The sequence below is a fragment of the Pseudomonas sp. GXM4 genome (genome assembly GCF_008923895.1).
Taxonomy (GTDB): Bacteria; Pseudomonadota; Gammaproteobacteria; order Pseudomonadales; family Pseudomonadaceae; genus Aquipseudomonas; species Aquipseudomonas atacamensis.
In genome coordinates, this window is the sequence record NZ_WBRZ01000001.1 from 1 (window position 1) to 56,782 (window position 56,782).

49 protein-coding genes and 3 pseudogenes are annotated in these 56,782 nt (G+C 59.9%); 27 read left to right on the forward strand and 25 right to left on the reverse strand.

Translation table 11 applies throughout. The features are described 5' to 3' along the window. Positions 1-128: 128 nt before the first annotated feature. The gene (locus F8N49_RS00005; RefSeq protein WP_151550514.1) at positions 129-461 is read right to left on the reverse strand and encodes a hypothetical protein; all 333 of its coding nucleotides are present in this window, start codon (positions 459-461) and stop codon (positions 129-131) included. 25 nt (positions 462-486) lie between these two features. Then, positions 487-2,697, reverse strand: a complete 2,211-nt coding sequence (gene paoC, locus F8N49_RS00010) for an aldehyde oxidoreductase molybdenum-binding subunit PaoC (protein WP_151550516.1) — start codon at positions 2,695-2,697, stop codon at positions 487-489. 266 nt (positions 2,698-2,963) lie between these two features. Here paoC and F8N49_RS00015 point away from each other — a divergent pair, with 266 nt between their 5' ends. Together F8N49_RS00015 and gabP are read left to right on the forward strand one after the other, a co-directional pair. Further along, entirely contained in the window at positions 2,964-5,090 is a 2,127-nt protein-coding gene (locus F8N49_RS00015; protein ID WP_122750432.1) for a TonB-dependent siderophore receptor, read from the forward strand. Positions 5,091-5,325: 235 nt separating this feature from the next. Further along, positions 5,326-6,731: pseudogene (gene gabP / locus F8N49_RS00020) on the forward strand (GABA permease). Here the strand turns inward: gabP and F8N49_RS00025 are convergent. Together F8N49_RS00025 and F8N49_RS00030 are read right to left on the reverse strand one after the other, a co-directional pair. After that, positions 6,728-6,940: a hypothetical protein gene (locus tag F8N49_RS00025; protein WP_122706258.1), complete on the reverse strand. Its 213-nt coding sequence runs from the start codon at positions 6,938-6,940 to the stop codon at positions 6,728-6,730. The pseudogene gabP and the gene F8N49_RS00025 overlap by 4 nt on opposite strands. Before the next feature lie 18 nt (positions 6,941-6,958). After that, positions 6,959-9,010, reverse strand: a complete 2,052-nt coding sequence (locus tag F8N49_RS00030; protein ID WP_151550517.1) for a pyridoxamine 5'-phosphate oxidase family protein — start codon at positions 9,008-9,010, stop codon at positions 6,959-6,961. A 284-nt stretch (positions 9,011-9,294) separates the two neighbouring features. On the opposite strand from F8N49_RS00030, the gene F8N49_RS00035 reads away from it, so the two are divergent. Together F8N49_RS00035 and F8N49_RS00040 are read left to right on the forward strand one after the other, a co-directional pair. Then, positions 9,295-9,924 carry a glutathione S-transferase family protein gene (locus F8N49_RS00035; RefSeq protein WP_122880598.1) on the forward strand — a complete coding sequence of 210 codons (630 nt, stop codon included), beginning with the start codon at positions 9,295-9,297 and terminating at the stop codon, positions 9,922-9,924. A 154-nt stretch (positions 9,925-10,078) separates the two neighbouring features. Then, on the forward strand, positions 10,079-10,999 hold the full coding sequence (locus F8N49_RS00040) for a LysR family transcriptional regulator (RefSeq protein ID WP_122746179.1): 921 nt from the start codon (positions 10,079-10,081) through the stop codon (positions 10,997-10,999). 27 nt (positions 11,000-11,026) lie between these two features. On the opposite strand, the gene F8N49_RS00045 is transcribed toward F8N49_RS00040, so the two are convergent. Next, positions 11,027-11,803 (reverse strand): alpha/beta fold hydrolase, encoded by a 777-nt coding sequence (locus F8N49_RS00045; RefSeq protein ID WP_024013008.1) that lies wholly within the window; start codon positions 11,801-11,803, stop codon positions 11,027-11,029. Between the two features lie 155 nt (positions 11,804-11,958). Next, entirely contained in the window at positions 11,959-12,864 is a 906-nt protein-coding gene (locus tag F8N49_RS00050; protein ID WP_151550519.1) for an AraC family transcriptional regulator, read from the reverse strand. A gap of 125 nt (positions 12,865-12,989) precedes the next feature. On the opposite strand from F8N49_RS00050, the gene rclC reads away from it, so the two are divergent. Together rclC and F8N49_RS00060 are read left to right on the forward strand one after the other, a co-directional pair. Further along, entirely contained in the window at positions 12,990-13,565 is a 576-nt protein-coding gene (rclC, locus tag F8N49_RS00055) for a reactive chlorine resistance membrane protein RclC (RefSeq protein ID WP_151550520.1), read from the forward strand. Between the two features lie 30 nt (positions 13,566-13,595). Then, on the forward strand, positions 13,596-13,823 hold the full coding sequence (locus tag F8N49_RS00060) for a DUF2790 domain-containing protein (RefSeq protein WP_039762848.1): 228 nt from the start codon (positions 13,596-13,598) through the stop codon (positions 13,821-13,823). A 1-nt stretch (position 13,824) separates the two neighbouring features. Here F8N49_RS00060 and F8N49_RS00065 read toward each other — a convergent pair whose 3' ends face one another. Together F8N49_RS00065 and F8N49_RS00070 are read right to left on the reverse strand one after the other, a co-directional pair. Continuing rightward, positions 13,825-15,066 carry an MFS transporter gene (locus tag F8N49_RS00065; protein ID WP_151550522.1) on the reverse strand — a complete coding sequence of 414 codons (1,242 nt, stop codon included), beginning with the start codon at positions 15,064-15,066 and terminating at the stop codon, positions 13,825-13,827. A gap of 117 nt (positions 15,067-15,183) precedes the next feature. Beyond that, a complete protein-coding gene (locus tag F8N49_RS00070; protein WP_151550524.1) occupies positions 15,184-16,317 on the reverse strand; it encodes a lactonase family protein in 1,134 nt (377 codons plus the stop codon). 274 nt (positions 16,318-16,591) lie between these two features. Between F8N49_RS00070 and F8N49_RS00075 the strand changes: the two genes are divergently transcribed. Then, entirely contained in the window at positions 16,592-17,884 is a 1,293-nt protein-coding gene (locus tag F8N49_RS00075; protein ID WP_371699886.1) for an Nramp family divalent metal transporter, read from the forward strand. Between the two features lie 42 nt (positions 17,885-17,926). Here the strand turns inward: F8N49_RS00075 and F8N49_RS00080 are convergent, their stop codons facing one another. From F8N49_RS00080 to folE, 5 genes are all read right to left on the reverse strand, one after another. Continuing rightward, positions 17,927-18,730: a DUF1206 domain-containing protein gene (locus F8N49_RS00080; RefSeq protein ID WP_151550525.1), complete on the reverse strand. Its 804-nt coding sequence runs from the start codon at positions 18,728-18,730 to the stop codon at positions 17,927-17,929. Positions 18,731-18,856: 126 nt separating this feature from the next. Further along, the gene (locus F8N49_RS00085) at positions 18,857-19,162 is read right to left on the reverse strand and encodes a DUF6482 family protein (RefSeq protein ID WP_016774774.1); all 306 of its coding nucleotides are present in this window, start codon (positions 19,160-19,162) and stop codon (positions 18,857-18,859) included. Between the two features lie 14 nt (positions 19,163-19,176). Further along, positions 19,177-19,887 carry an SDR family oxidoreductase gene (locus tag F8N49_RS00090; RefSeq protein WP_151550527.1) on the reverse strand — a complete coding sequence of 237 codons (711 nt, stop codon included), beginning with the start codon at positions 19,885-19,887 and terminating at the stop codon, positions 19,177-19,179. Next, positions 19,884-20,426 (reverse strand): DUF3833 domain-containing protein, encoded by a 543-nt coding sequence (locus tag F8N49_RS00095; RefSeq protein ID WP_095180044.1) that lies wholly within the window; start codon positions 20,424-20,426, stop codon positions 19,884-19,886. Before F8N49_RS00095 ends, F8N49_RS00090 begins: the two co-directional genes overlap by 4 nt. Before the next feature lie 45 nt (positions 20,427-20,471). After that, positions 20,472-21,029 carry a GTP cyclohydrolase I FolE gene (gene folE, locus F8N49_RS00100; protein WP_041480339.1) on the reverse strand — a complete coding sequence of 186 codons (558 nt, stop codon included), beginning with the start codon at positions 21,027-21,029 and terminating at the stop codon, positions 20,472-20,474. A gap of 643 nt (positions 21,030-21,672) precedes the next feature. Between folE and F8N49_RS00105 the strand changes: the two genes are divergently transcribed. Next, positions 21,673-22,608, forward strand: coding sequence for a LysR family transcriptional regulator (locus tag F8N49_RS00105; protein WP_151550529.1), 936 nt, complete (start codon positions 21,673-21,675; stop codon positions 22,606-22,608). On the opposite strand, the gene F8N49_RS00110 is transcribed toward F8N49_RS00105, so the two are convergent. The 4 genes from F8N49_RS00110 to F8N49_RS00125 all read right to left on the reverse strand — a co-directional run bounded on the left by F8N49_RS00110 (position 22,593) and on the right by F8N49_RS00125 (position 26,765). Continuing rightward, positions 22,593-23,039 (reverse strand): heme-binding protein, encoded by a 447-nt coding sequence (locus tag F8N49_RS00110; protein WP_122750426.1) that lies wholly within the window; start codon positions 23,037-23,039, stop codon positions 22,593-22,595. The genes F8N49_RS00105 and F8N49_RS00110 overlap by 16 nt on opposite strands. A gap of 11 nt (positions 23,040-23,050) precedes the next feature. Next, on the reverse strand, positions 23,051-24,400 hold the full coding sequence (locus tag F8N49_RS00115) for an amidohydrolase family protein (protein ID WP_151550531.1): 1,350 nt from the start codon (positions 24,398-24,400) through the stop codon (positions 23,051-23,053). A gap of 185 nt (positions 24,401-24,585) precedes the next feature. Beyond that, positions 24,586-25,743 carry a S9 family peptidase gene (locus F8N49_RS00120; RefSeq protein WP_151550532.1) on the reverse strand — a complete coding sequence of 386 codons (1,158 nt, stop codon included), beginning with the start codon at positions 25,741-25,743 and terminating at the stop codon, positions 24,586-24,588. 59 nt (positions 25,744-25,802) lie between these two features. Beyond that, positions 25,803-26,765: a LysR family transcriptional regulator gene (locus F8N49_RS00125; RefSeq protein ID WP_122507406.1), complete on the reverse strand. Its 963-nt coding sequence runs from the start codon at positions 26,763-26,765 to the stop codon at positions 25,803-25,805. 257 nt (positions 26,766-27,022) lie between these two features. Between F8N49_RS00125 and F8N49_RS00130 the strand changes: the two genes are divergently transcribed. The 13 genes from F8N49_RS00130 (at position 27,023) to F8N49_RS00190 (ending at position 42,674) form a co-directional block, all read left to right on the forward strand. Next, positions 27,023-27,964, forward strand: a complete 942-nt coding sequence (locus F8N49_RS00130; RefSeq protein ID WP_151550534.1) for a VOC family protein — start codon at positions 27,023-27,025, stop codon at positions 27,962-27,964. Positions 27,965-27,977: 13 nt separating this feature from the next. Then, positions 27,978-28,340: a Rieske (2Fe-2S) protein gene (locus F8N49_RS00135; protein WP_151550536.1), complete on the forward strand. Its 363-nt coding sequence runs from the start codon at positions 27,978-27,980 to the stop codon at positions 28,338-28,340. 134 nt (positions 28,341-28,474) lie between these two features. Beyond that, on the forward strand, positions 28,475-29,611 hold the full coding sequence (locus F8N49_RS00140) for an FAD-dependent oxidoreductase (RefSeq protein WP_151550537.1): 1,137 nt from the start codon (positions 28,475-28,477) through the stop codon (positions 29,609-29,611). A 56-nt stretch (positions 29,612-29,667) separates the two neighbouring features. After that, on the forward strand, positions 29,668-31,365 hold the full coding sequence (locus F8N49_RS00145) for a DUF1302 domain-containing protein (RefSeq protein WP_122746192.1): 1,698 nt from the start codon (positions 29,668-29,670) through the stop codon (positions 31,363-31,365). A 12-nt stretch (positions 31,366-31,377) separates the two neighbouring features. Further along, positions 31,378-32,766: a DUF1329 domain-containing protein gene (locus tag F8N49_RS00150; protein WP_151550539.1), complete on the forward strand. Its 1,389-nt coding sequence runs from the start codon at positions 31,378-31,380 to the stop codon at positions 32,764-32,766. A gap of 60 nt (positions 32,767-32,826) precedes the next feature. After that, positions 32,827-33,930, forward strand: a complete 1,104-nt coding sequence (locus tag F8N49_RS00155) for a YCF48-related protein (protein WP_151550541.1) — start codon at positions 32,827-32,829, stop codon at positions 33,928-33,930. Between the two features lie 4 nt (positions 33,931-33,934). Then, positions 33,935-36,409: an RND family transporter gene (locus tag F8N49_RS00160; protein WP_151550542.1), complete on the forward strand. Its 2,475-nt coding sequence runs from the start codon at positions 33,935-33,937 to the stop codon at positions 36,407-36,409. Beyond that, entirely contained in the window at positions 36,399-37,646 is a 1,248-nt protein-coding gene (locus F8N49_RS00165) for an MFS transporter (RefSeq protein WP_122750419.1), read from the forward strand. The genes F8N49_RS00160 and F8N49_RS00165 overlap by 11 nt, the downstream gene beginning before the upstream one ends. A 13-nt stretch (positions 37,647-37,659) precedes the next feature. Continuing rightward, complete coding sequence (locus F8N49_RS00170) at positions 37,660-38,241, forward strand: cupin domain-containing protein (RefSeq protein WP_151550544.1); 582 nt, start codon at positions 37,660-37,662, stop codon at positions 38,239-38,241. Beyond that, positions 38,238-39,221 (forward strand): fumarylacetoacetate hydrolase family protein, encoded by a 984-nt coding sequence (locus F8N49_RS00175; RefSeq protein ID WP_122750417.1) that lies wholly within the window; start codon positions 38,238-38,240, stop codon positions 39,219-39,221. The genes F8N49_RS00170 and F8N49_RS00175 overlap by 4 nt, the downstream gene beginning before the upstream one ends. A 9-nt stretch (positions 39,222-39,230) precedes the next feature. Further along, positions 39,231-40,232 carry an NAD-dependent epimerase/dehydratase family protein gene (locus F8N49_RS00180; protein WP_151550545.1) on the forward strand — a complete coding sequence of 334 codons (1,002 nt, stop codon included), beginning with the start codon at positions 39,231-39,233 and terminating at the stop codon, positions 40,230-40,232. Continuing rightward, positions 40,210-41,004 (forward strand): cyclase family protein, encoded by a 795-nt coding sequence (locus F8N49_RS00185; protein WP_151550547.1) that lies wholly within the window; start codon positions 40,210-40,212, stop codon positions 41,002-41,004. The genes F8N49_RS00180 and F8N49_RS00185 overlap by 23 nt, the downstream gene beginning before the upstream one ends. A gap of 38 nt (positions 41,005-41,042) precedes the next feature. Continuing rightward, positions 41,043-42,674: an arylsulfatase gene (locus F8N49_RS00190; protein ID WP_151550549.1), complete on the forward strand. Its 1,632-nt coding sequence runs from the start codon at positions 41,043-41,045 to the stop codon at positions 42,672-42,674. A gap of 59 nt (positions 42,675-42,733) precedes the next feature. Here F8N49_RS00190 and F8N49_RS00195 read toward each other — a convergent pair whose 3' ends face one another. Continuing rightward, positions 42,734-43,807: an aromatic ring-hydroxylating dioxygenase subunit alpha gene (locus F8N49_RS00195; protein WP_151550550.1), complete on the reverse strand. Its 1,074-nt coding sequence runs from the start codon at positions 43,805-43,807 to the stop codon at positions 42,734-42,736. A 36-nt stretch (positions 43,808-43,843) separates the two neighbouring features. Next, positions 43,844-44,797: a PDR/VanB family oxidoreductase gene (locus tag F8N49_RS00200; protein ID WP_151550579.1), complete on the reverse strand. Its 954-nt coding sequence runs from the start codon at positions 44,795-44,797 to the stop codon at positions 43,844-43,846. Positions 44,798-45,088: 291 nt separating this feature from the next. Here F8N49_RS00200 and F8N49_RS00205 point away from each other — a divergent pair, with 291 nt between their 5' ends. Further along, complete coding sequence (locus F8N49_RS00205) at positions 45,089-45,559, forward strand: MarR family winged helix-turn-helix transcriptional regulator (RefSeq protein ID WP_122746204.1); 471 nt, start codon at positions 45,089-45,091, stop codon at positions 45,557-45,559. A gap of 182 nt (positions 45,560-45,741) precedes the next feature. On the opposite strand, the gene F8N49_RS00210 is transcribed toward F8N49_RS00205, so the two are convergent. Continuing rightward, positions 45,742-46,143, reverse strand: a complete 402-nt coding sequence (locus tag F8N49_RS00210; protein WP_256675366.1) for a MerR family DNA-binding protein — start codon at positions 46,141-46,143, stop codon at positions 45,742-45,744. Between F8N49_RS00210 and F8N49_RS00215 the strand changes: the two are divergent. Both F8N49_RS00215 and F8N49_RS00225 read left to right on the forward strand, forming a co-directional pair. Then, a pseudogene (locus F8N49_RS00215) lies at positions 46,037-46,300 on the forward strand (SDR family oxidoreductase); the annotation flags it as partial. The gene F8N49_RS00210 and the pseudogene F8N49_RS00215 overlap by 107 nt on opposite strands. 584 nt (positions 46,301-46,884) lie before the next feature. Further along, positions 46,885-47,196 (forward strand): hypothetical protein, encoded by a 312-nt coding sequence (locus F8N49_RS00225; RefSeq protein WP_122746205.1) that lies wholly within the window; start codon positions 46,885-46,887, stop codon positions 47,194-47,196. 194 nt (positions 47,197-47,390) lie between these two features. Here F8N49_RS00225 and F8N49_RS00230 read toward each other — a convergent pair. Further along, positions 47,391-47,537 (reverse strand): annotated as a pseudogene (locus F8N49_RS00230) (IS5/IS1182 family transposase); the annotation flags it as partial. 445 nt (positions 47,538-47,982) lie between these two features. Here F8N49_RS00230 and F8N49_RS00235 point away from each other — a divergent pair. After that, positions 47,983-49,437: a TrkH family potassium uptake protein gene (locus F8N49_RS00235; protein ID WP_151550551.1), complete on the forward strand. Its 1,455-nt coding sequence runs from the start codon at positions 47,983-47,985 to the stop codon at positions 49,435-49,437. A 59-nt stretch (positions 49,438-49,496) separates the two neighbouring features. Here F8N49_RS00235 and F8N49_RS00240 read toward each other — a convergent pair whose 3' ends face one another. The 4 genes from F8N49_RS00240 to F8N49_RS00255 all read right to left on the reverse strand — a co-directional run bounded on the left by F8N49_RS00240 (position 49,497) and on the right by F8N49_RS00255 (position 54,101). Continuing rightward, a complete protein-coding gene (locus F8N49_RS00240; RefSeq protein WP_151550552.1) occupies positions 49,497-49,982 on the reverse strand; it encodes a DUF6130 family protein in 486 nt (161 codons plus the stop codon). Positions 49,983-50,103: 121 nt separating this feature from the next. Next, positions 50,104-52,494: a TonB-dependent siderophore receptor gene (locus F8N49_RS00245; protein WP_151550553.1), complete on the reverse strand. Its 2,391-nt coding sequence runs from the start codon at positions 52,492-52,494 to the stop codon at positions 50,104-50,106. A gap of 121 nt (positions 52,495-52,615) precedes the next feature. Next, the gene (locus F8N49_RS00250) at positions 52,616-53,596 is read right to left on the reverse strand and encodes a FecR domain-containing protein (protein WP_151550554.1); all 981 of its coding nucleotides are present in this window, start codon (positions 53,594-53,596) and stop codon (positions 52,616-52,618) included. Further along, the gene (locus F8N49_RS00255) at positions 53,583-54,101 is read right to left on the reverse strand and encodes a sigma-70 family RNA polymerase sigma factor (protein ID WP_130902574.1); all 519 of its coding nucleotides are present in this window, start codon (positions 54,099-54,101) and stop codon (positions 53,583-53,585) included. The genes F8N49_RS00250 and F8N49_RS00255 overlap by 14 nt, the downstream gene beginning before the upstream one ends. A gap of 386 nt (positions 54,102-54,487) precedes the next feature. On the opposite strand from F8N49_RS00255, the gene F8N49_RS00260 reads away from it, so the two are divergent. Together F8N49_RS00260 and dctA are read left to right on the forward strand one after the other, a co-directional pair. Continuing rightward, positions 54,488-55,363: an alpha/beta fold hydrolase gene (locus F8N49_RS00260; RefSeq protein WP_151550555.1), complete on the forward strand. Its 876-nt coding sequence runs from the start codon at positions 54,488-54,490 to the stop codon at positions 55,361-55,363. Between the two features lie 97 nt (positions 55,364-55,460). Beyond that, complete coding sequence (gene dctA, locus F8N49_RS00265; protein ID WP_151550556.1) at positions 55,461-56,768, forward strand: C4-dicarboxylate transporter DctA; 1,308 nt, start codon at positions 55,461-55,463, stop codon at positions 56,766-56,768. Positions 56,769-56,782 lie beyond the last annotated feature (14 nt).

The following is a 56,782-nucleotide window of genomic DNA, read 5'->3' on the forward strand; positions in this document are numbered from 1 at the left end:
GATGGCGGTATATCTGCTACATCAATGCTGGATCTGCTGACCTCATCGCTGGCAAGCCAGCTCCCACAGGGATTTGCGGTGGTTTTCGCAGTTATGTCCAGGGAGTACCGGATCAGGCCACTCAACATTCAGTCAGGGGACTTTTCCTCTTCAGGCCGTTGGGCAAACCACTGCGCATACGGTGTATTGCTCACTTTGAATCGGTTGTAATCCGGGCTGCCGTCATCCCACCACACCGGCCCGCGTTCACCCAGCGCGACTTTGGCGTCGTTGACGCGAGCTCTCGCCGACTTCAACGCCTGTGCATCCTCCGCACGCTTCGCCTCTTTGACCGCACGCCGCGCTGACATGAGTTCGGCTTCAAACGCCTCACGCTCGGCGGCTGGCAGTGATGGATTGCTGCAACGCCACAGCTGTTGCTTGACCACAAAATAGCGGCCATCGGGGGTGGTGGGGTACATGGGCGATATCCTGCGCGATCGAGTCTCAGACCGGGTAGGACAACTCGCCGATGAGTTTATCCAGCGTAATCGGATAATCGCGCACCCGTACGCCACAGGCGTTATAGATCGCGTTGGCGATGGCCGCCGCCGCGCCGCTGATACCCAGCTCACCGACGCCTTTGGCCTTCAGCGGGGTGGCATACGGGTCGACTTCATCGAGAAAGATCACTTCCTGATGGGGAATGTCGGCGTGCACCGGCACCTCGTATCCGGCCAGATCGTGATTGACGAAAAAGCCGATTCGATGATCCACCGCCAGCTCTTCCATCAATGCCGCACCAGCGCCCATGGTCATGCCGCCGATGATCTGGCTGCGCGCAGTTTTCGGGTTGAGGATGCGCCCGGCGGCGCACACGGCCAGTTGCCGACGCAGGCGAATTTCGCCGGTCGCCGCATTGACCGCGACCTCGGCGAAATGCGCGCCGAAGGTCTGCTGGGCGAAGCGCTGGGCAAGGTCACCGTATTCCATGCGGTCCTCGCCCGTCAGCTCGCCATTGGCTGCGGCCTGAGCCAAGCCAACCTGCTGCGAGCCTGCGCGAATTTGCCCGTCGACAAACTCCGCTTGCTGCGGGTCAATCCCGACGGCGCGAGCGGCGGCCTCACGCAGTTTCACGCACGCGGCATACACGCCGGCAGTGGAGGAGGCGGCGCCCCACTGGCCCCCGGAGCCCGACGATTCCGGAAACCGCGAATCGCCCAAGTGCACCACGACACGCTCCAGCGGCACGCCCATCATTTCGGCGGCGGTCTGGGCGATGATGGTGTAACTGCCGGTGCCGATGTCGGTCATGTCGGTTTCCACGGTGATGACGCCTTGACGATCGAGACGCACCCGCGCCGCCGAAGCGGTCGTCGGTGCGCCGCGAATCGCCGAGGCCAGCCCGATGCCGATCAGCCAACCGCCCTCACGGCGCTGAGCGGGTTGAGGGTTGCGCTGACGCCAGCCGAAGCGTTCGGCCCCAGTGTTCAGGCATTCCACCAACTGCCGTTTGGAGAACGGCCGCGCCGGTTGCTCCGGATCGACCTGCGAATCGTTGAGGATGCGCAGCTGCAGCGGATCCATTTGCAGCTTTTCGGCCAGTTCATCCATGGCGATTTCCAGCGCCATCATCCCCGGTGCCTCGCCCGGCGCGCGCATCGCCGAGCCCTCGGCGAGATCGAGCACGGCGAGATTCAAACGGGTCATGCGATTGGCACCGGCGTAAAGCAATCGGGTTGACGCGGTGGCCGCTTCGGCGCGTCCGCCGCGCAGATTGCCCGACCAGCTCTCGTGGCCGATCGCGGTGATCACGCCGTCACGGTTGGCACCGATGCGCAGGCGCTGAAGCGTTGCCGGACGATGGGTGAGGTTGTTGAACATCAGCGGCCGCGGCAGCGCGACTTTCACCGGTCGCCCGGCATGTCGAGCGGCCAGGGATGCCAACACTGCGTCGCAAAGAATCGTGCCCTTACCGCCGAAACCACCGCCGATATACGGTGAGATCAGGCGCACATCTTCCTTGGCGATGCCGAGGGTTTTCGCCAGATCGCGCACGCCCCAGTTGATCTGTTGGATCGATGTCCACAAGGTCAACTGCGTGCCACTCCAGCGGGCAATGGTTGCGTGCGGTTCCATCATCGCGTGGGCCTGGTCAGGCGTGCTGTAGTGCTGATCGATTTGCACTGGCGCAGCGTTGAAGGCGCCTTCGAAGTCACCGACGCTGGTCTGCGGCGGCGGGCCGAAACCGGCCGGTGGCGGTGGGGTTGCGGAGTCTTTCGCCGCCGCCAGATCGAAGGAACCTGGTTCGGCCACGTAGCGGATGTCGAGCAGGCCGGCGGCCGCGCGGGCCTGTTCAAAAGTGTCTGCGACGACAATTGCCACGGCCTGGTGATAGTGATCGACCTGCGGCCCGGCCAAGGCCCTGGCTACGTAAAACTCGCCTTTGGCCAATGGCCCGGCGTTTTCGTAAGTGACGATGGCAATCACCCCGGACGCCTCCCGCGCTTGCGTCGAATCGATCGAGGCAATGCGCCCCTTGCCGATCCCGGCGCCGACGATATAGCCATAGGCGGCGTCCGGCACCGCTGCGTTTTGCTCGTAGGCGTAGGGGGCGGTGCCGGTGGTTTTCAGCTTGCCGTCGATGCGGTCGGCAGGTTGGCCGATGACGTTCAGTTGGTCGATCGGATTGGAGCCGGCCGGGGTGTCGAATTTCATCTGCAAATTCCTTTCATACAGGCTGGCGGCGCCCACGTAGCGCGGCGCAGCCATCGATTGACGTCGGATCTCTACGAGCCTAGGCCATCGACGCGCTGCTGATAATGCGCGGTTTCAGGATGGAATGATGAATCTCGCTCACCAATCCTGATCAACATGACAAATAGGAATACGTTTCAATTACTAATGCGACCGTATACCATGCGCGACGTTTTCACTGGCGGTTTTGCCCTTCGTTCTGGCCTATTCGTAAAGGTTTTCACCTCATGCGTCGAACTCTGCTTTCCATTTGTGTGCTGCAGGCGTTGTCTTCTTCCTCGTGGGCTGAGTCAGCCGAACCGACTTCTTCAACGCTTGAGCTGGAAGCCACCGACGTAGTCGGCACAGCGGATTACGAACGGGCAGACGGCCCGGTGCAAGGCTACCGCGCGACGCGTTCGGCCAGCGCCACGCGCACCGACACTTCGATTCACGAAACCCCGCAGTCGATCAGCGTGGTGACCAAGGATGCCGTCGAAGACCTCGGCGCGACGCGTTTGCAGGATGCGCTGGATTACGCCGGTGGCGTGGGTCGGGCGAACAATTTCGGGGGGCAGGGCCTGACCACCTTCACCGTGCGCGGTTTTACCACCGGTGAGTTCTACCGCAACGGTTTCCCGATCAACCGTGGCTACCCAAACATGCCCGACGCCAACACCATCGAGCGCCTGGAAGTGCTGCGCGGCCCGGCGACCATGCTCTATGGCCGTGGCGACCCAGGCGGTACCTTCAACGTGGTGTCGAAACAGCCGTTGCCCGAGCGCACCGTTACGTTAGGCAGCCAATTGAACGACCAAGGCATGAAGCGCGGCACCCTCGACGCTTCCGGGCCGCTGGATGAAGAAGGGCGTCTGGCCTATCGCTTGAATGTGGTGGGCGAGGGCGGTGACACCTTCCGCGATCATGTCGAGACCGAGCGCTACGGCATTACGCCGGTGCTGACCTGGCAGGCCACCGACGCGACCAAGCTGATTTTCGAAGGCGATTTCATGCGCAACAACGCGCCGCTCGATCGCGGCGTGACGCGCTACCCGGCGCAGATCGGCACTGCCTCGCGCGATACCTTCTTTGGCGAGAAGGACGTCGGCAAGCTGCACAACGACAACAACATGGCGCAATTGCGTTTCGAGCACATGCTCAACGACGACTGGACCTTCGGCGGTGGTTTCCAGTGGCTCGACGGCTCGCTCAAGGGCAATGCGATCGAGGCCAACGGCATTGCCGCTGACGGCCGCACGCTGGGGCGCAACTTCAACTACCGCAAGCTGGAGTGGACCGACAAGGACACCCAGCTCAACCTCACCGGGCATTTCGACACTGGCGGTCTGCAGCACACCTTGCTCACCGGCATCGAGTATGAAGATTACGATTACAAGTCGATCATCCAGCGCTCCAGCGGCGCGGTCAGTGCCTACCCGATCGACATCTTCAATCCGGTCTACGGCCAGCCACGCCCGGCGCTGACCCGCACACCGACTCACGACAAGGAAAACCTCAAGACCTACGCCGCGTTCGTGCAGGATCAGGTCGCACTGACGGACAAACTGAAAGTGCTGGCCGGCGCGCGTTTCGAGCGCTTTGAGCACGACTATGAAACCTACGTGCCCGGCGGCAAGAGCTGGCAGGCCAGCGACAACGCCGTCACCCCTCGTATCGGCATCACCTACGATTTGACCGATACCCTGGCGGTCTACGCCAACACCGCGCGCTCGTTCAAGCCCAACACCGGCGCCAGTCGCGAAGGCGGCGGCTTCGCTCCAGAGAAAGGCAAGTCCTACGAGATGGGCGTGAAGTGGGAAGCGCTGGATCAGCAGTTGAGCGTCGACGCGGCGATCTACCAGATCGAAAAACGCAACGTGCTGACCACCGACCCGGTGGATTCGACCTTCAGCGTCGCCGCTGGTGAAGTACGCAGCCGTGGTTTCGACGTCAACGTGACCGGCAACCTCACCCCGGAGTGGCGAGTGGTCGGCGGTTACGCTTACGTCGACGCCGAGGTGACCAAGGACAACACGCTGCGCTCCGGCACGCGCCTGCTGAACATCCCGAAGAACAGCTTCAGCCTGCTCAACATGTACGAATTCCAGGACGGCACGCTCAAAGGCCTTGGCCTTGGCACCGGCCTGAAATACGTCGACGAGCGCGCCGGGCAGACCGCCAACACCGCGTTTTCCATGGGCAGTTACACCGTGGTCGACCTGCTGAGCTTCTACAAGGTCAACGATAAAGTGCGGCTCAACCTCGATGTGAAAAACATCTTCGACCGCGACTACGAAGAAGGCGCCTTCGGCAACGTTTACGCCTACCCGGGCGCGCCGCGAACCGTGCAGGTGGGGATTTCCTACACGCTGTAAATCGCCGCAGCGGTTGCCGCCGGCCCATGCTGGCCTGAGAGTGGCATGTCGAAATCAGACATCGGCATGCCGCACTCAGGCTAGTTGCGCGGCGGTCGGGCCACGTAAGGTGAAGCATCATTTCGTCGGCAAAGCGTCTGCGTCGCTGCTTTCGCCTGAGTCGACTCAAGGAAATGATGATCGCCTGACGCACAGTCAGTGGCCCAAACGTCGATCATGAGAACAATAAGAACCCATGAACAGCCTGAACCCCAAGGACTCCAACGGTCAGTTGGCGCAAGGTTTCAAACCGCGTCACGTCACCATGCTTTCCATTGCCGGTATCATCGGCGCAGGACTTTTCGTTGGCTCAGGCCACGCCATTGCCGCCGCAGGACCTGCGGTGCTGCTCGCTTATCTGTTCTCCGGTCTGCTGGTCGTGCTGGTGATGCGCATGCTCGGTGAAATGGCCGTGGCGCACCCCGACACCGGCTCGTTTTCCACCTATGCCGATCAAGCCATTGGCCGCTGGGCCGGGTTCACCATCGGCTGGCTCTACTGGTGGTTCTGGGTGCTGGTGATTCCCATCGAAGCGCTGGCCGCAGGTCACGTGCTCAATCAGTGGTTTCCCCAGGTCGATGCGTGGTTGTTCGCCTTGCTGTCGATCGTGCTGCTGGTGATCACCAACCTGTTCAGCGTGTCGAAATACGGCGAGTTCGAATTCTGGTTCGCCATGGCCAAGGTCATCGCAATCATCGGTTTCATCGGCTTGGGCTTTGCGGTGCTGATGGGCTGGATTCCCGAGCGTGAAGCCAGTGGCTTGAGCACGCTGATGGCCGAGCACGGCGGCTTTGCTCCGAACGGTATGTCGGCGGTGGTCGGCGCGTTCATCACCATCATGTTCAGTTTTATCGGCACCGAAGCGGTGACCATCGCCGCTGCGGAGTCGAACAACCCGGCGCAGAACATCGCCAAGGCCACGCGCTCGGTGATCTGGCGTATCGGCATTTTTTATTTGCTGTCGATCTTCGTGGTGATTTCCGTGGTGCCTTGGAATGACCCGCAACTCGCCTCGGTCGGTTCCTACCAGCGCGCACTGGAACTGATGAACATCCCGACGCCAAATTCCTCGTCGACGTGGTCGTGTTGATCGCGGTGGCCAGTTGCATGAACTCCTCGATCTACATTTCCTCGCGCATGCTCTATTCGCTGGGCCGACGCGGCGATGCGCCGCCGGCATTGAAGGTGACTTCGGCGGCCGGCGTGCCACGCGCGGCGGTCATTGCCAGCACGGTGATTGGCGCAGGCGTGACGTTACTCAGCTATTTCATGCCGGCCGGGCTGTTCCAGTTCCTGCTCGCCAGCTCCGGCGCAATCGCCTTGCTGGTGTATCTGGTGATCGCCATTTCGCAGTTGCGCATGCGCCGCCAACTTGAACGGGAAAAGGTCGAAATGACCTTGCGCATGTGGCTGTTTCCCTGGCTCACCTGGCTGGTCATCGCCTTTATCTGCGCGGCGTTGGCGGTGATGATGATCACCCCTGAACATCGCCTGGAAGTGACTTCGACCATTGGCCTGGCGCTGCTGATCTCGTTCATTGGCCTGGTCACCAGCCGCCAGCACCGGCCGGCGGGCGGGGTGGCGGCTGTTAGCAAAGCCTAAGCAAACAACGCCTTGAGCCCGCGGGAAAACCAGCCGTTCGGGCTCGAAGGCAGATGCTCACGTTGATTGAATGAGCCCGTCAACGCGCAGGTTTCACCGGCGAGCGAGCCCATCAATTGCGGCAGCAAAAAGCTGCGTTCGCATTCACTGGCGGACAGTCCGGTGTTCTCTTGCGGCCAAACCACGTTGGTTTCTGCATACGGCTTCATGGCGCACCTCCTCAACATTCAAACGTCCAGCACCAGGGTTTCGCTGCCCTGCGCCGGGGCGGCGCAGCAGATCAGCACTTCGTCGTCCGCCAGGCGCATGGCCGGCGGGGTGAGGTAATGCACTTGGCCGCTGGTAAGGCGGGTTTTGCAGGTGCCGCAGGACCCGCCGCGACAGCTGAACTCCGGATTCAAGCCACGTGCCTCGGCCAGTTCCAGCAAGGTGCCGCTGCCCGGTTCCCAGCGTGCTTCCTTGCCGGACGTGGCGAACAACACCTTGACCGGCTCTTCAGCGACCGGCACTTGTGGCGGCGCTGGGGTGCTGATTTCGACATCGCGGATCAGCGTCGACGGGCCGAAGGTTTCGGCGTGGATGCGATCATCGGGAATGCGCATTTTGCGCAGGCCGTCGTACAGCGCCTGAGTAAAACTGCCCGGGCCGCACAGGTAGAAATCGTAGTCATCCAGCGGCAGCAGGCTCTTCAGCAAGGCCATGTCGATGCGCCCGGCATGATCGTAACCCTGCGCTGTTGCTTCCAGCGGCGGCTGGCTGACCACGCGCAGCACCCTGACCTTGTCACCGGCGCGCGCAGCCAAGGCATCGATTTCTTCGCGAAAGGCCAGATCCTCGACGGTGCGACTGCTTTGCACCACCCAGGTCGGGCGCATGCGGCTGATACGTTTGCCCTGATAGACCACCTCGCGCAGCATCGACAGCAACGGCGTCACCCCAACCCCTGCGGCCAACAGCACCAGTGGCCGGCGTTCGGTGGCGTCGACGGTGAAATCGCCTTGCGGCGCGCGGGCTTCGATCAAATCCAGTGCCTGGACCCGATCATGCAGATGCGAAGACACCGAGCCGTCGCGTTTGACGCTGATGCGCAGGAACTCGTCCGACGGCGCGCTGGACACGCTGTAGGTGCGGATCGACGCGGCATCCTGACCGTCGAGCAAGACCTTGATCGGCAAGTGCTGGCCCGGTTCGAAGCGCGGCAGGCCGAAGCCGTCGTTGGCTTGCAGGTAAAAGGAGCGGATCTGCGGACTCTCATCGACTACACGCGTTACGTGCAGCGCACGCCATTGGTTGCGCAGCGCCTCGGCCTGCAGACGTTCGCGGGTCTGTTCCCAACTGCCGGTCATTTGCGAATTGGGCGAATCGCCTTCCGGCTGCTCGGCCCAGCGCAGTGGCAATGCGGCCTGACGATAAACGATGCGCTGCGGCTTGAAGCGCCACAGGCGCTCGGCGCCCTGGAACGCGGCGATTTGCGGATCGTCGAGCAGCACTTCCGCGCTACCGGTCATCTGCAACAGATCGCCGCTTTCAAAATCGATGAAGGTCAGCCCGGCGCGCGGGTTGAGCAGGATGTTGCCCAGGGTGTTGAAGAACAGATTGCCGGAGAAATCCGGGATGGTCAGGGTGCCGTCTTCGTCCATATGCACGAAACCGGATTTGCCGCCGCGATGGGACACATCGACTTGCCGCTCACCGTCGCGCACCACGTAAGTGGCCACGTAGAACGAATCGGCGGCGGTGATCATGTCGCGCACCAAGGGTTCGCTGACAGGCAAGTCGAGCGCAGTGTCGGTGGTTTCGTCGACGAACGCGTAGTGGCGCAGATTGATGTAGCGCGGGCAGTTGCCGTAAGCCTGGGTCACGCCGATCTCAAGGATGTTGTCATCGCGGCGACTGATGTTGCCGTTCATGCGATTGCGCCGACGGGTGTGCAGCTCGATGCCGAGCATGCCGATCGCGTCGCCGGGCTGCAGGCCTTGATTGGCCGGGTCATTGGGCTGCGCGTCGAGTTTGATCTTCAACACCTGCGGCGACGGCGAATCCATGAAGCCCGGTTGACCGGTGCGCAGCGTCGCCCACGGGTCGCCCTGGCCATCAACGGCGCCGAGCACGACGAAGGGCAGTTGCGCATAGAACTCGCGGTGCTGGTCCGGCATCCAGTCGCGGGCCAGTTGCCGCTGGCCGACACCGACCATCATCTCCACCGCGCCGACGGCACGTTGCAGGGTCAGCTCACCTTCATGCCAGGGCGAGGGCTGCGGTTTCGACGCTGTGTCCATTTCGATTCTCCTCGGGTGCAAACGGGCCGGTGAGCCGCCAGGGGCTGAAGCTCAAGTGGGCTCATGTTCGCCCTCGGCCGGTTGCGAGGGAATGGCCAGAAACTGCAATCCACTGTTTCACGCGGTGAAATGATCCCTGCGCGCGCCTAAGGAGGCGGGTGATTATTTCACTGGCTGAAATGCTCGATTGTATTGGCTGAGGATTCCGCGATTTGCGGCAGGGGAGCAGGATGAGCCCATCGACACGATCAGCGGGTCGACCTCAAATAATCCAGGAGCACGTCATGTCCCAGTCAGCCGTCAAACTGTATCGCCATCCGTTGTCCGGCCACTCGCATCGCGTCGAGTTGATGTTGTCCCTGCTGGATGTGCCGACCGAACTGGTGTTCGTCGACCTGATGAAGGGCGCACACAAAACTCCTGAATTCCTCGCCCTCAACCGTTTCGGCCAAGTGCCGGTGATTGACGACAACGGTACGGTGCTCGCTGATTCCAACGGCATTCTTGTTTATCTGGCGAGCAAATACGGCAACGGCCAGTGGCTGCCGAGCGATCCGGTCGAACAAGCCAAGGTGCAACGCTGGTTATCGGTAGCTGCCGGGCAGATCAGCTCCGGCCCGGCCACGGCGCGCTTGATCACGGTGTTCGGCGCCGGTTACGACGCGGCTGATGCGATCAAGCGTTCCCACGCTTTATTGCAAGTGATGGAAGACGAGTTGGCCAACAGCGCATTCCTTGCCGGCGACAAGGCAACCGTTGCCGATGTGGCCGCCTACACTTACGTCGCCCACGCACCGGAAGGCAACGTCTCGCTGGAGGATTACCCGAATGTGCGGGCGTGGCTGGCGCGGGTTGAGGCGCTGCCGAAATTCGTCGGCATGCAGCGCACAGCGGTGGGCCTGCAAAGCGCTTGATATCAGCACACGCCAAAAAACCTTGTGGGAGCGGGCTTGCCCGCGATAGCGGTGGGTCATTCAGCATCGTTGTTGACTGACAGGACGCCATCGCGGTTCAAGCCCGCTCCCACAGGGCCGGTGGGTTTTCAAAGTCTTCGACAGGTTCCCGTCTATGGATCGTTTTCAGGAAATGCGCATGTTCCTGGCCGTGGCCGAGGAGGGTGGCTTTGCGGCGGCGGCCCGGCGTTTGGACACCTCGCCCCCCAGCGTCACCCGCGCCATTGCCGCGCTGGAACAACGCATCGGCACGCGTCTGTTGTCGCGCACCACGCGCAGCCTGCACCTGACCGAAGCCGGGCATCGTTATCTGGACGATTGCCGAAGAATTCTGTGCGACGTCGACGAAGCCGAAGAGGCCGCTGCCGGCAGCTATCGGGTGCCGTGCGGGCACTTGAGCGTGACCGCGTCGGTGTTGTTTGGCGAGTTGTTCATCGCGCCGTTGCTGGCGCAATACGTCGATGCGTTTCCTTCGGTGCATCTGAAGGCTTTGCTGGTTGATCGCGTGGTGAACATGGCGGAAGAGGGTATCGATGTCGCCGTGCGCATCGGCCATTTGCACGAGAACAATCAGCATGCAATCAAGGTCGGCGAGGTCCGTCAGGTGATCTGCGGCACCCCCGAGTACTTCGCCCGCTATGGCCGACCGCAACATCCGAACGAGCTGAGCCGCGCCAATATCGTCATGTCGTCCGCCAGTCATTTGCTCAGCGATTGGCAATTCGCCCATGCCGACGGGCCGTTGAGTTTTCGCTTCGAGCCGCGTCTGGTGGTCACCGCGAATCAGGCGGCGATCAACATCGCCAGCTCCGGTTGGGGCATTACCCGGGTGCTGTCCTATCAAGTCGCCAGCCAGGTCGCGGCCGGTGAACTGGAATTGGTGCTGGAGGCCTTTGAGCCGCCGGCGTTACCTGTGCAACTGGTCTATCTGAAACATCCGCGCGTACCGGCGAAGGTGCGCACGTTCGTGGACTTTCTCAGCGAGCGGCTGCAACACCACCCAGCGCTGAAAGCCGTGAACAGGGTTCACGGCTAAGGCTTCAAGTTTCAATTCAGCGATGAATCACTTCGCGGCCGCAGCGGTTTCGATCAGACTGGCAACGGCTTTCGGGTTGGACACCATCACCACGTGCGACGCGCCTTTGACCACGACGGTCTGCTTGGAGTGCGCGCGCTCGGCCATGAACGCCAGGGCTTGCGCCGGGATGTTCTTGTCCTGGTCACCGTAGACGAAGTACGACGGAACGGTTTTCCATGCAGGCTCGGTGGCGGCTTCGTTGAGCGCGGCGACGGTCACCGGGCGCTGGGTCGCGGCCATCAACTTCGCATCTGCCGGGGAAACATCGGCTGCGAACTGCTCATGGAATTTGTCCTGCTGGATGTACAAATCCTTGCCACCATCGGCCAGCTCAACCGGGGCCGACAGGGTCGGGCCAAGGGTGCTGCCAGGGAAGCGGCCGGACAATTCGGCTGCGGTTTCACCCTTTTCCGGGGCGAACGCGGCGACGTACACCAGCGCTTTGACATTGGCATTGCCGTAAGCGGCTTCGCTGATCACCGGGCCACCGTAAGAGTGGCCGACCAGCACCACCGGAGTTTTCACACTGGCCAGCACATCCGCCACCGATTGCGCATCACCCTTGACCGAGCGCAGCGGGTTGGCCGCAGCGATCACCGGATAGCCATCCTTCTCGAGAATCTTGACCACGCCGTTCCAGCTGCTCGAATCGGCAAAGGCACCGTGCACCAGCACCACGGTAGGTTTGACCGGCGCGGCGAACGCTGCAGTGGCACCAAACATGGCGGCGGTAAGGGCGAGGGTAGCGAAGACTTTGTTCATGGTGATGTCCTGTCGATTGGTTAAGGTAGGAATTGAAGCGACAGTGGTATTTAGCGCGCTAAATGTGTCAGTTGTGTGTGCGCACGGCCGAACTTCGCATGCGTATGTATCTGTGTCGGCGAAAGCTACACGCTGATACAAAGCGATCCATTCAATCAGATCGCGCGGCGGACTTTGCCCGGGGCCTCGCCGTAGGTTTCCTTGAATTTCTTGCTGAATGCAGCTTGCGACTGGTAGCCGACCTGCACGGCAATGTCGTTCAGGCCCAGATGCGAATGGCTGAGCAGACTGAACGCCAGCTCCATGCGCAACTGGGTCAGCAGCACCCACGGCGAAATACCGGCGACCCGGGCGAAGGTGCGCATGAACGTTGCACGAGACATGTTTGCGGTGTCGGCCATGGCTTCGATGGTCCATTCGTGCGCCGGGTCGGCCAATATCGCCTGACAGGTCCGGCCGAGGCGCTGGTCGCCGAGCAGCGCCAGGGTGCTCTTGTCCTGCTCCGCACGGGCCAGGTGCGCACGCAGGATCAAGGTGAACAAGGCTTGGGACAGTGAATCGAGGAGAAAGCGTGCACCCGGCTGTTCGCTGTCGGCTTCGCTGCGCAACAGCGCAATCAGGGCGGTCAGTGGCGCATCAATCGGCAAGCCATCGTTGGCAATCAACAGGTAATCGGGGAGGGCGGCGAACAGCATCGACGCGCGGTTGTAATGAAAACCACCGCAGAGCATATCCAGATCGGCGCTCGCGCCACCCAGCCGATAGATCGGCAACACCCCGCCGGGAACCAGCGTTGGCGACATCGGCGCTACATTTTTGCCGGCACTGTGCAGCACATGCGGCGTACCCCGTGGCAACAGCAGAATATCGCCAGCGCGCATCGCCAGGCGTTGCCCGCTGGCCAGTTCCACCCGGCATTCACCTTTAAGCACGATGTGATAGGGCGCCTTGCCCAAGGCTTCCTGTTGATGATCGCGCGCCCAGTCGCCTTGAAACTGGCAACGCAGATCGAGGCTGCCGCGCACGTTGGCCAGGCTGATGAGCTTATCGAGCGAGTTCATTGGCACCCATCACGAAGGAATCCGCAAAGTTGAGACGATTGAGCAAGACGTTGAGCATGACCGACAAAAGCGCGATTCGGTAGCAGCGCAGACTGACTCCACTTTCATTGATCTGGAGAAGTCGCATGTTCACCTCAATCAACGCCGTACTACAACAGCTCGGCAAACTCGATCGCCTCGGTATCCCGCTGATGCGCGTGGCCATCGCCATCGTCTTCCTGTGGATCGGCGCGCTGAAATTCGTCCCGTACGAAGCCGACAGCATCACGCCCTTCGTCGCCAACAGCCCGGTGATGTCGTTCTTCTACGAACACCCGCAGGACTACAAGGCGCACCTGACCCATGAGGGCGAGCTGAACGCCGACAAGCGCGCCTGGCAGACCGCGAACAACACCTACGGTTTTTCCACCGGGCTTGGCGTGGCGGAAATCGTCATCGGTCTGCTGGTCCTGTCCAACCCGCTTTCCCGCCGCACCGGCCTGCTCGGTGGCGCGCTGGCGTTCGCTACGCCGCTGGTGACCCTGAGCTTTCTGGTCACCACGCCTGAAGCCTGGGTCGCTGCGCTGGGCGATGGTCAGCATGGCTTTCCCTATCTGTCCGGCGCCGGACGCCTGGTGCTCAAAGACGTCCTGATGCTCGCCGGAGCGCTGCCGGTCATGGCCGATTCCGCGCGCCAATTGCTGACCGAACGTCAGGCCTGAGTTCCTTCCCCTTTATAGAGAGATCACACGATGAAAACGTTTATTGCTTTGACCCTGACCATCCTCGCCGGCAACGTGTTCGCCGCCACCGAACCTGCACAAACCGGCGTGCCACTGGATATCGCCAAAACCATCAGCATCACCGACACCAGCGCCGCCTGCGGAATTGTTCCGGTGGAGGTCGTCTATGAAGACAGTCACGGCCAGCGGCATGTCGCCACTTACAGCGTTTTAGGCGATGGCTGCGGTGGCGATTAGCTCAGGTTTGGCCCATAACTGCAGCGGACTCGAATTGCTCAGTCCGCTGCAGCGTTTCCGGAACGCCGATCAATAGCAGCAGAAACGCTGCCCCTGCAATTGCGGCAAGGGTCAGGAATGCCGCGCTGTAACCGGCGGCCTCGACGACAAAACCGGCCAGCCCATTGCTCAGCGCCGCGCCCAGACCAAACGCTGTGGTCAGCGCGCCGAGGCTGACATTGAAATGCCCGGAGCCGAGGGTCAGATCCTTGACCATCACTGGAAACAGCGCACCGAACAAACCAGCGCCGACGCCGTCGAGCAACTGCACGGCGACCAGCCAGTACGGATCATCCGAGAAGGTGTAGAGCAAGCCACGCAGCGGCAGGATCAGAAAACCCGCCAGCAATAACGGTTTGCGCCCCCAGACATCGGCTTTCGCACCGGCCAGCAGCGCCATTGGCACCATGACCAGTTGCGCGGCGACGATGCACGCCGAGGTCAGCGGCGTGGCCATGTGCAAGTTGGCTTGGGCGAGTTTCTGGCTCACCAGCGGCAGCATCGCCGCGTTGGCCAAGTGGAACAGCGCGCAGCACAGGGCGAACATCAGCAACGGGCGATTGCTCAGCAGTACCTTGAACCCGGACGGCTGATGGCTTTGATCGCCAGGCTGCAAACCGCGCGCGACGTCGTGATCTATCGCTTCGGCCGAGACGAACAGCACGGCAATCACGCTGGCCAGCGCCATGACCGCCATCAGATAAAACACCGCCACCGGACCAAACAGATAGGCAAACAAACCCGCCAATAACGCCGCGCACGCGTTGCCGGCATGGTTGAACGTCTCGTTGCGACCGGTACGCCGGGTGAATGCTCGTGGGCCGGTGATGCCCAGGGTGATCGCGGAAATCGCCGGGGCGAAGATTGACGCTGCCGCCGCGCTCAAGGCTTGAGTCAATGCCACCAGACTGAATGACGAAATGAACGGCAGCAGCAGACAACTCACCGTGACCAACAGCGCGGCGATGATGACCAGCGCACGTTTCGCCCGGCTGCTGTCAACCAGCGCACCGGCCGGTGTCTGCGTGACCAGCGCGGCGATACCGGCGAGGGTCATGACTACACCGATGCTGGCCGGGTCCCAGTGGTGCACGGCGAGCAAGTAGATGGCGAGGTACGGCCCGAGGCCGTCGCGGACATCGGCGAGAAAGAAATTCAGACTGTCCAGCGAGCGGTTGTTGCGGCGATCGAGATGGCTGATCACGAGGGCAGTCTCTTGAAAGTGAGGTCTGCGTAAATGTATCAACCTCGGCAAACCTAATGACCGAAGCGGCGGGGTATTAGTTGCAGGACGGCGGAGCAGTTGCTGCTCCGCAGATATTCAAGCGTCAGGCGTTTGCAGTATCTCGATCCACAATGCGCCTTTGCCGGATGCCGCTTCACCGACACGCTTCAGCGCGCCATCCTTGCTCACCGCGTACGTACCGACCTTGGCGCTTTTCTCGCCCGTCACCAGCAGCCAGTGGCCATCCGGGGAGAAGGCGATGTTACGTGGTTGCTGTTCTTGCACCGGGTAGTTGTCGAGAAACGTCAGTCCTCCCGTTGCCGGATCCACGGCAAATGCCGAAACGCTGCTGCTGGTGCGCTCACTCATCAGCAGCAGTTTTCCATCCGGCGACATGCGCAGGTCGGCAGCCCAGATGCGCGGGGTCGGATCGTCTTTCAAATCGTTGTTGCGCGCATCCCGAACTTCGCCGTGGGCCAGTTTCAATCGCTCGGGAATGCCGTTGGTTTCAGCGATTCGGGTCAACGCGCCGCTGGCCTCGTCGATAGAAAACGCAGTCACGGTGCCGCTCATTTCACCGACCACGTAAAGGAATTTGCCGTTCGGCGAGAACGCCAGGTGCCGGGGGCCGGTTTTATCCGGGACACTGACCGAGCCGTTGCCGATCGGGCTGAGCTCGCCAGTCTCGGCATCCAGGCGATATTGCAGCACCTTGTCGGTGCCCAGGTTGCCAGCGTAGGCAAAGCGATTGCTCGGCTCGGTGCGAATCGAATGGGCATGCAGGCCGGTCTTGTAGCGAACGATCTCGGCGGAAGGTTGCTGATCCTCGCCGATCTTCTGAACGCTGAGGGTGTCGGCGCCGTAGGACGCGGCGAGCAGGTAGCGACCTTTTCGATCGGTCGACAAGTAGGCCATGCTCTCTGCCAGCGGAGCTTGGGTGAATTTCGTCAGGTGACCGCTTTGGCGATCGATCCGGTAACCCAGCACCTGAAAAGGTTTGACGCGCAAGGCTGCAAACAGCACTTTGCCGTCCGGGGTGAGGGCCATGGGATTGACCTGATCACCGGCCTGAACCTGTTCAACGAGGGTGAGTGCGCCGTTGTTCTGATCAAGGCGATATTGCGAGATCAGACCGTCGCCGGGGCTTGAGATGTAAGCGTAGGTAGCGGCGTTAGCCGTCACGCTCAACGTAGAGGCGAGCGCAGCGATCAAGAGGGTTCTTTTCATCATTCCCAGCCTTATTGTTGTTGTGATCAGTCATCCTATGAGTGACTGCCTGGGGCATCAATGGCTATTTCGTCGGCCTGTAACGTCGCTACGCTTATTTCACATGCTTGTTCTAGATGATTTTGATCAGCAGAAATGATCGGAGAGGGCCGTCGTCATTGAGGTTTGACACATTTCTACATACTCTCCCGTTAGCGTTGTTGTACGACATCCTACCTAATGTGCGCAGTGCAACAACTCTCACAAAAACAATAACGGAGATACCCCTATGACGAGCATGGCTCCACTCGATCATCAGGCCGCTGCAAAACCGCAAAACCTGTTCCTGCGTACGCTGAAACTGCTCGGCCCCGGCATTATCGCCGTGCTGTCGTGGCTCGGTGCGGGCGATCTCATCACGTCTTCAGTGGCCGGTGCGAATTACGGCTACGCGATGATGTGGGTGCTGGCGGTCTCTTTGCTGTTGAGATACCTGATCGTCAACATCATTGCCCGGTTCCAGCTGTGCAATAACCAGGGCATGACCATTCTGCAGGGCTATGCCCAGCTCAACCCGGTGTTTGCCTGGTTCATGCTGGTTTATGCCCTGTTGATGGGGCACTTGATGAACGCCTACATGATCAAGGGGGCAGGGGAGTCGCTGGCGATGCTGTTCAAGATCGATCAGCCATTGCTGTGCTCGGTGGCGGTGGTGCTGGCGGTCTGGATGCTGGTCGGGCGCAACATCTACACGATGATCGAAGGCGTGATGAAGCTACTGCTGGCGATCATGACCCTGGCGTTCATCGCCCTGGCGGTGATGTCCGGTCCGGATGTCAGCGGCATCATCAAAGGCACCATCGGCTTCAGCATTCCACCGGACGAAGGCGTGCATGGCGCGTTGCTGGTGGCGGTTTCAGTGATCGGCGCGGTTGCCGGCTCGATCGCCAACTTCGTGCACCCCTATGTCATGCGCCAGAAAGGCTGGACCGGGCCGCAGCACAAGCGCATTCAGCGTAACGATCTGCTGTTTGCGGTGTTCGTCGGGATCATCATCAACCTGGCGATCTGGATCGTCGGTGCGGAAATCCTGCGGCCCAACGGCATCGAGGTGAAAACCTTGGGCGATCTGGGCAAGGCGCTGGAAATCTTCTTCGGCCCGATCGGCTGGTACGTGTTCTTCATCGGTGTGTTCGCGACCCTGTTTGCCAGTATTTCAGGCAAGACCACGGCGTTTCCGATGCTGATCACCGATGCCTTCCAGCATGTTCGTCCTGAGCGTCGCGAGAAGTACGGCAAAGAGTTTCATCATGACCCGATGCACAAGTGGTTCATGCTGTTCATCCTGGTCACGCCGCTGATCTGGTCGATGCCGGGCATGCCGGATTTCGTCACCCTGACCATTGGTGTCAGCGCATTGAACATCATTGGTTTGCCGGTGATTTCCCTGGGCTTGCTGATCATGTCCAACCAGAAATCGTTGCTGGACAAGCAATACCGCAACAACCTGTTTGAAAACATCGCGCTGATGTTTGCTACAGGTCTGGCGCTATGGGTAGCGTTCCAGTTGGGCGTTGATCTGTTTACTTGACGGGAAGCAGTCGAGGGGGCAAACGCCCCCTCGAATCGCCGCTTACAACGGCACATCCATTTCGATCCGGCGCCAGGCCGCTTCGGAAAAGCTGTACACCGAAAACGCGATCAGCCCCAACGCCATCAGCATCAACAGCACGCCGCCTGCCGGCAGATTCTGCAAAGCATCCAGCGCTTCCTTCATGCCGGGTGGATTGGTCGCCTGGTAAACCGAGCCGCTGACCACCATCAACACTGCAATCTCGATAAACACCACGCCTCGGGCGATCAAGCCAAAGCGCGACACCGGGCGCACGTAGCGCATCACTTCGTCATCCGCTTCGAAGTATTTCTCGAACGTGGCCTTCCAGCCTTTGATGATGTGGGCGATACCGACACCCAGCGGGATCAGCGCAATCAGGTAGATCAACAGGTTCGAGTGCTCGAATGACAGCAGCTGCGCGAGCAGATCCTTCGTCTTGCCATCGCCGGAACCGCCCGAACTCCTGAGGCCACTCACCAACAGACCCAGGGCAAAGAAGGCCAGCGCCGCGTTGACCAGGCCGCCGGCGAGCAAACCTGCGCGAATGACCAGGCCTTTGAACTCGCTGCCGTGGTGGTCGACATCGCGGATCGCTTGCAGCGCACGCCAGGCGGCGAAGGCCAGCAGGCCGGCGACCACAACACCGATCAGCACGTAACCGAAGGGCTGGCTGAGCAATGCTTCAAGGCTCTTGTGGCTGTCTTTCGGTTTGGTGGAGTCGTGCGCTGCCAACAGCGCGAAGATGCCGATGATCCCATACAGAACGCCGCGCGCGGCGTATCCGCCTCGGGCAAGCAGGACAAGCGTGTGTTGAGTGGACATGGGTTTTACTTCCAGGGAATCGATGTGAAGCAGACCCATGGACGGGGCAGGGGTTCGATAAATGCGCCGCCCTTGGGCGACGCGCGTCTTATCAGCCCGCCATTCAGCGCTAGCCGCGCTTGAGACTCATAAAGGCGTGGTCAGCGAAAATGGAATGCGCAGCTCTTCAACCGGCCCTGAATCCCGACCGCACATTTCGTCGTGCACGCATTGTTGCACCAGTACGCAGGGAAACGCCGGCACGGTTTGCAGCAAGTCGCGCAGGTGGGTGATCGAACGCAGGTGCATTGGCTTGGCCGCGTCATCGAGCAAGGTGAATTGGCCCTGATCCACGCGAATTCTCGCCAGATAAAAACCACCTTCAAGTGACAGCAGCTCCAGTTCGCGAACTTCACTGTTGGCCGCACGTTCGGTGAGGGTTTGCAGATTCATGCTTCACTCCTTGCCTACCAGGGCAGGCGTTCTCCATCGTAGGCGAAGAAATGGCCGCTGTCGGCCGGCGTTAACGTGTCAATCAGACTGAGTAATTGCCCGGCGGCAATGTCTGCCGGGCGGGCGCTTGAGGCTCCGCGAAAAGGTTGCGACAACGGCGAGACCACCGTGCCCGGGTGCAGGCTGAGCAAGCGACTCTGCGGGCGCGTGCGCGAAAGCTCGATGGCGGCGGTCTTGATCAACATGTTCAGCGCAGCCTTGGACGCGCGATAGGCGTACCAGCCGCCCAAACGGTTGTCGCCGATGCTGCCGACTTTTGCCGAAAGCATCGCCATCGCGCCTTGAGGCGCAAGCAATGGCAGAAAGTCGCGCAGCAGCAACGCCGGCCCCAGCGTGTTGACCTGGAACACGGCCTGCAGCGACTCGGCTTCGATTGCGCTGTAGCTTTTTTCCGGTTTGACTTGGTCGCGATGGAGCAGGCCCGCCGCGTGAATGATCAGGTGATAGGGCGCTTCGGCAGCCAGTTCGGCGGCGGCGCTGGCGATCGTTTCGGGCTGCTCGAGGTCGAGCTTCGGCGCAGTTTTTCGTCCTAGCGCACGGACGCTGGCGCAGCGTGGATCCTGTTTCAAATGTTGGCAAAACGCCGTGCCGAGGGCGCCATTGGCGCCGATCACCAGAGCGCGATAACCGTCGCCGAACGAGGCCAGGGTCAACCCACTGCTCATGGGTTCGCCCCAGCGTTCTGGCGCCGGAAGAACACCGTCACCTGGCCGACCTCAATACCCCACTTGGACATACTGGTGCGGTTGATCAGCGTGTCCTCGTCGACCAGGTACATCCAGTCGTCCATGCTCATCTCGTAGGTCGAATCATCAACTGGCAGGTTCAGGCGATAACGCCAGTGGAAGGTGTTTCCAGCAATCTGGCCCTGCGCAACCCCGACCACATCGTGCGCGCGACCGCTCCACTGACCATTGCCCCCGGGAGTGAGTGTCCAGACCCGACGCTCACGGGTGCCGTCGCTGTAACGGAAGCGCTCGTCGAGGATCAGGTTTTCACCTTCACGACGGCTGGCAATATCGACCTCAAACCGCTTGACCACTTCGCCGTTGCGCTTTTGAAACATCCCCCAGGCCTTGACGGGCTGACTGAAAAACTGCTCCAGATTCAGTGCCGGTTGCTGATCCGCGTAACGAGCAACATCGACACTGCCGCAGCTTGCGATGCTGAGCGCCAGTCCTAACAGCAGGAGAAATCGGGTCATGTGCCTACTCCTTGAGCTTGTACAGTTAAGAGGCTGTGTATAGGCCTAGCGTCGGCCGATGAGCTGGAGAAATTCCTGCCGCGTCGTCGAGCTGTCGCGAAAGGCTCCAAGCATGACCGAGGAGGTCATGATCGAATTCTGCTTCTCGACGCCGCGCATCATCATGCACATGTGCCTGGCTTCAATAACCACCGCGACACCGGCAGCATCGGTGATCTGCTGGATCGCCTGAGCAATCTGCCGAGTAAGGTTTTCCTGGATCTGCAGACGCCGCGCGAACATGTCGACCACCCGTGCGACCTTCGAAAGCCCCAACACCCGGCCAGTGGGGATATACGCCACATGCGCCTTGCCGATAAACGGCAGCATATGGTGCTCACACAGCGAATAAAGCTCGATATCACTGACGATCACCATTTCATCGCTCTGCGACTCGAAGAGCGCGCCATTGGTGACGTCTTCCAGGCTCATCCCGTAACCGTTGCACAGGTATTGCATCGCCTTGGCGGCGCGCTGGGGCGTATCCAAAAGCCCCTCACGCTCGGGGTTTTCGCCGACGCCAACGAGGATTTCACGGTAATGGCTGGCTAATAGTGGGCTCATTCGGGTTACTCGTGGCGGTGCGGGTTAGGGACACTGTCGGGCGAAAAGGTTGTACGCATACAGGTTGGCTGTATAGGTTTTATTGAAGATAGGCTGAAAAGGATCAACTGACAACGCATCGGTGGTTTTTTTGTGCGGGTTTGGGAGTTCAGGCAGGACAAACCTGCGGACAGGTGTTGTGAGTGGCTTGGCTTGCTTGGGCCAGATGTACGGGCGTCGCAGCTGATAGCTGCCGGTGGCGGATGGCAGCTATCGGCCAGAAGTTACCAGACCAGGTTTTCATGTTTTCGAGCGGCCACCTGCCTTGGTCGGAAGCTAGCGCTCACGAGCGACCGCTAGTGGCCGATTACCGTCCACGAGCATCAATTTTCGAGCAACCTATAAGTTACTTTCGATCAAAAGTGATCGCAGGGCTTTTGCTTACCTGCTGGATCCTCGATGGCGCGTGTTGACCTTTCCGCTAGTGGCGTCCCTTGAGTAACTAATTCACGCGCAGTGGCGCCTGGTATCTGCGTAAACGATACCTTCCCACCAAACACGCGATTGGTGCATTGCGACACAGCTCGCTAAGGTCATGATTCGTTTTTGATCCTGCCCGCAAACCGGGCGTAAAGACGTCACCATCACCTGCAGCGGAACCCACATGCGATATCGACGCCTTGACCTTAATCTGTTGGTTGCGCTGGACGCCTTGTTAAGCGAATGCAGCGTCAGCCGGGCGGCCGAGCGTCTGTGCTTGGGGCAGTCAGCTGCCAGTTCGGCACTGGGCCGCTTGCGTGAACATTTCAACGACCCGTTACTGGTACAAGTCGGGCGCCGCCTGGAACCCACAGCGCTGGGTCTGGAGTTGCTGCCAAAGGTACGTGCTGCGTTGGCACTGACCCGGGAGATCGTCGATGCACCCCTGAATTTTGACCCGGCGAACTGCGACCGACACATCACTCTGGTAGCCTCCGATTATGTCGCCGATGTGCTGCTCCCTGCGGTCAGCCATGCATTGGCGCGTATCGCTCCGGGTATTCGCTTGAGCCTGCGCGACATGCCTGTCCCGCGCGACGGTGATGTCGTCAGCGAAGCGCTCGATTATCGGCGCAGTGATTGCGTAATCGTGCCGCAGCGACGGGTGAACCCGGCCTATCCCCATGTGCCGCTCATGACGGACCAGCTCTGTTGTATCGTCTGCGCCCAGCAGCCAGAGTTTACCGAGCAACTGAGCATGGCCGACTATCGCGCCGCAGCGCACGTGGTGCGCGAGTTTGCCGACGGGCACAACCTGGCGATGGATGCCATGCACCTGCTTGAACTCGGCATTGAGCGACAAGTGGCCGTGACCGTTGAAAGCTTTGTACTGATGCCGCAATTCATCGTCGGTACCGCACGCATTGCCACGGTGTTTCGACGACAGGCGCAACGCTTCGCCCAGTGTTATCCATTACGCGTCCACCCGGCGCCGCTGGCTTTCCCAGAGGCCGTTCAAGTCTTGCAATGGCATCCCTATCAAGAACATGACCCGGTCATGCAGTGGTTTCGCGGCCTGCTTCTGGAACAGGCCGCGTTACTCGATCAACCCTCTGTCTGATCGCCGCTGTCGGCGACCAATCCAGCCTTGGCGATGGCCAGCAATGCGCAACGTTCGTCGTTGTCCGAGGTATCGCCGCTGATGCCGATTGCCCCGAGCACCACGCCCTCGGCATTTCGAATCAGCACGCCGCCCGCCACCGGAATCACCTCGCCGCCGGTCAAACTGTTGATCGCATCAAAAAACGCCGGCATGGCCTGCGCGCGCCGCGCCAGCTCACGTCCGCCAAAACCCATGCTCAGGCAGCCACGCGCCTTGCCGGTGGCGATTTGCGTGCGCAGGAAAGTGGCGTGTTCGTCGCGCAATATCGCCAAGGGATGACCGGCGGTATCCAGTACAGCGACGCCCAAGGGCTTGATCCCGGTTTCCCGAGCGATGCGGATGGCATCGCTCGCCATATTCGTGGCGGTCAGCAAGTCGAGTCGTTGCATGATCTGAGTCCTCATACGGCCCACTTGCCCAGTTGGGCCACGCGGTCGCGGGTGTAAAGATCGGTCCATTTCAGCGAGTTGAAATCGGACACTTGCTTGGGGTTGTAGGGGCTGCGATCCATGCGTACCGGTTGGCCGGCCTTGTACACCGCTTTGAGGCGCGAACGATCTTGGAGGATGCGAATGTCGTTCAGCGGTGAACCCTCGAGCAGCAGAAAATCCGCCTGCTTGCCCACTTGCAGCGAGCCGAGTGTTTCACCGCGCGGCATACAGCGCGCACCAACAGCGGTCGCGGCGTATAACGCTTCGGCCGGTGTGAATCCAAGCCGAGTCACCAGCAACTCCAGCTCACGAGCATGCCACTCTCCGTAAGGCGTCACCGCGAAGCCGCTGTCGCTGCCGCAGGCAAAGGGTACGCCAGCCGCTTTGGCCCGTTTGAGTACCGCCGAACCGACCTCCAATGTGCGAGCACAATAACCGGCATAACCCGTGCTGATCGCCGGGTCATGGGACTGACAGAAATCCACGGTGTTCTGCGGGAATGTCATGGTCGGGGCAAGGATGCTGCCGGCCTCAAGCAACGCTTCGATGCACGCGTCGTCCATGTAAAAGGCATGGAAAACCAGATCAACCCCCGCGCGCGCCGCGTACATCACGGCTTCGCGACCGTAGGCATGCGTGGCGACCTTGCAGCCCAGACGATGCGCTTCCTCAACCATTTCGAAGGTTTCGTCGGCGGTAAAGGCCGCAATGATTTCGCCGTTGGGGCGACGGTGCGTGCCGTCCATGGCGATCTTGATCAGGTCAACGCCGTCCTTGGCCTGCTTGCGGATCTCCGCGAGTGCGTCGCTACGGCTGGTGACCAACTGCGCCGTGAAGTATTCCGGGGCGCCGACCCGACTCGGGAACCAGTCATTGAGACTCTGGCGATTGGTGATGACGCGGCTGCTGGCCGCGATGCGTGGACCTTCGAATAAACCTGCGGTGACGGCATTGCGCACGGCGATGCTGAGCTGGCCGCTGTCGCCGGGGCAGACCATGCTGGTGACGCCGGCGGCCAGCACGTGTTGCGCGAAGAACATCCCGCGCAACGCGCGAAATTCGTCACTGGTCCATAGATCTATGTCTTCTTCGCTCTGCGCGTTACCGAAGGCCAGATGCGTGTGCACATCCACCAGCCCCGGCATGACGAAATCATCCCCTGCATCCACTAGGGTATCGCCGGGTTTGGGAGCAGGTGCCAGCGCGGTGGGTCCGACGTAACTGAGCAAGCCGTTTTCGACGATCAATGTCTGTTGTTGGCGGATTTGCAGTCCGGTGCCGTCAAACAGGGTCTGGCATTTCAGGTGCAGGGCAGTCATGGCGTCTTCGCTCTGTGATTGTTATGCAAAGAGAGGCTAGAGAGCAGGCGAGGGGACGACCAGCAGATTGCATCGATGGCTGCGCATTGATCGCGTCAATAGCTGCGCCGGGCTGAAGCCACCAACGAAAACGCCGGACAATCGTGGGATTGTCCGGCGTTTTTTTGTGCGTATCTTTCAGTAGATCAAGCGGTGCGACCACCGAGGGTTTCAGCAACCCAGTCGGCAATGTATTGCCCGGCATTGATGCTGTTGTCGAAGCTCGAATGCTGCACCCCCCCTTCACGTTCGGTGAAGACTTTTAGTTCGCATTTCGGACTGTTGACCAGTTGTTCGTAGGTGCGATGCGCCCACTTCAACGGAATCTGCGAATCCTGCTCGCCGTGGGTCACGAGGAACGGCACCTTGATCCGGTCGAGCACGCCGTCGAGGTGGACGTTTTCGGCGATGGTCATGAACTCTTCGACGTCCTTGGCGCCCCATACCCAGCAGACATGCGCCCAGTAGTGCGGCACCGGGAAGCTGCCTTCTTTTTCCAGTCGACGCTTTTGCACATCACGCCAGTCGTGATTGGCGCCCCATACAACACCGCAGGCGAAGCGTGGTTCGAAGGCAACCGCACGCGGGCAGTAATAGCCGCCCAACGAGACACCTTCGAGCCCAATGCGAGTGGCATCGACGTCGCTTCGGGTTTCCAGCCAATCCACCACGCGACTGGCCCAGTGTTCACTGTCGAATCGTGCGGTCAGGCCATGCAGGCGCAGCGCTTCGCCAGTGCCTGGCTGGTCGATGATCAGCGAAGAGATGCCGCGTTTCGCCAGCCAGGCTGGCAGACCCACGCGGTATTTCATTTCTTTGGTCGAGTCCAGACCGTTGACTTGCACCAGTATCGGCGCAGGCCCCTCGACGCCTTCGGCGCGCACGAGCAAGCCGGAAAGATGTTTGCCCTCGTAGGGGATTTCTACCCGCTCACAGTTTTCACGCGACAGTTCGATGCCGCGCTTGAAGGTTTGCAGGAAGCGTTGATAGAGCTCGGTACGGCCCGGCGCGCCGTGCGCTTGCAGGCGCTCGCAGGTCAGATAATAGGTGGCGGCGCGGTTGTATTTTTCGCCAGCTGAGAGCATCCGGCCGTTGCCTTCGTCTTCTTCGGCCAGACCGCAGAGCTTGTCAGCCATTTTCGCCCAGGTTTCGCGAAAGGCGCGGGTGCCGGCCGCGTCCGGCTGCTTGGCCGCCTCTTGCAGCGGGGCGCACATCTCTTCGATTTCGCCCATGCGGGCGCCCATTTCAATGGCCAGGTCGACAGAGAGATTCCAAACGTAGTTGGTCGGGAAATAGCGAAACATGATTATTGTTGTCCTTATGGTTGCCTTGGCATTTCCAAGGCACGTTAAGGATCACCCGACTAATTGGCCAATCGTGACGGCGGATACGAGGTATCGCGAGATACGATGGGCACGTGTTGCAGGTGCTGGATGGATTCGCTGATGCGTTCGCGCAGCCAGCGGTGCATCGGGTCGCCGTCAACGCTGCGGTGCCACAACATGTACTCGCGCATGACCGGAATTTTCACCGGCGGTGGCAGGATGCGCAGTGGCAGATAGTGCGCGTAGAGGTTCGCCAGACGCTGGTGCATCGTGGCGATGCGCTGCGTGCCGACAATCAGTTGCGGCAAGGTATTGAAGTCGCTGGTGATCACTTCAATGCGCCGATTGAAGCCGTATTGATTCATGAACCATTCTTCGATGCTCATATGCCGGGTACGGCCGAAGCCCACGGAGACATGGCCCATCTCCATGTATTGCTCAAGGGTCAGGGTGTCGCCGACTTGCGTATTGCCTTGCCACACCACGCACACATGTTCTTCCTCGAACAGCAGGCGCGAAGGGTGGCCGTCAATGATGTAGCGCTCGGGAACAATCATCAGATCGACCTCGCCACGCACCAGCAACTCACCGGAATTGTCGCTGGGGCCAAGCATTTCGAAGGTTATGTTGGGCGCTTGCTGATGAATGTTCTGGATCACCTGGGCGAACAGCACGCTGATCAGATAGTCCGAGGTCACCAAGCGAAAATGTCGCTTGCTGGTGGCCGGGTCGAACACCGGTTTGGCGGTAATCGAGGACTGAATCGTCAAAAGGACTTCACGCACCGGTTTGGCCAGTTCCGTGGCGTAGGGCGTGGGCTGCATCTTGCGCCCCACCTGAACCAGCAACTCATCCTCAAAGTAGGTGCGCAAACGCGCGAGCACGCCGCTGGTGGCCGATTGGGTCATGTGCAGGCGTTCGGCAGCGCGGGTGATGTTCTGCTCTTCGAGCAATACATCGAGCGCGACCAGCAGGTTCAGATCCAGATGGTTGAAACGCATGGGCAGGTCCGTTCTTGTATTTATTTTCGCAATACATTCGAACGAATCCATCGGCGCGTCAACCTTCGTCGCAGGTATCGCGTTTGCCGATAGGTCGCATCCCGACTCGCGATTAGTCAGCTGCCAGCCCTTGCGCCAATCTTCGCCGCAGTCGGCCCTGCTGCCGACACCACCACCGGTTTCCAGTCAGGCCCGGCGCGCTGCAAGGCGTCCATGGCGGCAGTCACCGGATCATAATTTCAATGGAGTGGTAAGCCATGAACATCATTGGCCTTGATGCCCTGATTTTTGGCGTCGATGACATTCAAGCCTGCACCGATTGCCTGCGCGACTACGGCCTTGCGCCCGTCGGCGTTGACAGCAACGGCGGGCGTTTCGAAGCGCTGGACGGCACCGCCGTGATTATCCGTCGAGCCGACGATCCTGACTTGCCGGCGGCAATCGGCCCGGCGCCGTCGATTCGCGAGACGGTCTACGGGGTCGGCGCGATCAGCGATCTGGATGCGATCGAAGATGAGCTGGCCCGTGATCGTAGTGTCAGTCGTGATCAACACGGCGTGCTGCACAGCGTTGACGACATGGGTTTCGCGATCGCGTTTCAGGTTAGCGTACGCAAGCCGTACAGCGCACCGGAAGACCTGACCAACGCCGCCGGCCATGCGCCACAGCGGCCGCTCAACCAGCCGGGCATTACCCTCGATATGGGGGCTGTTCCGCGCACTTTGTCGCACGTGGTGTATTTCGTACCCGACGCAGCCAAAGCAGAAGCTTTCTACGCCGAGCGCCTCGGCTTTCGCACCACAGACACCTTCATTGGCGCCGGGCCGTTCATGCGTCCGGCAGGCTCTGATGATCACCATTGCCTGTTCATGATCCAGACCCCGCCGCACATGAAGGGCTGCGAACACTTCACCTTCCACATGGGCAGTGGCACCGAAGTGCTGCTGGCCGGGACGCGATTCGAGCAAAAGGGCTGGACCAGTTTCTGGGGCCCGGGCCGTCACCTGTTTGGCTCCAACTGGTTCTGGTACTTCAACAGTCCGCTGGGCTGCCACATCGAATACGACGCCGACATGGACAAGCATGATGACGCCTGGGAGGCCCGTCGCGCGCCGCTGTCGGCGGATAATTCGCAGCTGTTCCTGTTCAGCGCCAAAGAAAAATGGGCCCCGGGCGGACCACCGCCAAAACTCGGTTGAGGCCGCGCTGATCATGAGCGGTATCGCGCAGCCATTGTGTCGGCTGGACGAACTGGAGGAGGGCCGGGCGCGCGGATTCGATCCGTTGGCGCAGGGACGCGACAGCGTGTTTGCCTTGCGTCATGACAATCAGGTGCGGGTCTATCGCAACCGTTGTCCGCATCTGGACGTGCGCCTGGAGTATCGCAAGGACCGCTTCATGTCCGCCGATGGCCAGTTGATCGTCTGCTACGCCCACGGTGCGCAATTTCTGCCGGCGACGGGCGAGTGCATCTACGGCCCGTGCCTGGGCCAGACGCTGGAAGCGCTGCCGAGTTGCGAGAAGGACGGCTGGCTGCTGGTGCAAATGCCTGAAGAGGTGCCGCTGCCGGGATAAATCGAGGTATCGCGTACGGCGATACATCGCATCCTTACTCGCGATTAGTCAAATCCCTGCTTTGCCGGGAAGCTTCACCCAACGATGCCGTGCCCGACGCAGCATCGATCACAAGAATAAAAAGAGAGAACACCATGAGTGCAGTGAACAACGTTCTGATCGTGGGCGGTGGTATCGGCGGCTTGTGTGCGGCCATCGCCTTGCGGCGTAAAGGTATCGAGGTCGATCTGATCGAGCTCAAGTCCGAATGGACAGTCTACGGCGTCGGGATTATTCAACAGAGCAACGTCGTCCGAGAAATGGCCAAGCTGGGCGTTCTCGACGGCTATCTCGATGCCGCTTATGCCTTCGAAGACGTCGCCATCTACGGCCCCGGCGGACAGCAACTGGCGCGTATTCCGGGTCAACGCCTCGCCGGCCCGCAATACCCCGCCAACGTCGGTATTTCTCGCCTGGCGCTGCACAAAGTCCTCAGCGAAACCGCCCTGCAACTCGGTGCCAACGTGCGTTTGGGCCTGAGTGTGGAAACGCTGAACGACGACGGCACAGAGGTCGACGTGTTGTTTACCGACGGCAGTCAAGGCAGCTACGACCTGGTGGTCGGCGCCGATGGTCTGTTCTCGAAAGTGCGCAGCCTGGTCTTTGGCGATGCCTACACCCCGCGTTTCACTGGCCAGTCGGTATGGCGTTACAACTTTCCCCGCGCGCCACAAATCGATCATCTGGCCAACTATCAAAGCGCTGACGGCAACGCCGGGCTGGTGCCGCTGGCCGGTAATCTGATGTACCTGTTTCTGACGTCCCACGAACCGTCCAATCCGTGGATGGATCCTGCCGAGCTGGCTGCGCAGATGCGCCAGCGCCTGCAAGGCTTTACCGGGCTGATCGGCGAACTGCGCGAGCAAATCACCGACAACAGCCAGGTCGTCTACAAGCCGATGGAAGTGGTGTTCGTCGATGAGCCGTGGCATCGCGGACGCGTCCTGCTGATCGGCGATGCGGCCCATGCCACCACGCCGCACCTCGGTCAAGGCGCCGGCATGGCCATCGAAGACGCGATTGTGCTCAGCGAAGAACTGACCCGCGAGCAGTCCGCCTCCACCAGCGTCGAACAGCAGCTGCAGCGCTTCATGGCGCGGCGCTTCGAACGTTGCAAATACATCAGCGAAAGCTCGGTGCTGGCCGGCGACAAGGAAATGCAGCACGACCGCGCCTTCGATCGCATTGGTCTGGTCAAGCAAATGCTCGCGCGCACTGCCGAGCCAATCTAAGCCCATCTGCAACGCATCCACAGCAGTTACCACTATAAAAACAAGAGGTTAACGCGATGGTTAGTTCTACGACTGCGGCGCTCGCGCGTCGCCCGGTCTGCTCGTCTGCACCCTTTGGTTTGAGCGTTGCTGCGCTGCTGGTGCTGTGCAGCCAGGCCGCTCACGCTTTCGACATCGATACCGGCAACCCGGATTTCAAGCTGCGCTGGGACAACACGATCAAGTACAGCGCTGCCTGGCGCACGCAGAATCCGAGCAGCAAGTTGACCGAGGGTCAGGTGGCGCTCAATCAGGACGATGGCGATCGTGCCTTTAAAAAGGGCCTGATCTCCAATCGCACCGACATCCTCTCGGAGCTGGATCTGTCGTTTCAGGATTTCGGCGCACGTTTGAGCGGCGCAGCGTGGTACGACAGCGAGTACCAGGGCAACAACGACAATAACGATCCGTCTCGCGCCAACGCACGTTCGGTGGGCTACGACGAGTTCACCGACGACACCCGTCATTTGCACGGAGGTGACGGCGAAATCCTCGACGCGTTCGTCTACTGGAACGGTGAACTGGCCGACCGCGCAACGTCGGTGCGTGCCGGCCGTCATGGTCTGATCTGGGGCGAGAGCCTGTTCTTCGGCGCCAACGGCATTGCCGGTGGCATGGCCCCGGTGGACGTGGTCAAGGCGCAGTCGGTGCCGAACACGCAGTTCAAGGAAATCACCCGTCCGGTCAATCAACTGTCGGGCACCTTCCAGCTGACTGACGACGTCTCGCTCGGCGCGTACTACCAACTCGAATGGGAAGAAACCCGCCTGCCTGCCGCTGGCAGTTATTTCTCCACCAGCGACACCATTGGCGAAGGCAATGAGCGCTTGATCGTCGGAGCGCCGTTCCCGGCATTCCTTGGCGGCAACCCGGCGAGTCCCGCGGCGTTTTTCCACGGTAATGACAAGGAAGCGCGCAGTTCGGGGCAGGGCGGTCTGCAACTGAAATACAGCGCTGAGGCCGTCGAGTACGGCCTCTACGCCATCCAGTACCACGACAAGACGCCGAAGCTGTATCTGAAACCGTCGACGGCGGCGCCGAACTTCAGCACCGGCCAGATCGGCGAGTACTACTGGGTTTACCCCGAAGATATTCGAGCGCTGGGCGCGAGTTTTTCCACCACCGTGGACGAATACAGCTTCGCCGGTGAAGCGTCGATGCGCTGGAACATGCCGCTGGTTTCGAACGGTCAGACCGTGCTGCCCGGCGTCATTGCCGACAACGATGATGACGCGCTCTACGCCGTGGGTCGCACCGCTCACGTCAACTTGAACGTGTTGGCTTCGTTTGGCCCCAACTTCATCGCCCGCGAGTCCGGACTGGTTGGCGAAGTGGCGTGGAACCGCCTGCTCAGCGTCACCAAAAATCGCGCCGCGCTGGACCCGAACGCCACCGATGATGGCCTGGGTTTCAAAGTCGTCTATACGCCGACCTATCGCCAGTTTTTCTCCGGCATCGATATCAGCATTCCCGTTGGCGTCAGTTATTTCCCGTTGGGCAAATCAGCGGTGGTCAGTTCGTTCGGCCCGGACAACGGTGGCGACATCAACATTGGCATCACCGCCACTTACCTCGATCGCGTCACGGCCGGCCTGACCTACACGCATTACTACGGCGCCGAGGACACCAATCTCAACGGCCTCAGCCAGTTCAATTACAAGCAATCGCTGAAGGATCGGGATTACCTCGCCTTCTCCGTCAAGACCACGTTTTAAGAGGACTTGCGCATGACTTCTCACCACCACAATCGCTGCCCACGGCTGAAGGCTCTGTGCTTTGCCTTGCTCGGAACGCTGACCGTCCTGAGTCAGGTTGCAACTGCGGCCACCGCAGAAGAGGCGGCCAAACTGTCGAGCAGTCTCACGCCAATGGGTGCCGAGCGCGCAGGCAATGCCGACGGCAGCATTCCAGCCTGGCAGGGCGGTTACACCAAGGTCGACCCCGCGTACAAACCGGGCGGCAAACGCAGCGATCCGTTTGCGGCCGACAAGCCGCTGTTCAGCATCACCTCGAAAAACCTGGCGCAATACGCTGGCAAGCTCAGCGATGGCACCAAGGAAATGTTCAAGCGTTTTCCCGACACCTATCGCATCGACGTCTATCCGACTCGTCGCTCGGCCGCCGCGCCGCAATGGGTGTATGACAACACCCTGAAAAATGCCACCCGCGCCAAGCTGGTCGACAGCAGCGCCGGACCGGTGCCCGAAGGTGCGTTTGGCGGTATTCCATTTCCGATCCCGCATAACGGCGCCGAAGCCATGTGGAACCACATCCTCAACTGGCGCGGCACGTCATTGGCCATGCACTTTCGCCATTACCTGATGACCGCAGACGGCAAACAGGTAATGACCACCGACGGCCAGGCGATCCAGGACATGCCGTATTACTACCAGGACGGCACGCCGGAAAGCTTCGCCGGTGATTACTGGCTGTTCCGCCTGCTTAACGTCGGCCCGCCGTTGCGTGCCGGTGAGCAAATCATGGGGCGCACCAATATCAACGGCGACAAGTCCCAGGCTCACGTTTATCTGACCGGCCAGCGCCGCGTGCGCAAGTTGCCGAATGCCTGCTGTGACACACCGACGCCGGCAACCGCCGGGGTGATGTCGTTCGACGAGTTGAGCGTGTTCCAGGGGCGCATCGATCGCTTCGACTGGAAACTGGTCGGCAAGCAGGAAATGTATATCCCCTACAACACCAACAAAGTCCTGACCGCCGGCAAACCGGAAGACCTGTTTCTGGCCCATCACATGAATCCTGATTACGTGCGCTGGGAATTGCATCGCGTGTGGGTGGTAGACGCCGAACTCGCGCCGGGCAAACGTCACCAACTGCCGAAGGGCCGCTACTACCTCGACGAAGATACCTGGCAAGCCATGCTCGGCGATCGCTGGGACGCCAACGGCCAACTTGCCAAAACCTTGTGGTCGCTGCCCGCCGTGCTGCCGGATCTGCCAGCGCAGGCGCAGCTGTCTTCGGGTTTCTACGACCTGACCTCCGGCGCCTGGTTTATCCAGAACGTCTACACCGGCCTGCCTGAGCAGTACGGCGTGGTCGATCGCTACAAAGCGTCTGAATTCTCGCCGGCGGCGATGGCGGGTGCCGGGGTTCGTTGAATCGGGCCGGATCACCGCACGCTGTGGCGATCCGGTTTCACAGGTGGTTTCGAGGTCGGTATGAACAGAATCTGTCAGGTGCTCGGGCGGTTGTTAGCGCTGCTGGCGTTGCCTTGCGTATTACCCATGAGCCAGGCTCAGGCTGCCGCCGTCGGTGATGTATTGCACACCCCGGCGATGCGCGCGCCGCAGGCCCGGCAAGCGGTCTTGCTTGATCTGGCGCGGGCAGGTGCGCGGTTGGTGGCGGTCGGCGAACGCGGCATCGTCTTGCTCTCCGATGACAACGGTATCAATTGGCGGCAGGCGCAGGTGCCGGTGTCCGTCAGCCTTACGGCGGTGCAATTTGTCGATGCGAACACGGGCTGGGCGGTCGGCCATGCCGGTGCGGTGCTGGTCTCCCACGACGGTGGCGAAAACTGGGCGTTGCAGCTGGACGGTAACCGCGCTGCGCAACTGGAGTTGGACGCTGCACAAGAGCAACTGCCGACAGCCACTGACCCCGATGCAGCGGCGGCACGTGTGCAAACCGCCGAACGGATGGTCAGCGAAGGCGCGGACAAACCGTTTCTGAGTCTCAAGTTCACCGATGCGCGTCACGGCCTGATCGTCGGCGCCTACGGCCTCGCGTTTACCACCGAGGACGGCGGCGTGAGCTGGCAGTCGCTAATGGGCCATATCGACAATCCGATGGGCGCGCACCTGTATGCCATCGCGCAACAAGGCGAGCGTTGGTTCATCGCCGGCGAGCAAGGCTATGTGGCGCGTTCCGAGGACGGCGGACAATCTTTCGTCGCGCTCGACAGCCCGTACAGCGGCAGCTTCTTCGCCCTGCAAGTGCGCGATGACGGCACGCTGCTGGCGGCAGGACTGAAAGGCAACGCGTTCATTTCCACCGACGGCGGCAACAGCTTCGTGCCCGCGCCCGTACCGATGCCGGTGTCCTTCAGTGAAGCGATTCGCACCGCCGACGGCCAGCTGTTGTTGGTCAATCAGGCGGGCGCAATGTTTCGCACCTCGGGTGATGCACCCACCCTGCAGCCTTTCGGCAAACCGCTGGGCAAACCGATTGCCAGTGTCGTGCAGGCCGCCGATGGCAGCCTGGTGCTGGCCGGTTTCACCGGGTTGACGCGGCTTGCATCGCCCACTGCTACAGCTTCGGAGTGAGGTTATGAAACCATTCGACAACGCCACGGCCAGCCTGGCGAGTTTCGACCCGCGCTCCGGCTCGGTCGTGGAACGCACTTTGTTCAATCACCGGTTGTGGGTGTTGCTGGTGTGCCTGGTGACCACGCTCTTCTTGGGCTATCAGGCCACGCGCGTCGAGCTGAACGCCAGTTTCGAAAAGATGATTCCCACGCAACAACCCTACATCGCCAATTATCTGCAACATCAAAAGCAGCTCAGCGGTCTGGGCAACTCCTTGCGCATTGTCGTCGCCAATCGCCAGGGCGATATCTATGACGCTGACTATCTGAAAACCTTGCAGGCCTTGAGCGACAAGCTTTACCTGCTGCCCGGCGTCGACCGTGCCTACATGAAGTCGCTGTGGACGCCGGCAACGCGTTGGGTCGCAGTGACTGAAGACGGCCTGGATGGCGGCCCGGTGATCCCGGACGATTACGCTGGCACCCCGGCCAGTCTCGAGGCCTTGCGCCGCAACGTGCAGCGCTCCAACGAACTTGGCCAACTGGTGGCGTTCGATCAAACCTCGAGCACCATTTATGTGCCGTTGCTGGCAACGACTGCTGACGGCCAGGCGCTGAATTACTCGGTGCTGTCGGAGCAACTGGAGGCGTTGCGCAGCGAGTACCAGAACGACAGGATCGACATTCACATCACCGGTTTCGCGAAAAAGGTCGGCGACCTGATTGCCGGGCTCAAGCAGATCCTGTTGTTTTTCGCCGTCGCGATCCTGATCACCACCGCTGTGCTGTTCTGGTACACACGCTGCCTGCGCAGCACCGTGCTGGTGGTGTTCTGCTCATTGGTAGCGGTGGTCTGGCAGCTGGGTCTGTTGCCGTTGCTCGACTATCAGCTGGATCCGTATTCGGTACTGGTGCCGTTTCTGGTGTTCGCCATCGGCATGAGCCACGGCGCGCAGAAAATGAACGGCATCATGCAGGACATCGGTCGCGGCATGCACCGGGTCGTTGCCGCACGTTTCACCTTTCGCCGGCTGTTCCTGGCCGGGCTGACGGCATTGTTGTGCGACGCAGTGGGTTTTGCCGTGCTGATGCTGATCAAGATCCAGGTGATTCAGGATCTGGCGGTGATCGCCAGCATCGGTGTAGCGGTGTTGACTTTCACCAACCTCATTCTGCTGCCGGTGTTGCTGTCCTATGTCGGCGTAACGCCGCGCGCGGCGCAACTGAGCCTCAAAAGCGAGCAGAACGATCAGGCCGGCGCGCGGCGTCATGGCTTCTGGCGTTTTCTCGATCTGTTTACCCAACGTCGCTGGGCCAGCCTGTGCCTTGCCATCAGCCTGGCGCTGGCGACATTGGGCTTTGTGGTCAGCCTGCAATTGAAGATCGGTGATCTGGATGCCGGCGCACCGGAGCTGCGGGCCGACTCACGCTACAACCAGGACGATGCGTTTCTGACCCGGCATTACGGCGCCAGCAGTGATTTGTTCGCAGTGATGGTCAAGACCCCGGCCGGGCAATGTGCGCGTTACGACATCCTCGCCAAGGTCGATGCACTGGACTGGCAACTGCGCGCGCTGCCGGGGGTGGATTCGACCAACTCGCTGGCCTTGCTCAACCGGCGCATGCTGGTTGGCCTCAGCGAAGGCAGCGCCAAGTGGTACGAGCTGCAGAACAATCAGGCGATGCTCAACATGATCACCGCCAGTGCGCCACGCGGCTTGTACAACGAGGATTGCAGCCTGCTGACGCTGTACGCCTATCTCACCGACCACAAGGCTGAAACGCTGACGCGGCTGGTCGAGCACGTCGAGCAATTCGCCGCCGCCAATAACAACGATGATGTGCAGTTTCTCCTGGCAGCGGGCAATGCCGGCATCGAAGCGGCGACCAATATCGTAGTCAAACAAGCCAATCGCGAGATGCTGTTCTGGGTCTACGGGGCGGTGATCGTCCTGTGCCTGATCACCTTCCGTTCGTGGCGCGCCACGCTGTGCGCGGTGATTCCACTGATGGTCACCTCGATCCTCTGCGAAGCGTTGATGGTCTGGCTGAACATCGGCGTGAAGGTCGCGACGTTGCCGGTGATCGCGTTGGGTGTTGGCATTGGCGTCGACTATGCGTTGTACGTGATGAGCATCCTGCTCGGTCATTTGCGCCAGGGCGCGAGCCTGTCAGAAGCCTATTACCGCGCCCTGGTGTCCACCGGCAAAGTGGTGATGCTCACTGGCATCACACTCGCGATTGGCGTGGCCACGTGGATTTTCTCGCCAATCAAGTTCCAGGCTGACATGGGCGTGCTGCTGGCGTTCATGTTCGTCTGGAACATGGTCGGCGCGCTGCTGCTGTTGCCAGCGCTGGCGTACTTCCTGCTCCCTGCACGGCGGACGAACACCGACGCAGAAACGCCGGCGGAGGCCATCAATCTGAGCCTGCCGTCGCGGGCCGTGGCGGTAGATATTCACCAAGCGCGCCACCGGGAGACCTGTCATGGCCGTTGAGTCTTCATTGGAAAACAGCGGCCGTCGCGCCGGTTTGACGCAATCGTTGCTGTTGCTGCTCGGCAGCTGTCTGCCCGTGCTTGGCGCGGTATTGCTTGCACCGGTATTGCCGCGCATGCAGGCACATTTTGCCGATGTCGCGGGCAGCACCGTGCTGGTGCCGATCGTGCTGACCCTGCCGGCATTGATGATTGCGCTACTGGCGCCGTTTGCCGGGGTCATCGCCGATCGGCTCGGACGCAAACCGCTGTTGTTGGCGAGCATGGCCCTGTACACGCTCTGCGGTGTGTTGCCGCTGTGGCTGGATTCGCTGCCGGCGATTGTCGCCAGCCGGGCCGGGATCGGTCTGGCGGAGGCGGGGATCATGACCTGCTGCACGACGCTGATGGGCGACTACTACAGCGGCGCCCGACGCGAGCGTTTGTTCGCGTTGCAGATGGTCGCGACGTCGCTCTCTGCTGCGGTGTTTATCGCGCTGGGTGGTTTTCTCGGACAGGACGACTGGCGCACGCCGTTTGCGCTGTACGCGGTCGGGCTGATTTTCCTGCCGCTGATGGCGTGGAAACTCTGGGAACCGCAACCCCGCGTGCAATCGGCGGCAACGGCATCTGTGTCAGCCCCGCGCGCATTTCCATGGCGGGCACTGACGCCCCTGTATGCATTGTCGCTGCTCGCGGGCCTGAGCCTGTTCATCGTGCCGGTGCAGGCTGGCTACTTGCTGAACTTGTTGCACGTGGATGCGCCGCAGCAGATCGGCATGACCATGGGCGCCAATCAACTCGGTGTCCTCGCCGGGGCCTTGAGTTTTCGCCTGTTGAGCGGTCTGCGCAGCCAGCATGTGTTGCTGATTGCCTACGGCCTGGCCGGTATTGGCGGCTTGTTGATGGCCGCCGCCGGCAGTCACGCGCAAGTAGTGGTCGCAGTCCTGGTGAACGGGCTGGGCATCGGTCTGATGTTGCCGACGTTGATCACCTGGATCATGGCGCAAGTCGGCTTTGATCAGCGTGGGCGAGCGGCGGGGTGCTTCACCGCCGCGATTTTTGCCGGCGAGTTCATCAGCCCGCTGGTGGTACTCGCCATCACTTCCGGGGCTTCCACGGCGTTGCCTCAAGCACTGGCCATGATCGGTTGGCTGCAACTGGTTGTGGCGCTGTTTTGTCTGTCCGTGCCGAGGCTCGGTGGACTGTTGACCCGCAGCCATGTCGGCGGGCACGACTCCATCGGCAACGGCCATTGAACGAGGATATTCCATGCAAGCGCTTCCCCCATTCAAACGCGTGGTCACCGGGCATGATGCCCATGGCCGCGCGGTCGTCGCCAGTTTCGGAGCAACCGCTAACGTCTTCGCACTGCAAGCGGTGCCTGGCACGGTGTTTCATGAGATATGGAACAGCAGCGGCAGTCCGGCACTGCTCGACAATGCCGATGATCCAACCAGCAAACCCTTACAGCTGAGCCCCGGCCCGCTGGGCAGTGTGATTCGTGTCGTCGACATTCCGCCAGACAGCGTGCAAAACCAGGTCAGCGATGCCGCTGCTGCGGCCGCGTTTGCCGAAATTGGCCAGGCGCATGCCGGCACCCGCCAAGCGAACTCGCGGCACAAACTGATGCACCGCACTGAAACCCTCGATTACGGCATCGTCACTGAAGGCGAGGTCTGGCTGGTGCTCGACGATACCGAAGTCCATCTCAAACGCGGCGACGTGGTGGTTCAGCGCGGCACCAATCACGCGTGGAGCAACCGTACCGAGGCCATGGCGCGCATGGTCTTTATCCTGCTGGACGGGCGTTTCGCCGCGCAATTGCAAAACTGCCCGGGAGAAACATCATGAAGCTCGCAACCTTGAAAAACGGTAGCCGTGACGGCCAGTTGGTGTTGGTTTCGCGCGACATGTCCCGGGCTATGGACGCCCGTTCGGTAGCGCCGACCTTACAGCAAGCCATCGAAAACTGGGCTGAAGCCGAACCGCGTTTGCAAGCCCTGGCGCGTGAGCTTGAAAACCACGATTGCCGCGAGGCCTTTGCCTTCGACCCCGCGCAGGCTATGGCACCGTTGCCGCGTGCTTACCAATGGTGCGATGGCTCGGCGTTTCTCAGTCACGGCGCACTGATGCAGAAAGCGTTCAACCTCGACCCGATTGAAGGCGCCGACCGCACGCCGTTGATGTACCAGGGCGCCGGTGATGACTTCATCGGCGCACACGATGACATCGAACTGCCGAGCGAAAGCCAGGGCATCGATTTCGAAGGCGAATTTGTCGTGCTGGTCGATGATGTGCCGATGGGGTGTTCGGCGGAAAACGCGTTGCAGCACATCAAGCTGATCCTGCAGATCAATGATGTCAGCCTGCGTGCACTGGCGCCGCGAGAAATGCGCACCGGGTTCGGTTTCCTGCAAGCGAAACCGTCCTCCAGCTTTGCCCCGCTGGCGATTACCCCGGATGAACTCGGTGAAGCCTGGCGTGATGGGCGTGTGAATTTGCCGCTGCAAGTGCAATGGAATGGCGAGTGGTTTGGCCAGCCGCACGGCGCGCAAATGAACTTTCACTTTGGCGAGCTGATCGCTCACGCGGCCCTGACCCGTCGCTTGCGCGCCGGCACGCTGATCGGTTCCGGCACGGTGTCGAACGCCGAGCGCAACGTCGGCTCGGCGTGCATCGCCGAACGTCGGGCCATTGAGATGATCGAGCAGGGCGCGGCGGTGACAGGCTTCATGCGTTTCGGTGATCGCGTGCGCATGGACGTCACCGGCAGCGATGGCCAGTCACTGTTTGGTGCGATCGATCAACGCGTCGTCAAGGCCCACGGCTAAGGAACGCCCATGCGTGTACTGATTACCGGAGCCAATGGCTTTGTCGGTCGCGAACTGCTGCGTTGTCTGCTCGCACGCGGCAGTTTGCGCGGGCAACTCATTCGTTCGTTGCTGGTGCTGGACACTGACGTCCAAGGCCTGCCCGACGACCCGCGCCTGCGTCGGCACAGCGGCAGCGTGACGGATGCAGCGTTGATGCGCCGTGTCCTGGCCGATGGCATTGATGTGGTGTTTCACTTGGTCAGCATTCCCGGCGGAGCAGCGGAGGCGCATTACGAATCGGGTTATCAGGTCAACCTGCTGGCCAGCCTCGAACTGCTTGATCAACTGCGCAACAAGGCGCGACCTCCGGTGTTGGTGTATACCAGCAGCGTTGCGGTGTACGGCGCCGATCTGCCGGCAAAGATGAACGAACAGGCTGAACTGCACCCGCAACTGTCGTACGGCACACACAAGATGATGGTCGAGCGGGCGCTGATCGATCTGGGTCGGCGCGCTGAAGTCGATGGCCGCGCGGTGCGCCTGCCGGGCATTGTCGCGCGACCGCGCGAACCCAACGGCTTGCGCTCGGCTTTCATGAGCGACTTGATGCGTGCGTTTGCCGAGGGCGCTGACTATTGCTGTCCGGTATCACCGCAAGCAACAGCGTGGTGGATGTCGGCGCGCTGTTGCGTGAACAACCTGATCCACGCCGCCGAGCTGGATGAAGCCGCCGCGCAACAGCGGGTCTGGCAACTGCCGGTGCTGCATTTGTCCATCGCCCAAGTCATCGATGCACTGGCGGCAACTTACGGCGAGCAACGCCGTGCGCTGATCAGTTTCGCCGCTGATCTTGAGCTCGAAACCCTGTTCGGGCGCATGCCGCCCTTGAAAACCCCGCAGGCCCGCGCTGCCGGTTTCTGCCATGACGGCAACGTCGCCACGCTTATTCGCAACGCCCTCAATCCAGCCCCTTTTCGGCATCTGCCGTTGAACGGAGACACGCCTCATGTCACAGCCCATCCAGCGTAAACGTCGTTTGGTCGACCTTTCGGTGACCCTCGATAACAACCCGTACACGGATCCGCCGCCGCTGTTGCCGAAAATCGATTACATGGATCACCAGCAAGGCTGGCCCGAGATGGCGGCGATGTTCCCGGGGTTGCAGCTTGAGCAGATGCCCGGCAATGAATCATGGGCCGCCGAGCGTTTGCAGATCACCACTCACAGCGGCACCCACATGGATGCGCCGTGGCACTACGCCTCGACCACCGATGGCGGCGAGCCGGCGTTTGGCATTGATGAGTTGCCGCTTGACTGGTGTTTGCAGCCGGGGGTCAAACTGGATTTTCGCCACTTGCCTGACGGTCACGTGGTGACGGCAGAAGAGGTCGAAGCGGAACTGGCGCGCATCGAGCACACGTTGCAGCCGTTCGATATCGTGCTGGTCAACACTCGCGCCGGTGCGCTGTTCGGTCAGCCGGGTTATCTCGACGCCGGCATTGGCATGGGGCGCGAAGCGACGATGTATCTGCTGGAGCGTGGCGTGCGCGTGGTCGGCACGGATGCCTGGAGCTGGGACGCGCCGTTCAGATACACGCGTGAGCGTTTTGCTGCCAGCGGCGATGCCTCGATCATCTGGGAAGGGCACAAGGCCGGGCGCGATATCGGCTACGGGCAAATGGAAAAACTGGCCAATCTCGAGTCCCTGCCAGCGAGCGGCTTCACGGTGTCGTGCTTTCCTTACAAGATCCGCCATGCGTCTGCAGGTTTCGTGCGTGCGGTGGCTATTTTCGAAGAGTGAGTTCCGGACACTCCTTCAACAACAATAAGAGAAAAACGATGGCTCTATCGCGATTACCGCTGACGGCACTTTTTTGCGCCTTGGCAATGGGCGGCGGCGTGGCCATGGCGGCCAGCCAACCGAATATTCTGCTGATCGTGGCGGACGATCTCGGCTACTCGGATCTGGGCAGCTATGGCGGTGAGATTCACACCCCCAGGCTGGATGAACTGGCTCAACAGGGCGTGCAATTCACCAGCATGTACGCGGCGCCGACCTGTTCCATCACTCGATCGATGTTGCTGTCCGGCACTGACAATCACTTGGTCGGACTGGGCACCATGGCCGAAGCCTTGCAACCGTTTCAACAGGGTAAACCGGGGTATGAGGGTTACCTGAACGGGCGTGCCTACTCGGTTGCCGAGCTGCTCAAAACGGGCGGCTACAACACGCTGATGGTCGGCAAATGGCATCTGGGTCTGGAAACTGATCAAGGCCCGGACCGACGCGGTTTCGAGCAGTCGTTCACCTTGCTGGAAGGCGGGGCGACGCACTTCAAACCCGCCAGCGTTGCACCGACGCCTTTGGAGCATGTGCATTACCGTGAAAACGGCCAGCCGGTAGAGGTTCCCGAGACGTTCTACTCCACAGACTTTTACACCGACAAGCTGATTGGCTACCTGCAAAACACCCAACGCCAGGGCAAACCGTTTTTTGCCTATGCCGCCTACACGTCACCGCACTGGCCGTTGCAAGCGCCTAAGGAATACCTGGACAAATACCGCGGCCGCTTCGACCAGGGCTACGACACGGTGCGTTCGTCGCGCATTGAGCGGCTGAAAAAACTCGGCCTGGTGGACAAGGACTTTCAGCCGGCGCAACCATTGCCCGTAAACCCGAGACTGCCCGGTTGGCAGCAGCTCACGGCTGAGCAGCAGAAAATCGAAGCGCGGAAAATGGAGATCTACGCGGCAATGGTCGACAACCTCGACCACAACATTGGCCGGGTTATCGACTACCTGCGCCAAAGCGGCCAGTACGACAACACGGTGATCGTCTTCATGTCCGACAACGGCGCAGCGGCGGAAAATCATGCGCAGTTCTATCCGCCCGGGGTGAACACCGATAACAGCCTGGCCAATCTGGGCCAGCGAGGCTCGCAGGTCGACTATGGGTTGCGTTGGGCGGAAGTCAGTGCCGCGCCTTTTCACTTGTTCAAGGGCACCACGGCCGAAGGCGGAATCAGTGTGCCGGCGATCATTCAACTGCCCAAGACACTGCGTCGTCACGGCGTAGAAAGGGGCTTGGCACGGGTGGATGATCTGGCGCCGACGTTCCTTGATTTGGCGGGCATCGCCTTGCCGAGCGAAGCGGACAAACACCCGATCACCGGCCGATCCATCCTGCCAATGCTTGTAGGCAAGGGCAGCCCTCACGACGATGAGAGTCTGGCCGGAGAGTTGTTCGGCAATGCTTATTATCGTGAGGGCAATCTCAAATTGTTGGGCATGCGCCCGCAAGCGGGGTTCGGCGACCATGCGCAGCCGCCGCAATGGCAGTTGTTTGATGTTGCCCAGGATCGTGGTGAAACCCATGACCTGGCGGCGGCTCAACCGCAGACGGTCGAACGGCTCAAAGCCGCATGGCTCAAGTATGCCGAGCGGGTCGGCGTAGCTTTTCCGCCGCGTTAGTGCGGCAGAGGCTTTGAACACAGTGGACGGCATTTGCCGCCGCCACTGTGTTGCGGCCATCAATTTGTCGGATTGCGCAGTCGCTCGATGATTCTACGAGCACGATTGGCTCCGACGTCGACGTGAATATCAATCATCGGGCGGGTACCGAACCGGCACATGTTCTGGTATTGCGCTTCGATCACCACTTTGTCTTCGTCGAACGTCAATCGCGTCTGATGCAGAACTTTGGCTGTGACGGCCTCGGGATCATGTTCAGGGTTGGTGGCCATGGTCCAGAAGTAGTGGCTTGTGGCGTCTGTTTCCGGTGTTACACCGTGAAAGCCGCGCATATGAAACCCACCTCGATCCGGGTTGTTCAGATCGTCCGTGCCCGTGTCTATCGCGCCGGTCCAGATGCGCAGGTGATTGAAGTGAAATTCGATCTCCTGCCAGCGGTCGATGTTTCCTTTGAACGGGTAGGCCGCGGTGTAGGTCGGCGGGGGAACGGAATCGGGCATGTGACGAACCACGCGAACCATTGAGTCGTCGCCGTCCACACTCATCTGCGCGTTCATGTGAATACTGGCGTTGCCGCCAATGGTGTGCAGATGGACATAGCCCAGGTGACTGAGGTCCATGAGGTTGTCGTGGATGAGTTGATAGGGCGCGTCGTAGTGATAGACATCACCGTCGAACAGGTACTTACCGCTGCTGTGCACGTCGTAGACCGGTGGCGCGAATGTCGGCTGCGGATGCTCAGCGCTGCCAAACCAGATCCAGATGATCTGATCCTGCTCCCGGACAGGGTAGGCAGGCACTTTGGCTTTGCTCGGGATCTTGTCCTGTCCCGGAATTTCGATGCATTTCCCGCCTTCATTGAATAGCAGACCGTGATATCCGCAGCGCAACCCGCGTGCTTCCACCGTGCCGCCGGACAGAGGCAATGCACGATGGCAGCAGCGGTCTTCCAGCGCGGCGACCTGGTTATCTTCCGTGCGAAAAAGCACCACCGGTTTGTTCAGTAAGGTGCGGCCAAGAGGCTGGTCTTTCAGTTCCCGGCTCAAGGCCGCGACATACCATTGATCGAAGGGGAAGCTCGGCGTAGTGGCTGGGGCAATTTCATGTGCGAGGGGTTGGGCAGCGGTTGTCATGATGTTCTCCGGCGAGCGGTCGATGCTCGGTTCAGGTCAAAGATCCAATACCAGACGGGGCGATTTGGCACGTGAGCAGCAGGGGGTGAAACGGTCGTTGGCAGCGTGTTCGGCGGCGGTCATGAACTGGTCACGGTGATCGCCAATGCCTTCGAGCAAGCCCGTGACACAAATGCCGCAGACGCCTTGCTCGCACGATGACTCGATGGCAATCCCGGCCTCATCGAGCACTTCGAAAACAGTGCGATCGGCGGGGATGTAAAAAATCTGCCCTGTGCTCGCAAGCTGGACTTCGAAAGGCGAATCAGCGCTTGCATCGACAGGTGCGGCGGCGAAAAACTCTCTGTGCACACGATCTTCCGGCCAGCCAGCGGCCTGCGCGGTGTCGAGGATGAAATTCATGAAGCCGCCCGGGCCGCACACGTAGAGGTGAGTTGTAGTGTCTGGCGCGGCGAGGAGGGTGGTCGCATCGAGTTTCTGTTCGGGCGCGCCGCTGTCGTCATGCAAATACACGTGGTTTGCGAATGGCGCTTGCCGCAGGTATTGGATAAACGCGGCACGCTCGCTGGATCGAAAGCAGTAATGCAGCTCGAAATCCGCACCTTGATGATGCAGTTCATGAGCCATTGCCAACATCGGCGTAATGCCGATACCGCCGCCAAACAGCAGGTGACGCTTCGCTGATTCGGCGAGTGGAAAGAGGTTGCGTGGTTCGCTGATGCTGAGTGTCTGTCCCTGACTGATGGTGTCGTGCATCGCGTTGGAACCGCCGCGTGAGGCAGGATCCTTCAGCACACTGATTACGTAGCGATGACGTTCTTTGGAGTCATTGCACAGCGAGTATTGCCGGGTGAGGCCGCCGGCAATGTGGATGTCGATGTGAGCGCCGGCGTTGAATGGTGGTAACGGCCGACCGTCCGCTGCGCACAGCTCGAAACTGCAAATACCCTCGACCTCGACGACCTTGCGGGCGACGTTGACTTGAAGCATGACTTCTCCCTCCACATTGAAGTGGCTGCTGAAAACGAGCGGAAAAAAGGGGGCGAGCGGGTGACGAATCAGCCGGGCGCGAAGAAGTAGAAACGGTGGGAAATCATGGGCGCCACGGAAGGGCAAGGCTGGCGAGAGTTCATAAGCAAGACCTGTTAATTATTTTTTTGAGGTTGTGCTACGGCGTATCATGCGGCGCATTGTCCGCAATGCTTGGCTGAGTAAATCCTCAGACAAATTGGTTGCGGTGTCAACCAAATTACAAGATCTTCGATCTACGGTGTTTTCTCGATGGCTACCGATACACAACTGAACCTGTCGCGTTATGTACCTGGCCTGGTGACGTTCCTGGCGAACAAACTCGCCACCGGGGCTTCCCAGTGCTATCGCAAACACTTCGGGATTGGCGTGGTTGAATGGCGGATGCTTTCAATGCTGGCCGTGGAATCCGACATCACCGCCAATCGAATCTGTCAGGCGATCGGTCTCGACAAGAGCGCTGTCAGTCGTTCATTGCAAACGCTGGAAGCAGCGGGGCGGATCACCAGTCAGCTGGATCCCAAGGATGCACGGCGTTACACCGTGCGATTGACGGCCAGCGGCAAAGAATTGCATGACCGTGTACTCAAGGTTGCGTTGGAACGAGAGTCGCGCCTGCTCAGCGGACTGACCCATGCTGAGGTCGATACGTTGATTGACTTGCTTGGGCGCCTGCATCTGCAAGTGCCCAATGTGAACAGTTACGACCCGAGTGAGGAGTGAGTCTCGGCAGACTGCAGCGTGGAATTGGCGTTGAAAGCTGCTGCGCGGTGCGAGTTGCCGGACTGCTGATATCTGCTGTGCATGGGTGTACACGTCTAGCCGAACGCCTGAATTCCGCCCATCGTGACTGAGAGAAACCGGCCAGGAATGATCACCATGATGCACCTGGAAAACGAGCTGATTTAATGATTGGAGGAGTTGCTCAGTCGCTGAAGCTCAAGTTGCCTGGCGGCACTGGCTTCCAGGGTTGCACGCTCTTCATCCAGATACCGATAAATGCTTTGGAGGTTGCCGATTTTCTGTTTGATGTCTGCCATCTTATTTTCAATCAGCTTCGCACCTTCAGCACAATCGATCAGCTTGTTCCGCTGCGCATCCAGAATCTCGCCTATTTCCCCCAGAGAAAAACCCATGCTTTGCGCGCGCTGGATAAAGTCCAGATCCTGCAGAGTTTGCTCGTTGTAAACGCGATAGTTGTTGGGCGGGTGCGCAAACCAGGTATTCGCCGTAGCTGGCGATCTGGAACAAGACAACCTCGGGCTGAGTGTTGCTGACCGAGAAGTGCTGAGGCGCGCCAGCGTCATATTCCACTTGGGTGCCCACTTCGCATGGGGGCTTTCAGTGGAACACTCTCGAGCGGTGAACGTAGAAGGGGCAAAGCGGGTGGCGCTGTTGGCGGCTGAGCAAAAAAGCCGTTTAGTGATGATCGGCGGCTACATGCTGAAAAATCATGAACACCTGCACTGGCCAGTGACGGACTTTTCCGTGCTGGTGCAGGCTATTCGAGGAGCGAGGCTTCCGCTCTCCCTGCGCATGGTATCTAAACGATGACGCCAACATCGCCTACGCTTGTCGCGCGCCGGATCGCGACAGGTTGTCATTGCCTGTCCTGTTTGTGAACGGCGACTACGACCAGATGGACAATATCAAGGGCAATCGATTGGCGACCCTATGCGGGCGGTTTGTGCAGGTCTCACCATAACGAGCCCGCCAGGTGCGCACTGGCGGCCGCTGTATTGCAAGTCAGAACTCGTTGTTGCTATTGATGACTGGCTTCAGAGCAAAAAGCTTTGATGCCTTGGCGTATAGCGATACGAAGCAGATTCCCAGCCTGCGTTGTTAATCTTTCAGACCGCGTTCTCGAACCGCCCGGGCCAATTTCAGCCGATGTTCACTGACTCCAAGAGTTGGATTTCTGCTTTTCGCGATAGGCAAAAACGGCCAAAGGCGGACGCCCAACGCACTTTTTTCCAACCCAAAGCGGTCATCATCATGTTCAAGTATTATTGCGCCGATGCTCGGACTGTTCATAGGTAGGTTGATGCATGGCCAGAAGCGTTAGGCTTCAACAGAAACTTCATTCAAAGTATCTCATTGAGGTAGCGGGAGAGGTGGTGCTTGATGACTGCCTTGTTGAAAAGCTATGGGCGCTCAACAGAGGTGACAGGTTTGAGTTGAATTCACGCTCCTTCGGGTTTGGACCTGTTCAAAAATACCGCTTGGAATACGCGATAACGAGAGGCCCCATTCCTGGGCATTGGCTCTACAAAGAATTTGACCCAAAGGAACTGACATTATTTTTTACGGCAAAAGACTTTGCCGGCATTTGCCATGGCTGGACCTTGCTTGACGAGTGACCATTCACGGTTCGCTGCCTAGGAGGCAGCTTCCGGCCCAGAGTGTGTAAAAACGCGCTGATGCACTGTCGGCGCGCAGCGCTGACGGTTGTTAGCTGAGTAATTGCTCACAACAAGTCCTGCGGATCATCACGAGGGTCTGGGAGCCCCTCGCGCCGCTTCTACCTTGCTGGGTGGCCAAAATACAGACCTCTTCAGGCCGACAGCGCCTTCATTAAACTGCTGGTACCGAGAATTTTCATGACTCGTTTCAAGTTGTAGGCGAGGACGTTCAAGCTCATCTCCGCACTTACTCCGTTCAGCTTTCGTGTCAGGAAATGTGTGGCGCCCATCCATTGTTTGGGCCGATGGTCCCGGTGCCGCGTTTGAACTGGAGTCCGTCACCTTCGAAGAGACGCGTGATTACATCGAGGCGCTGCCTTACGTCAAAGGGAATCTGCTACACGTGCAGTACTGCGCGCTCAAGCCCTTCTCTGATTACGAGAGACTCGTTTCCTCCTGATGAGCGATCAGCGCAGATCAACTTCCATTTGCAGGGCGCTGCATGCTGCAGCCAGATTTTACGCGCAGCATGCAGCATCAGGTCGGGACTCGTTTGATGCGAAGAGGGCTGGCACTGGCGGCTTCTGCCGTTTCCGGCCTTTTGCGAAGGCCTATAATTGACTCATAGCCACGCTTTGACTCCCGCAGCCTGACTGATTGCAGGTAAAAATTTTACGGAGAATTTACGCAGTCTTTATTGAGGGCATCCGATACTGCGCGGCGCTAATTTGGAACGCTATCGTGATGTCCCTCGCAGCAATTCGGCTTATCGGCTTCATTTTGGGTATTTTTTTGATCACCCTGGCGGTAAGCATGGCTATACCCATGATGACGCTGGTGATCTATGAGCATAGCGACGAACTGTCGGCCTTTCTCTGGTCGAGTCTGATTACCTTCATCTGTGGTCTGCTGTTGATCATGCGAGGGCGTCCGGAGACTGGCAATCTTCGGCCCAGGGACATGTACCTGCTGACTACCGCTAGCTGGGTTGTTGTGTGCGCCTTCGCAGCGTTACCCATGGTTTTCATCAGCGATATCAGCTACACCGATGCGTTCTTTGAAACGATGTCGGGCATCACAACCACTGGCTCGACGGTACTCACCGGTCTGGATAGCGCCTCTCCCGGCTTGTTGATCTGGCGTTCCATGCTGCACTGGCTAGGCGGCATCGGTTTTATCGGCATGGCTGTCGCGATTCTTCCGCTCTTGCGAGTCGGCGGCATGCGTCTTTTCCAGACAGAGTCCTCGGACTGGTCGGAGAAAGTGACACCACGTTCTCATGTCGCAGCCAAGTACATTCTTTTGCTCTATCTGGGCCTGACGGGTATCGGCACCTTGGCGCTCTGGCTCGCAGGAATGACCCCATTCGAAGCGATCAACCACGCAATGTCGTTGATCTCTACCGGCGGGTTCTCGACGTCGGACTCCTCCCTCGGGCACTGGGAGCAGCCAGCAATTCACTGGGTGGCGGTAGTCATCATGATCCTGGGCAGCCTGCCATTCACCTTGTACGTCGCAACCTGCCGCGGCAATCGGCGTGCGCTGATCAGGGACCACCAGGTACGCGGGTTTATTGGATTCCTGCTCGTCACATCGTTGGCGGTAGGTACCTGGCTGTATTTGCACAGCGACTACGGATGGTGGGATGCGTTTCGTATCGTGGCGGTCAATGTGACCTCGGTCGTCACGACCACCGGAATTGCAGTTGGCGACTACACCTTGTGGGGCAGCTTCGCTGTTTTGCTGTTTTTCTATCTGACCTTCGTCGGAGGCTGTTCCGGCTCAACGGCAGGCGGGCTGAAAATCTTCCGTTTTCAGGTGGCTGCCGCGCTTCTGGTCAGCAGCTTGAAGCAGTTGATCCACCCTCGAGCCGTGATTCAGAAAAAATACAACGGCCATCCCATCGACGAGGAAATCGTCCGCTCGCTGCTGACCTTCTCGTTTTTTTTCACCATCACGATTGCCGCCATCGCTTTGGGCCTGGCTCTGATCGGGCTTGATTGGATTACCGCCCTGAGCGGTGCCGCTACGGCGGTGTGTAACGTCGGCCCCGGCCTGGGCACCATTATTGGACCGGCAGGTAATTTCTCGTCACTGCCAGATGCGGCCAAATGGCTACTCACCGTTGGCATGCTGCTAGGCCGGTTGGAAATCCTGACGGTGTTGGTGCTCGTGACCCCGGTTTTCTGGAGATATTGAGCCAGTCATTCGCTGGCAGAGACGCCGATTGTTGCCTGTTTCGGTGAATAGCACAGCAGTCATGGTTTTACCGCGTGATGATCGTCAGTACGGGGAGCGTCCATCGGTTTCTTCTCCGGTACTGTAAAACTCACTGTCGTACTGGTGATGATCTGGTGCGTCGGGTCGGCCACTTCCAAGAGTACCTTGTGAGGACCGGGCGTTAGCCCGACCAGGATAATCGGGTCTTCACTGGTGTGCGCCCACGTACCTTTCCAGTCATCGACGGTCACGTGAAGGTGACCTAAGCGTGGTGATACCTCAGCAGCCACTTTGCCAAATACCGGCATGATCCTGGCGTGCTCTGTTCGAAACTGGATGATGACCACTCCACGGGCGAGCGGCTCGGCAAGCGGCGGGTAGGCAATGAGTCTCGGCGCACTCTCGGATGCCAAGGGCAGTATCGCCGGTGGAGAATCGCTGTCTGCTGCCCCTTGTCCAAGCACGGATGTGCAAACGAAGACACCCACAGCCAAGGCAAATAGCTTTCCGGGAGCGAGGGACATGATCTGTTTCTCCGCGTGATTTCATTCAAGCGTAGATCAAGCTGGGTATTGCCCGTAGTTAACGGTGCCCGCGGTAACGCTGGCACCGTTTTCTGTGTGGGGAAAACGCTGACCCGCCTGCTTACCAGTTGTAGCTCAGCTTGGCGGTAATCTCGCGGCCCGGGTTGTAGAAGTTCGCGGTGCCGGAGCCGACCACGTGCTGCTCGTCCAGCAGGTTGCTGAGGTTCACAGCCAGGTCGGTGCCTTTGGCGATCTTGTAGTTGAAGGCGGCGTCGAACAGCGTGGTGCCATCGCTTTTGCCGGAGTTGGCTGCATCGAAGTAATAAGCGCCGACGTAGCGCGCACCCAGGCCCACGCTGACATCAGTGGCGGGTACGTCGTAGTAACTCCAGAGCGAAGCTGAATGTTTGGGTGCCGTGGCGAACTCGTTACCCTTCAGCGAGCTGCCGTCGTACAACGAACCGCGCAGTACTTCGGACTCCATATAGGAATAGCCACCGATCAGGCTGAGGTTCTGCGTCACCTGCGCCTTGGCCTCCAGGTCGAGGCCGCGTGCACGTGATTCACCCACCGTCTGCTGCTCGATGATGCCGCTCGGCAGCACCACGGCGATGGTGACGTTTTCCTGGGTCAGGTCATACACGGCGGCGGAGAACAGTGCATCCATTCCCATCGGCGCATACTTCACGCCCACTTCGTACTGCCTGCCTGTCTGCGGTGTCACGCCAACCTGCGGCGGCGAGACGGATTCGACCATGCTCACGTAGGTGGACACCTCATCGTTGACGATATAGGTCAACGCACCTCGGTAGGAGGTTTCGGAGAAGGTGTCTTTCTCAGTGGATTGCAAGCCTTTGCTGGTCAGGTCCATCGAGTCGTTGCGCACACCCCCGGTGACGATGAAGCGCTCGTAGAACGACAGGTTCTGCTGAAGGAAGACGGCCTTGGTGGTCGCGTCTCGTTTGTTGACAGCATACGGCGCGATTGAGCGTGGAACGCCAGTAAACACCGGGTTGGCAATGTCGATCGGGGTCGTCAGGGCGTAGACCGAGCTTTCCTTGGTGGTCGAATCGAGATACTCCACGCCCACCAGGCTGCTGCTGTCGATGTTCTCGAAGCGGGCATCGTATTGCAGCATCAGATTGCCGTTGAACTGGTCAGCTTCGGTGTCGGTGCCAAACAGGTATCGATCAACGGTGGTACCGACACGCGCGGCGCTGTCGCTGAGGTACACGTAGCCGAAATCATCGGTCAACTTGCTGTAACGCAGATTGCTGCGCAGCACGAAACCGTTGTCGAAATCATGGGTGACGTTACCGCTGAGGCTGGTGCGCTCGACATCGTGGAAGTTGTAGCTGGGCTCGCCATAAAACTTGCTGCGGTCGTATTCCCGATCCAGCGGATAGCCGCCGCTGTTGGGCGAACTCTCGGTTTTCAGGTAATCCAGAATCATCGTGGCCGACGTGTAATCCGTCGGTGCCCAGGTGAGGCCACCCATAAACAACTGGTTGTCGTCCTGCGAATGATCGTACTCGCGGTCGCTGTTCTGGCCTTTGGCTGTAAAGCGGCCGGCCAGGGTTTTCTCGTCGTTCAGCGCATCGCCGACATCAATGCCTGTCTCGACATGGTCAAACGAACCGTAGGTCACATAGCCTTGGCCAAACTTCTCGAAGCGCGGCTGTTTGGTCACGAAATTCACCGAACCGCCCGGGTCCGCAGGGCCAAACAGGGTGGAGTTGGCGCCACGCAGAATCTCGATGCGCTCATAGGCGAATGGGTCTTCGCGTACGCCGCGCATTGAGCTGAGGGTCAAGCCGTCACGGTAGGTGGTGGCCTGGAAGCCGCGGATCTGGAAATAGTCGTTGCGATCATCCGTACCATAAAAGTCGCTGACCACGCCCGGCGTGTATTGCAGCGCTTCTTCCGTGGTGCTGACGCTGCGCTGCTGCATTTCCTTGTTGGTCACCACCGACACCGATGCCGGTGTATTGAGAATGCTGGTGGCGACCTTGCCGCCCACCCAGAGCTCCTTGGCAACCACCGAGTTGGCGTCGTCGTCGGCACTGACCCGGACCTTGGCATTGATGATGAGCGGGGCGAGGCGGTAGTCCTCAACAGCCGTTGCGTCGAGCTCCAGCGGGCCGGCGGTTTTTGCTTGAGGGGTCAGCAGGTAAGCATTCGGGCCTTGCTGTTCGACCTGCAATTCGCTTCCCTGGAGCAACGATGACAGCGCTGCCGATGTATCGAGCGAGCCATTCACCCCAGCCGTGGTGCGGTTCGCCACACTCGAGGCGTCGAAGGAAAGACTGATGCCAGCCTCGCGCGCAAAGCGGTCAAGCGCTGGCGCCAGTGGCCCGGGGGCGATATTCCACTGTTTGACTTGATTGCTGTGATCAGCGCCCGAGGTTTGCGCCAGCGATGGCAATGCGTAGCTGCTCACGATCAAACCCAGGATCGCACCGTGCATGGCACGACTTAATGGATGGCGCTGTGAAACCGGGGACGAACTCATTTTCTCGCTCCAAGAAAGGACATCGGCAGACTGGCCTGTATTCCGGCCTTCCTTATAGGTCGAACGAGAATGAGAAACCACCTCATTATTTTTCAGGTAGCGAAAAAATATTCGGGTGGAGTCAGGTGGCAGCGGTTACGGTGACCCAATAACGGGTTCGGTAATCAATGTGCAGGCGCAGTGACTGCGCGATCAATGCCAGGACCCGATCGTTGTCGGCGAGCTGGAAGGTGCCGGAAACGCGTCGATCAGCGACCTCTTCCGCGCAGCGCAGGACTCCTGGGCGATAACGCGACAACTCTGCGATGAAGTCACCAAGGCGCATATGGTTCGCACTGATCACACCGTCACCCCAAGCCCATAGATCGAGGCCGTTGTCCCTGAACGTTCGGGCGTCACTTGAGGTGAACAGCAGTTGGTTTCCTGCCAGGACGTTGCGGCTTGCAGACGCTTGGCCGGAACCGGGGAAAACCGTGACTGATCCTTCCTGAGCTGCGACCAGAGTGCCGTCGTCACGCTCGCGGACCAGAAAGCGCGAGCTGTGGGCTCGCATGATCCCGTCGCGTGATTGCACCCACAACGGTCGCGCTTGCGGCGAGTGTTGATCCGCACCGACATTCACGATGATTTCACCACGGCGCAGGATGATCAGGCGCCGCTGGGCGTCGAAATCGCTGTCGACGGCGCTATCGCTATTGAGCTGGATAAGGCTGCCATCATCGAGTTGGAAACGTCGTTGCTCGCCGGTGCTGCTGCGCTGCTGTGCAAGCATGGAGGGCAGGGGGGTGTAGTCGCGGCCGAGCCAGGCTGCCGTGCCAACGGTCGCCAATATGCCCAGTAGCTTCAGGCTCTCCCGCCGGCGCATTCCATGTTGGGCGCCCTTAAGGGTTTGTCGAGCCAGCTGAGCTGGTACGCCTTCGAATTCATCGCCAAGCGTTTCCACACGCTGCCACGCCAATCCATGCTCCGGGCGCTGCTGCAGCCAGTGCTCGAACGTGCGCTGTGTCTGTTCATCGGCTTGATTGAAGCGAAGGCGCACCAGCCATTGGATCGCCTGCTCGACAATGGCCGGATCCAGCGCCTCGGGCTCAGGCCTCGACATAACGCAAGCGATAGCAGTGTTGCAGGGCCGTGGCCAGATCGCGCTCCACCGTCGCGCGGGAAACACCGAGCTTTTCGGCGATTTGCGCGCAGGTCAGACCGTCGAGTCGGGCAAATAAAAACGCCTGACGAACTCTTGGTTTAAGCGAGTCAAGCAGACGGTCTATGCGCTCGAGCGCATCGAGAATCATCAGCCGGCTTTCTTCCGATGGAACCTCGTGTTGAGGCAGCAAGGTGATGCTTTCCAGGTAGGAACGTTCGAGTTCGCGACGACGATACTGATCAATCATCAACCCGCGGGCGATGCTGCTCAAATAGGCGCGTGGCTCGCGCAGAGCGCCGGACTGATGACGGTGTTTGAGTACGCGGACGAAAGTGTCCTGCGCCAGATCTGCGGCGTTGTCGCGACAGCCGATGCGCCGAATCAGCCAGCCCTGTAGCCACGAGAAGTGGGTGCGATAGAGCAGCCCTGGATCTGCAGTACCTAGTGTTTCGTCGCTACGCATCGGCATCCCGGGACATACATGATTGATAATGAATCGCATTCTACTCAGGCGTTGGGCCATCAGGCAAATACGTCGCGCGTAGTGTCTGTTTCGGGCGAAATGACGCCCCGGGTTTCTCGGGAAAAAGTGCCAGCTATCAGATGCTGATGCGCCGATCTTCCTGATCGATAGCTGGGCTTCGAAGATGAGTTTGTATGTTTGGACTGATCTGAGGGATATGCACAAAAAAGGGGTGTCCGATATTACTTGAAGACGGCAGTTTGTTCGTGATGGATCGAACAGGCGTCCGTTGAACACGGTTCATGAATAATCGCACCACGGTTTGCGGCTTTTTCTTTAGCGCCAACGATTTCAGGATGTAGGCAACTACAACAAGGAGTCACCTCATGTTTGCCGGATTCCTCAAAGACCAGCGTCATGTCAACGGTGTGGACATTGCCTATCGCATTGGCGGGAGCGGGCCGGGCCTGCTGTTGCTGCACGGTCACCCTCAGACCCATGTCATTTGGCACAAGGTCGCCGAACAACTGGCCGAGCATTTCACCGTGATTGCCGCCGACCTGCGCGGTTATGGTGATAGCGGTAAGCCTCCAGCCAACGACGACCACACCAACTACTCCAAACGCGAAATGGCCAAGGACGGTGTCGAGCTGATGAATTCCTTGGGCTTCGAACGCTTCTCTCTGCTGGCCCACGACCGTGGCGCCCGCGTTGCCCATCGCCTGGCGTTGGATCATCCCGGGGCAGTGCAACGCATGGTGCTGCTCGACATCGCGCCGACCTTGTCGATGTACGCCCAAACCAACGAAGCATTTGCCCGCGCGTACTGGCACTGGTTTTTCCTGATTCGCCCGGCACCATTGCCGGAAACCCTGATCGAAGCCGACCCCGGAGCCTATCTGCGCAGTGTGATGGGCAGTCGTAGTGCGGGGCTCAAACCGTTTACTCACGAAGCTTTCGGCGAATACCTGCGCTGCCTGAAACTTCCGGGCGCCGCCCGGGGTATCTGCGAGGACTACCGCGCCAGCGCCAGCATAGATCTTGAGCATGACCGTGCCGACATCCAATCCGGTCGTCACCTGAGTCTACCATTGCTGGTTTTATGGGGCGCCGAGGGCACGGTCGGTCGTTGCTTCGAACCGCTCAAGGAATGGCAACAGGTCGCCACAGATGTTCGTGGCAGGGCGTTGCCCGCCGGCCATTACCTTGCTGAAGAAGTCCCAGAGGTATTGCTCGCCGAGGCAATGGCTTTCCTGCGTTGACACCCGCCTTTCACTGATATGAACCAGCCTCGCGCCGCAGGACATCATTGGCCTGCGCGCAATAGTCATGCCCGAAACACGCCTGGAGATAATAACAATGACAATCAGAAAACTGCTGGCAACGCTCTATGTGCAGGTCGTCATAGCAATCGCCATGGGCATCGTGGTCGGCCACTACTGGCCCCAGATTGGCGTCGACTTCAAGCCATTGGGTGACGGATTCATCAAGCTGATCAAGATGATTATCGGCCCGATCATCTTCTGCACGGTGGTCTCGGGAATCACGAGTATGCACGACGTGAAGCAAGTCGGGCGGGTGGGCGGCAAGGCATTGCTGTATTTCGAAATCGTTTCGAGCGTTGCTCTGGTCATTGGATTGATGGCGGCCCATCTGTTGCACCCGGGGGCGGGCTTCAACATCGACGTCAAGACGCTCGACTCTTCGGCGATTGCCGGTTTTGTCGGCCAGGCGGAGCACGGCGAAGGCATTACCGGTTTTTTGCTGCAGGTGATTCCAACGACGTTTTTTGATGCGTTCTCCAAGGGTGAGATTCTGCCCGTGCTGTTTGTTTCGGTGCTGTTCGGCGTTGCGCTGGTGATGGTGGGTGAAAAGGGCCGCCCACTGGTAAGCGTGATCAACCAGGCCAGCGAAGTATTCTTCCGCATTGTTGGCATCATCAGCCGCGTGGCACCTGTCGGAGCGTTTGGCGCGATTGCATTTACTATCGGAAAGTACGGCCTCGGCTCGCTGCTGCCGCTGCTGAAATTGATCGGAACCTTTTATCTCACGGCATTCATTTTCATTTCTTGCGTCCTTGGCAGCATCGCCCACTACGCCGGCTTCAATATTTTCAAACTGTTGGCGTATATCAAGGCCGAACTGCTCATTGTGCTTGGCACCAGCTCTTCAGAATCGGCGCTGCCGCAGCTGATTCAAAAACTTGAAAGCCTTGGTGCGTCCAAAGGTGTAGTGGGGATCGTTGTTCCGACCGGCTACACCTTCAACCTGGACGGGACCAATATCTACATGACCCTGGCTGTGTTGTTCCTGGCTCAGGCGACCAACATCGATTTGAGTCTTGAGCAACAACTGACTTTGCTGGCGGTGGCCATGTTCACCTCCAAGGGTGCGGGCGCAGTGGTCGGTGCGGGTTTCGTCGCGCTGGCCGCGAGCCTGGCGGTAGTGCCTACGGTACCTGTGGCGGCGATGGTGTTGATCCTCGGGGTCGACCGTTTTATGGCGGAATGCCGATCCCTGACCAATATCATCGGGAATGCCGTCGCAGCCCTTGTAGTGGCGGCTTGGGAGGGTGATCTGGATCGCAGCCAGATGGCACCGATCGCCCTGAAGGGCGGCCGTCGTTCACGAGCAGCCGCAGCGGCTGCCAAGCTTTCCCCCGAATAGGCCGCCCCCGGCAC

Excerpts from the sequence above, each read along its gene's own strand:
- F8N49_RS00005 (WP_151550514.1), bottom strand. The coding sequence starts at position 461 with ATGTACCCCACCACCCCCGATGGCCGCTATTTTGTGGTCAAGCAACAG.
- paoC (WP_151550516.1), bottom strand. The coding sequence starts at position 2,697 with ATGAAATTCGACACCCCGGCCGGCTCCAATCCGATCGACCAACTGAAC.
- F8N49_RS00015 (WP_122750432.1), top strand. The coding sequence starts at position 2,964 with ATGCGTCGAACTCTGCTTTCCATTTGTGTGCTGCAGGCGTTGTCTTCT.
- F8N49_RS00025 (WP_122706258.1), bottom strand. The coding sequence starts at position 6,940 with ATGAAGCCGTATGCAGAAACCAACGTGGTTTGGCCGCAAGAGAACACC.
- F8N49_RS00030 (WP_151550517.1), bottom strand. The coding sequence starts at position 9,010 with ATGGACACAGCGTCGAAACCGCAGCCCTCGCCCTGGCATGAAGGTGAG.
- F8N49_RS00035 (WP_122880598.1), top strand. The coding sequence starts at position 9,295 with ATGTCCCAGTCAGCCGTCAAACTGTATCGCCATCCGTTGTCCGGCCAC.
- F8N49_RS00040 (WP_122746179.1), top strand. The coding sequence starts at position 10,079 with ATGGATCGTTTTCAGGAAATGCGCATGTTCCTGGCCGTGGCCGAGGAG.
- F8N49_RS00045 (WP_024013008.1), bottom strand. The coding sequence starts at position 11,803 with ATGAACAAAGTCTTCGCTACCCTCGCCCTTACCGCCGCCATGTTTGGT.
- F8N49_RS00050 (WP_151550519.1), bottom strand. The coding sequence starts at position 12,864 with ATGAACTCGCTCGATAAGCTCATCAGCCTGGCCAACGTGCGCGGCAGC.
- rclC (WP_151550520.1), top strand. The coding sequence starts at position 12,990 with ATGTTCACCTCAATCAACGCCGTACTACAACAGCTCGGCAAACTCGAT.
- F8N49_RS00060 (WP_039762848.1), top strand. The coding sequence starts at position 13,596 with ATGAAAACGTTTATTGCTTTGACCCTGACCATCCTCGCCGGCAACGTG.
- F8N49_RS00070 (WP_151550524.1), bottom strand. The coding sequence starts at position 16,317 with ATGATGAAAAGAACCCTCTTGATCGCTGCGCTCGCCTCTACGTTGAGC.
- F8N49_RS00075 (WP_371699886.1), top strand. The coding sequence starts at position 16,592 with ATGGCTCCACTCGATCATCAGGCCGCTGCAAAACCGCAAAACCTGTTC.
- F8N49_RS00080 (WP_151550525.1), bottom strand. The coding sequence starts at position 18,730 with ATGTCCACTCAACACACGCTTGTCCTGCTTGCCCGAGGCGGATACGCC.
- F8N49_RS00085 (WP_016774774.1), bottom strand. The coding sequence starts at position 19,162 with ATGAATCTGCAAACCCTCACCGAACGTGCGGCCAACAGTGAAGTTCGC.
- F8N49_RS00090 (WP_151550527.1), bottom strand. The coding sequence starts at position 19,887 with ATGAGCAGTGGGTTGACCCTGGCCTCGTTCGGCGACGGTTATCGCGCT.
- F8N49_RS00095 (WP_095180044.1), bottom strand. The coding sequence starts at position 20,426 with ATGACCCGATTTCTCCTGCTGTTAGGACTGGCGCTCAGCATCGCAAGC.
- folE (WP_041480339.1), bottom strand. The coding sequence starts at position 21,029 with ATGAGCCCACTATTAGCCAGCCATTACCGTGAAATCCTCGTTGGCGTC.
- F8N49_RS00105 (WP_151550529.1), top strand. The coding sequence starts at position 21,673 with ATGCGATATCGACGCCTTGACCTTAATCTGTTGGTTGCGCTGGACGCC.
- F8N49_RS00110 (WP_122750426.1), bottom strand. The coding sequence starts at position 23,039 with ATGCAACGACTCGACTTGCTGACCGCCACGAATATGGCGAGCGATGCC.
- F8N49_RS00115 (WP_151550531.1), bottom strand. The coding sequence starts at position 24,400 with ATGACTGCCCTGCACCTGAAATGCCAGACCCTGTTTGACGGCACCGGA.
- F8N49_RS00120 (WP_151550532.1), bottom strand. The coding sequence starts at position 25,743 with ATGTTTCGCTATTTCCCGACCAACTACGTTTGGAATCTCTCTGTCGAC.
- F8N49_RS00125 (WP_122507406.1), bottom strand. The coding sequence starts at position 26,765 with ATGCGTTTCAACCATCTGGATCTGAACCTGCTGGTCGCGCTCGATGTA.
- F8N49_RS00130 (WP_151550534.1), top strand. The coding sequence starts at position 27,023 with ATGAACATCATTGGCCTTGATGCCCTGATTTTTGGCGTCGATGACATT.
- F8N49_RS00135 (WP_151550536.1), top strand. The coding sequence starts at position 27,978 with ATGAGCGGTATCGCGCAGCCATTGTGTCGGCTGGACGAACTGGAGGAG.
- F8N49_RS00140 (WP_151550537.1), top strand. The coding sequence starts at position 28,475 with ATGAGTGCAGTGAACAACGTTCTGATCGTGGGCGGTGGTATCGGCGGC.
- F8N49_RS00145 (WP_122746192.1), top strand. The coding sequence starts at position 29,668 with ATGGTTAGTTCTACGACTGCGGCGCTCGCGCGTCGCCCGGTCTGCTCG.
- F8N49_RS00150 (WP_151550539.1), top strand. The coding sequence starts at position 31,378 with ATGACTTCTCACCACCACAATCGCTGCCCACGGCTGAAGGCTCTGTGC.
- F8N49_RS00155 (WP_151550541.1), top strand. The coding sequence starts at position 32,827 with ATGAACAGAATCTGTCAGGTGCTCGGGCGGTTGTTAGCGCTGCTGGCG.
- F8N49_RS00160 (WP_151550542.1), top strand. The coding sequence starts at position 33,935 with ATGAAACCATTCGACAACGCCACGGCCAGCCTGGCGAGTTTCGACCCG.
- F8N49_RS00165 (WP_122750419.1), top strand. The coding sequence starts at position 36,399 with ATGGCCGTTGAGTCTTCATTGGAAAACAGCGGCCGTCGCGCCGGTTTG.
- F8N49_RS00170 (WP_151550544.1), top strand. The coding sequence starts at position 37,660 with ATGCAAGCGCTTCCCCCATTCAAACGCGTGGTCACCGGGCATGATGCC.
- F8N49_RS00175 (WP_122750417.1), top strand. The coding sequence starts at position 38,238 with ATGAAGCTCGCAACCTTGAAAAACGGTAGCCGTGACGGCCAGTTGGTG.
- F8N49_RS00180 (WP_151550545.1), top strand. The coding sequence starts at position 39,231 with ATGCGTGTACTGATTACCGGAGCCAATGGCTTTGTCGGTCGCGAACTG.
- F8N49_RS00185 (WP_151550547.1), top strand. The coding sequence starts at position 40,210 with ATGTCACAGCCCATCCAGCGTAAACGTCGTTTGGTCGACCTTTCGGTG.
- F8N49_RS00190 (WP_151550549.1), top strand. The coding sequence starts at position 41,043 with ATGGCTCTATCGCGATTACCGCTGACGGCACTTTTTTGCGCCTTGGCA.
- F8N49_RS00195 (WP_151550550.1), bottom strand. The coding sequence starts at position 43,807 with ATGACAACCGCTGCCCAACCCCTCGCACATGAAATTGCCCCAGCCACT.
- F8N49_RS00200 (WP_151550579.1), bottom strand. The coding sequence starts at position 44,797 with ATGCTTCAAGTCAACGTCGCCCGCAAGGTCGTCGAGGTCGAGGGTATT.
- F8N49_RS00205 (WP_122746204.1), top strand. The coding sequence starts at position 45,089 with ATGGCTACCGATACACAACTGAACCTGTCGCGTTATGTACCTGGCCTG.
- F8N49_RS00210 (WP_256675366.1), bottom strand. The coding sequence starts at position 46,143 with ATGACGCTGGCGCGCCTCAGCACTTCTCGGTCAGCAACACTCAGCCCG.
- F8N49_RS00225 (WP_122746205.1), top strand. The coding sequence starts at position 46,885 with ATGGCCAGAAGCGTTAGGCTTCAACAGAAACTTCATTCAAAGTATCTC.
- F8N49_RS00235 (WP_151550551.1), top strand. The coding sequence starts at position 47,983 with ATGTCCCTCGCAGCAATTCGGCTTATCGGCTTCATTTTGGGTATTTTT.
- F8N49_RS00240 (WP_151550552.1), bottom strand. The coding sequence starts at position 49,982 with ATGTCCCTCGCTCCCGGAAAGCTATTTGCCTTGGCTGTGGGTGTCTTC.
- F8N49_RS00245 (WP_151550553.1), bottom strand. The coding sequence starts at position 52,494 with ATGAGTTCGTCCCCGGTTTCACAGCGCCATCCATTAAGTCGTGCCATG.
- F8N49_RS00250 (WP_151550554.1), bottom strand. The coding sequence starts at position 53,596 with ATGTCGAGGCCTGAGCCCGAGGCGCTGGATCCGGCCATTGTCGAGCAG.
- F8N49_RS00255 (WP_130902574.1), bottom strand. The coding sequence starts at position 54,101 with ATGCGTAGCGACGAAACACTAGGTACTGCAGATCCAGGGCTGCTCTAT.
- F8N49_RS00260 (WP_151550555.1), top strand. The coding sequence starts at position 54,488 with ATGTTTGCCGGATTCCTCAAAGACCAGCGTCATGTCAACGGTGTGGAC.
- dctA (WP_151550556.1), top strand. The coding sequence starts at position 55,461 with ATGACAATCAGAAAACTGCTGGCAACGCTCTATGTGCAGGTCGTCATA.